General features: G+C 73.4%; 47 protein-coding genes (2 of these 47 only partly in view). 14 read left to right on the plus strand and 33 right to left on the minus strand.

The window, feature by feature from the left end:
* The 3 genes from ACZ3ZD_RS19790 to ACZ3ZD_RS19800 all read right to left on the minus strand — a co-directional run.
* A protein-coding gene (locus ACZ3ZD_RS19790; protein ID WP_467398864.1) for a carbohydrate ABC transporter permease crosses the window boundary here: on the minus strand, positions 1 to 781 show its 5' portion. It extends 50 nt beyond the left edge of the window; only the first 781 of its 831 coding nucleotides appear in the window; the start codon lies at positions 779 to 781; the stop codon falls past the left edge of the window.
* Positions 778 to 1,776, minus strand: coding sequence for a carbohydrate ABC transporter permease (locus ACZ3ZD_RS19795; protein ID WP_467398866.1), 999 nt, complete (start codon positions 1,774 to 1,776; stop codon positions 778 to 780). The genes ACZ3ZD_RS19790 and ACZ3ZD_RS19795 overlap by 4 nt, the downstream gene beginning before the upstream one ends.
* 91 nt (positions 1,777 to 1,867) lie before the next feature.
* Positions 1,868 to 3,148, minus strand: a complete 1,281-nt coding sequence (locus ACZ3ZD_RS19800) for an extracellular solute-binding protein (protein WP_467398869.1) — start codon at positions 3,146 to 3,148, stop codon at positions 1,868 to 1,870.
* A 303-nt stretch (positions 3,149 to 3,451) separates the two neighbouring features.
* Between ACZ3ZD_RS19800 and ACZ3ZD_RS19805 the strand changes: the two genes are divergently transcribed.
* Positions 3,452 to 4,273 carry a GntR family transcriptional regulator gene (locus tag ACZ3ZD_RS19805; RefSeq protein ID WP_467398871.1) on the plus strand — a complete coding sequence of 274 codons (822 nt, stop codon included), beginning with the start codon at positions 3,452 to 3,454 and terminating at the stop codon, positions 4,271 to 4,273.
* A 26-nt stretch (positions 4,274 to 4,299) separates the two neighbouring features.
* Here the strand turns inward: ACZ3ZD_RS19805 and ACZ3ZD_RS19810 are convergent, their stop codons facing one another.
* The 3 genes from ACZ3ZD_RS19810 to ACZ3ZD_RS19820 form a co-directional block, all read right to left on the minus strand.
* The gene (locus tag ACZ3ZD_RS19810) at positions 4,300 to 4,923 is read right to left on the minus strand and encodes a DUF6299 family protein (protein ID WP_467398873.1); all 624 of its coding nucleotides are present in this window, start codon (positions 4,921 to 4,923) and stop codon (positions 4,300 to 4,302) included.
* A 161-nt stretch (positions 4,924 to 5,084) separates the two neighbouring features.
* Positions 5,085 to 5,483, minus strand: a complete 399-nt coding sequence (locus tag ACZ3ZD_RS19815; RefSeq protein ID WP_467398876.1) for a RidA family protein — start codon at positions 5,481 to 5,483, stop codon at positions 5,085 to 5,087.
* Complete coding sequence (locus ACZ3ZD_RS19820; protein WP_467398878.1) at positions 5,480 to 6,610, minus strand: acyl-CoA dehydrogenase family protein; 1,131 nt, start codon at positions 6,608 to 6,610, stop codon at positions 5,480 to 5,482. Before ACZ3ZD_RS19820 ends, ACZ3ZD_RS19815 begins: the two co-directional genes overlap by 4 nt.
* Before the next feature lie 186 nt (positions 6,611 to 6,796).
* Here ACZ3ZD_RS19820 and ACZ3ZD_RS19825 point away from each other — a divergent pair, with 186 nt between their 5' ends.
* Both ACZ3ZD_RS19825 and ACZ3ZD_RS19830 read left to right on the plus strand, forming a co-directional pair.
* Entirely contained in the window at positions 6,797 to 8,389 is a 1,593-nt protein-coding gene (locus ACZ3ZD_RS19825) for an AMP-binding protein (protein WP_467398881.1), read from the plus strand.
* Between the two features lie 15 nt (positions 8,390 to 8,404).
* Positions 8,405 to 9,217: a PaaX family transcriptional regulator gene (locus ACZ3ZD_RS19830; protein ID WP_467398883.1), complete on the plus strand. Its 813-nt coding sequence runs from the start codon at positions 8,405 to 8,407 to the stop codon at positions 9,215 to 9,217.
* Here the strand turns inward: ACZ3ZD_RS19830 and ACZ3ZD_RS19835 are convergent.
* A complete protein-coding gene (locus ACZ3ZD_RS19835; protein ID WP_467398886.1) occupies positions 9,182 to 11,491 on the minus strand; it encodes a bifunctional salicylyl-CoA 5-hydroxylase/oxidoreductase in 2,310 nt (769 codons plus the stop codon). The genes ACZ3ZD_RS19830 and ACZ3ZD_RS19835 overlap by 36 nt on opposite strands.
* Before the next feature lie 6 nt (positions 11,492 to 11,497).
* A complete protein-coding gene (locus ACZ3ZD_RS19840) occupies positions 11,498 to 12,325 on the minus strand; it encodes an enoyl-CoA hydratase family protein (RefSeq protein ID WP_467398888.1) in 828 nt (275 codons plus the stop codon).
* A 298-nt stretch (positions 12,326 to 12,623) separates the two neighbouring features.
* On the opposite strand from ACZ3ZD_RS19840, the gene ACZ3ZD_RS19845 reads away from it, so the two are divergent.
* A complete protein-coding gene (locus ACZ3ZD_RS19845) occupies positions 12,624 to 13,076 on the plus strand; it encodes an ATP-binding protein (protein ID WP_467398890.1) in 453 nt (150 codons plus the stop codon).
* Here ACZ3ZD_RS19845 and ACZ3ZD_RS19850 read toward each other — a convergent pair.
* The 4 genes from ACZ3ZD_RS19850 to ACZ3ZD_RS19865 form a co-directional block, all read right to left on the minus strand.
* Positions 13,036 to 14,484 carry an amino acid permease gene (locus ACZ3ZD_RS19850; protein WP_467398893.1) on the minus strand — a complete coding sequence of 483 codons (1,449 nt, stop codon included), beginning with the start codon at positions 14,482 to 14,484 and terminating at the stop codon, positions 13,036 to 13,038. The genes ACZ3ZD_RS19845 and ACZ3ZD_RS19850 overlap by 41 nt on opposite strands.
* Before the next feature lie 110 nt (positions 14,485 to 14,594).
* The gene (gene argF, locus ACZ3ZD_RS19855) at positions 14,595 to 15,617 is read right to left on the minus strand and encodes an ornithine carbamoyltransferase (protein WP_467398895.1); all 1,023 of its coding nucleotides are present in this window, start codon (positions 15,615 to 15,617) and stop codon (positions 14,595 to 14,597) included.
* A 75-nt stretch (positions 15,618 to 15,692) separates the two neighbouring features.
* Positions 15,693 to 16,916 carry an arginine deiminase gene (locus tag ACZ3ZD_RS19860; RefSeq protein WP_467398897.1) on the minus strand — a complete coding sequence of 408 codons (1,224 nt, stop codon included), beginning with the start codon at positions 16,914 to 16,916 and terminating at the stop codon, positions 15,693 to 15,695.
* A gap of 164 nt (positions 16,917 to 17,080) precedes the next feature.
* Entirely contained in the window at positions 17,081 to 18,409 is a 1,329-nt protein-coding gene (locus ACZ3ZD_RS19865; protein WP_467398899.1) for a macro domain-containing protein, read from the minus strand.
* 203 nt (positions 18,410 to 18,612) lie between these two features.
* Between ACZ3ZD_RS19865 and ACZ3ZD_RS19870 the strand changes: the two genes are divergently transcribed.
* Complete coding sequence (locus ACZ3ZD_RS19870) at positions 18,613 to 19,452, plus strand: macro domain-containing protein (protein WP_467398902.1); 840 nt, start codon at positions 18,613 to 18,615, stop codon at positions 19,450 to 19,452.
* An 87-nt stretch (positions 19,453 to 19,539) separates the two neighbouring features.
* Here the strand turns inward: ACZ3ZD_RS19870 and ACZ3ZD_RS19875 are convergent, their stop codons facing one another.
* From ACZ3ZD_RS19875 to ACZ3ZD_RS19910, 8 genes are all read right to left on the minus strand, one after another.
* Positions 19,540 to 20,286 carry a TIR domain-containing protein gene (locus ACZ3ZD_RS19875; protein ID WP_467398904.1) on the minus strand — a complete coding sequence of 249 codons (747 nt, stop codon included), beginning with the start codon at positions 20,284 to 20,286 and terminating at the stop codon, positions 19,540 to 19,542.
* Positions 20,283 to 21,860, minus strand: a complete 1,578-nt coding sequence (locus tag ACZ3ZD_RS19880; protein WP_467398906.1) for a hypothetical protein — start codon at positions 21,858 to 21,860, stop codon at positions 20,283 to 20,285. Before ACZ3ZD_RS19880 ends, ACZ3ZD_RS19875 begins: the two co-directional genes overlap by 4 nt.
* Before the next feature lie 21 nt (positions 21,861 to 21,881).
* On the minus strand, positions 21,882 to 22,532 hold the full coding sequence (locus ACZ3ZD_RS19885) for a nuclear transport factor 2-like protein (RefSeq protein ID WP_467398909.1): 651 nt from the start codon (positions 22,530 to 22,532) through the stop codon (positions 21,882 to 21,884).
* 156 nt (positions 22,533 to 22,688) lie between these two features.
* Positions 22,689 to 23,228: a DUF5825 family protein gene (locus ACZ3ZD_RS19890; protein ID WP_467398911.1), complete on the minus strand. Its 540-nt coding sequence runs from the start codon at positions 23,226 to 23,228 to the stop codon at positions 22,689 to 22,691.
* On the minus strand, positions 23,225 to 25,072 hold the full coding sequence (locus tag ACZ3ZD_RS19895) for a RiPP maturation radical SAM C-methyltransferase (protein WP_467398913.1): 1,848 nt from the start codon (positions 25,070 to 25,072) through the stop codon (positions 23,225 to 23,227). Before ACZ3ZD_RS19895 ends, ACZ3ZD_RS19890 begins: the two co-directional genes overlap by 4 nt.
* A gap of 193 nt (positions 25,073 to 25,265) precedes the next feature.
* Positions 25,266 to 27,833, minus strand: a complete 2,568-nt coding sequence (locus ACZ3ZD_RS19900; RefSeq protein ID WP_467398915.1) for a polynucleotide kinase-phosphatase — start codon at positions 27,831 to 27,833, stop codon at positions 25,266 to 25,268.
* The gene (locus ACZ3ZD_RS19905) at positions 27,830 to 29,293 is read right to left on the minus strand and encodes a 3' terminal RNA ribose 2'-O-methyltransferase Hen1 (RefSeq protein ID WP_467398917.1); all 1,464 of its coding nucleotides are present in this window, start codon (positions 29,291 to 29,293) and stop codon (positions 27,830 to 27,832) included. Before ACZ3ZD_RS19905 ends, ACZ3ZD_RS19900 begins: the two co-directional genes overlap by 4 nt.
* A 51-nt stretch (positions 29,294 to 29,344) precedes the next feature.
* On the minus strand, positions 29,345 to 30,289 hold the full coding sequence (locus tag ACZ3ZD_RS19910; protein ID WP_467398920.1) for a hypothetical protein: 945 nt from the start codon (positions 30,287 to 30,289) through the stop codon (positions 29,345 to 29,347).
* Between the two features lie 185 nt (positions 30,290 to 30,474).
* Here ACZ3ZD_RS19910 and ACZ3ZD_RS19915 point away from each other — a divergent pair, with 185 nt between their 5' ends.
* Positions 30,475 to 31,431 carry a D-alanyl-D-alanine carboxypeptidase family protein gene (locus ACZ3ZD_RS19915; protein WP_467398922.1) on the plus strand — a complete coding sequence of 319 codons (957 nt, stop codon included), beginning with the start codon at positions 30,475 to 30,477 and terminating at the stop codon, positions 31,429 to 31,431.
* A 119-nt stretch (positions 31,432 to 31,550) separates the two neighbouring features.
* Here ACZ3ZD_RS19915 and ACZ3ZD_RS19920 read toward each other — a convergent pair whose 3' ends face one another.
* Entirely contained in the window at positions 31,551 to 32,474 is a 924-nt protein-coding gene (locus tag ACZ3ZD_RS19920) for an LLM class F420-dependent oxidoreductase (RefSeq protein ID WP_467398925.1), read from the minus strand.
* A 236-nt stretch (positions 32,475 to 32,710) separates the two neighbouring features.
* Between ACZ3ZD_RS19920 and ACZ3ZD_RS19925 the strand changes: the two genes are divergently transcribed.
* Positions 32,711 to 32,884 (plus strand): hypothetical protein, encoded by a 174-nt coding sequence (locus ACZ3ZD_RS19925; RefSeq protein ID WP_467398927.1) that lies wholly within the window; start codon positions 32,711 to 32,713, stop codon positions 32,882 to 32,884.
* 60 nt (positions 32,885 to 32,944) lie between these two features.
* Here the strand turns inward: ACZ3ZD_RS19925 and ACZ3ZD_RS19930 are convergent, their stop codons facing one another.
* The 3 genes from ACZ3ZD_RS19930 to ACZ3ZD_RS19940 form a co-directional block, all read right to left on the minus strand.
* Positions 32,945 to 33,430 carry a DUF6099 family protein gene (locus ACZ3ZD_RS19930; RefSeq protein WP_467398929.1) on the minus strand — a complete coding sequence of 162 codons (486 nt, stop codon included), beginning with the start codon at positions 33,428 to 33,430 and terminating at the stop codon, positions 32,945 to 32,947.
* Between the two features lie 195 nt (positions 33,431 to 33,625).
* Positions 33,626 to 34,834, minus strand: a complete 1,209-nt coding sequence (locus ACZ3ZD_RS19935) for an AAA family ATPase (RefSeq protein ID WP_467398932.1) — start codon at positions 34,832 to 34,834, stop codon at positions 33,626 to 33,628.
* A 151-nt stretch (positions 34,835 to 34,985) separates the two neighbouring features.
* Positions 34,986 to 35,375, minus strand: coding sequence for a cell division protein SepF (locus tag ACZ3ZD_RS19940; protein WP_467398934.1), 390 nt, complete (start codon positions 35,373 to 35,375; stop codon positions 34,986 to 34,988).
* 267 nt (positions 35,376 to 35,642) lie between these two features.
* On the opposite strand from ACZ3ZD_RS19940, the gene ACZ3ZD_RS19945 reads away from it, so the two are divergent.
* The 4 genes from ACZ3ZD_RS19945 to meaB all read left to right on the plus strand — a co-directional run bounded on the left by ACZ3ZD_RS19945 (position 35,643) and on the right by meaB (position 42,544).
* A complete protein-coding gene (locus ACZ3ZD_RS19945; protein ID WP_467399010.1) occupies positions 35,643 to 37,373 on the plus strand; it encodes a hypothetical protein in 1,731 nt (576 codons plus the stop codon).
* A 171-nt stretch (positions 37,374 to 37,544) separates the two neighbouring features.
* Positions 37,545 to 39,359, plus strand: a complete 1,815-nt coding sequence (locus tag ACZ3ZD_RS19950; RefSeq protein WP_467398936.1) for a methylmalonyl-CoA mutase family protein — start codon at positions 37,545 to 37,547, stop codon at positions 39,357 to 39,359.
* Entirely contained in the window at positions 39,359 to 41,533 is a 2,175-nt protein-coding gene (scpA, locus tag ACZ3ZD_RS19955) for a methylmalonyl-CoA mutase (RefSeq protein WP_467398939.1), read from the plus strand. The genes ACZ3ZD_RS19950 and scpA overlap by 1 nt, the downstream gene beginning before the upstream one ends.
* A gap of 6 nt (positions 41,534 to 41,539) precedes the next feature.
* Positions 41,540 to 42,544 carry a methylmalonyl Co-A mutase-associated GTPase MeaB gene (gene meaB / locus ACZ3ZD_RS19960; protein ID WP_467398941.1) on the plus strand — a complete coding sequence of 335 codons (1,005 nt, stop codon included), beginning with the start codon at positions 41,540 to 41,542 and terminating at the stop codon, positions 42,542 to 42,544.
* Here meaB and ACZ3ZD_RS19965 read toward each other — a convergent pair.
* The 9 genes from ACZ3ZD_RS19965 to crtI all read right to left on the minus strand — a co-directional run bounded on the left by ACZ3ZD_RS19965 (position 42,541) and on the right by crtI (position 53,431).
* Positions 42,541 to 43,491 carry a hydroxyacid dehydrogenase gene (locus tag ACZ3ZD_RS19965; protein WP_467398944.1) on the minus strand — a complete coding sequence of 317 codons (951 nt, stop codon included), beginning with the start codon at positions 43,489 to 43,491 and terminating at the stop codon, positions 42,541 to 42,543. The two genes, meaB and ACZ3ZD_RS19965, sit on opposite strands and share 4 nt — an antisense overlap.
* A gap of 112 nt (positions 43,492 to 43,603) precedes the next feature.
* On the minus strand, positions 43,604 to 44,239 hold the full coding sequence (locus ACZ3ZD_RS19970; RefSeq protein ID WP_467398946.1) for a LysE family translocator: 636 nt from the start codon (positions 44,237 to 44,239) through the stop codon (positions 43,604 to 43,606).
* A 2-nt stretch (positions 44,240 to 44,241) separates the two neighbouring features.
* Positions 44,242 to 45,171 (minus strand): homoserine O-succinyltransferase, encoded by a 930-nt coding sequence (locus ACZ3ZD_RS19975; RefSeq protein WP_467398948.1) that lies wholly within the window; start codon positions 45,169 to 45,171, stop codon positions 44,242 to 44,244.
* Positions 45,168 to 47,078, minus strand: a complete 1,911-nt coding sequence (locus tag ACZ3ZD_RS19980) for an FAD/NAD(P)-binding protein (protein ID WP_467398951.1) — start codon at positions 47,076 to 47,078, stop codon at positions 45,168 to 45,170. The genes ACZ3ZD_RS19975 and ACZ3ZD_RS19980 overlap by 4 nt, the downstream gene beginning before the upstream one ends.
* Positions 47,075 to 48,082: a 2,3-diaminopropionate biosynthesis protein SbnB gene (gene sbnB / locus ACZ3ZD_RS19985; RefSeq protein WP_467398953.1), complete on the minus strand. Its 1,008-nt coding sequence runs from the start codon at positions 48,080 to 48,082 to the stop codon at positions 47,075 to 47,077. Before sbnB ends, ACZ3ZD_RS19980 begins: the two co-directional genes overlap by 4 nt.
* A gap of 61 nt (positions 48,083 to 48,143) precedes the next feature.
* Positions 48,144 to 49,091: a 2,3-diaminopropionate biosynthesis protein SbnA gene (gene sbnA / locus ACZ3ZD_RS19990; RefSeq protein WP_467398955.1), complete on the minus strand. Its 948-nt coding sequence runs from the start codon at positions 49,089 to 49,091 to the stop codon at positions 48,144 to 48,146.
* 719 nt (positions 49,092 to 49,810) lie between these two features.
* Positions 49,811 to 50,809, minus strand: coding sequence for a DUF5914 domain-containing protein (locus ACZ3ZD_RS19995; RefSeq protein ID WP_467398958.1), 999 nt, complete (start codon positions 50,807 to 50,809; stop codon positions 49,811 to 49,813).
* Positions 50,806 to 51,810, minus strand: coding sequence for a phytoene/squalene synthase family protein (locus tag ACZ3ZD_RS20000; protein WP_467398960.1), 1,005 nt, complete (start codon positions 51,808 to 51,810; stop codon positions 50,806 to 50,808). The genes ACZ3ZD_RS19995 and ACZ3ZD_RS20000 overlap by 4 nt, the downstream gene beginning before the upstream one ends.
* A gap of 82 nt (positions 51,811 to 51,892) precedes the next feature.
* The gene (gene crtI / locus ACZ3ZD_RS20005) at positions 51,893 to 53,431 is read right to left on the minus strand and encodes a phytoene desaturase family protein (RefSeq protein ID WP_467398962.1); all 1,539 of its coding nucleotides are present in this window, start codon (positions 53,429 to 53,431) and stop codon (positions 51,893 to 51,895) included.
* Between the two features lie 299 nt (positions 53,432 to 53,730).
* Here crtI and ACZ3ZD_RS20010 point away from each other — a divergent pair, with 299 nt between their 5' ends.
* The 3 genes in view from ACZ3ZD_RS20010 to ACZ3ZD_RS20020 are tightly spaced (at most 47 nt apart) and all read left to right on the plus strand, a layout consistent with a single transcriptional unit that may run on beyond the window.
* Positions 53,731 to 54,936, plus strand: coding sequence for a lycopene cyclase family protein (locus ACZ3ZD_RS20010; protein WP_467398964.1), 1,206 nt, complete (start codon positions 53,731 to 53,733; stop codon positions 54,934 to 54,936).
* 47 nt (positions 54,937 to 54,983) lie between these two features.
* The gene (locus ACZ3ZD_RS20015) at positions 54,984 to 55,754 is read left to right on the plus strand and encodes a methyltransferase domain-containing protein (protein ID WP_467398966.1); all 771 of its coding nucleotides are present in this window, start codon (positions 54,984 to 54,986) and stop codon (positions 55,752 to 55,754) included.
* Positions 55,751 to 56,451, plus strand: the start of a protein-coding gene (locus ACZ3ZD_RS20020) for an FAD-dependent oxidoreductase (RefSeq protein ID WP_467398969.1). Its footprint extends 850 nt past the window's final position; only the first 701 of its 1,551 coding nucleotides appear in the window; the start codon lies at positions 55,751 to 55,753; its stop codon lies off the right edge, out of view. Before ACZ3ZD_RS20015 ends, ACZ3ZD_RS20020 begins: the two co-directional genes overlap by 4 nt.

Raw genomic sequence — 56,451 nt, forward strand, 5'->3', positions numbered from 1 at the left:
GGAAGATGAACAGGATCAGAATGGGCAGCGCGAACAGCGACGAGGCGGCCATGGTGGCGCCCCAGTCGTCGCCGAATGCGGTCTGGAACTGGGACAGCCACAGCGGCAGGGTCTGCTTCTCGACGTCCTTGTTGAGGATCAGGACGAGCGGGAACTCGTTCCAGGCGGTGATGAACCCGAACAGCGAGGTCGCCATCAGGCCGGGCGCGAGCAGCGGGAAGATCACCTTGACGAAGGCCTGGAGGCGGGTGCAGCCGTCGACCATCGCCGACTCCTCCAGCTCCCTGGGCACGGCGGCGACATAGCCGCGCAGGGTGAGGATGGTCAGCGGGAGCACCATCATCGTGTAGAAGACGGTGAGCGGGACCAGGCTGTCGAGCATGTCGTTGTCGCGGACGATCATGTAGATGGCGATGATCATGACCTCCCAGGGGGCCATCTGCGCCAGCATGAACGTCACGATCAGACCGCGCCGGCCCCGGAACCGCATCCGCGCCAGGGCGAACGCGGCGAACAGGGCGATGACGAGCGAGAAGACCACCGACAGCACGGTGACGGTGACGGAGTTGAGGACGAGGGTCCAGAAGTGGTCGGCGTCGACGGCCTTGCGGAAGTGGTCGAGGGTGGCGTGCGTCGGGAACCACACCGGGTCGTCGGCGATGATGTCGCCGGTCGGCTTGAAGGCCGTGGCGAACATCCAGTAGACGGGGAACACGAAGCCGACGAAGAGGGCGACGGCGGTCGCGTTGGGCCAGATGCGGCCGAAGAGCGAGCGCTTCACAGCTCGTCCTCCTCTTGCTTGAGCACCATGCGCAGGTAGTACGAGGTGATGGCGAGCAGGACCAGGATGGTGAGGAAGGAGATCGCCGCGCCGAGCCCGAAGTGCTGGTTTCCGACGCCCTCGACGTAGGCGTAGATCGGCAGGGTCTCGGTGAGGTGGTCGGGGCCGCCCTCGTTCATGGCGAAGATCTGCGCGAACGCCTTGAACACCCAGATGACTTCGAGGAACGTCGTGGCGTACAGGAACGGCCGCAGGAAGGGCAGGGTCACCGAGGTGAAGCTCTGCCAGGTGCCGGCGCCGTCCAGGGAGGCGGCCTCGTACAGTTCCCTGGGGATGGTGGTGGTGGCGGCGTAGAGGTTGATCGCCACGAAGGGTATGGACTGCCAGACGATGAGCAGGGTGACCACGGCGAAGGTGGAGAACTGGGTCTGCAGCCAGTTGTGGTCGGCCATGGAGTGCCAGCCGAGCTTGTCCAGCACCCAGTTGACGACGCCGAAGCGCTGGGCGAACAGCCACTGGTAGACGGTGGTGGCCGCGATGACCGGCATGGCCCAGGCGAGGACGAGGCCCACCATGAGCAGCAGCCGCATCCTGCGGCCGAGCCGGGCCAGCAGCAGGCCGACCAGGGTGCCGATCACCATGATCAGTACGACGTTGGCGGCGGTGAAGACGACGGAGCGCTCGACGACGTGCCAGAAGTCGCCGCCGCTGAGCACCTCCCGGTAGTTGTCGACGCCGTTCCACTCGGTGAGGTGCTGGATGAGCTGGCGCGGGTTGAGGTTCTGGAACGACAGCATGCCGTTCTTGACCAGGGGCCAGCCGAGGAGCACCAGGGTGGCCAGCAGCGCGGGCAGCAGGAGCAGGTAGGGGGCGGTGGCGCGGCGCCGGGACGGGGCGCCGGCGGTGCTGCCGTCACCGCGCGGCGGGGCCGGTACCCGGGCCTTGCGGACAGCGGGCGTCCCGGCCGTGTCCGTGCCTTCGGTCTGCACTGACATGAGTTGCCATCTCTTCCGTGGCCGTACGGACGACACGTACGGACGACACAGGTGAGCCGGGGGCGCGTGCGCGGCGCCCCCGGCGCGGTCATCAGTTCTGCTGGGCCAGGCGCTTGTTGATCTCGCCCTCGACCTGCTTGGCGGCGTCCGCCGGGGACTTGCCGTTCAGCACGGCCGTCATGTACGACTTGATCGGGTTCGGGCTGTTCTCGACCGCGCCCCACTCGGGGATGAGCGGGGTGGTGCCTCCGACGGCGGCACCCGGAGCGGCGGCCTCGGCGACGGCGTTGCCCTTGAGGTTGGACTGAAGGGCCTGCTTGTTCGGGATGACGCCGTTGAGCTTGGCCAGTTCGCCCTCGTACCGGTCGGACAGGGCGATCTTCAGGAACTCCTTGGCCAGGGCCTGCTTCTTGCTGCCCTGGGCGACGGCGAGGTTGGAGCCGCCGAGGAAGACACCCTCGGGCTTGCCGGCGCTCTCGCCCGGGATGGTGAAGTAGCCGAGGTCCTTCTCGATGGCCTTGTTGGCGGTGACGGCCGTACCGGCCTCCCAGCCCATGCCGATGAAGGCGCCGGTCTTCCCCTTGGCGAAGACCTCGGCCTGCTGCGGGGTGGCCTCGTCCTTGTCCTTGGGCGCCTTGGAGTAGGAGGCGTACTTCTTGTAGATCTCCATGGCCTTGGCGACCTTGGGGTCGCCGAGGTTGGAGACGTACTTGCCGCCTTCCTTCTTCACCAGGTCGGCGCCCTGGCCGATGGTCAGGCCGTCGAAGAAGTACCAGTTCTGGCCGGGCAGGTAGAGCGGCTCGGCGTCGGTCTTCTTCCCGATCGTCTCCAGGTCCTTGTAGAACTCGTCCCGGGTCTTCGGGGTGTCCTTGATGCCGGCCTCGGCCCAGATCTTCTTGTTGTAGATGACGACGCGGTTGGCGAAGTACCAGGGCGCGGCGTACTGCTTGCCGTCGTAGACGGAGGACTGCGAGACCGACGGCGTCCAGTCGGCGCCGATCTCCGTCTTCAGGTCGCTCAGGTCGGCGAGGCCGCCGGTGGCCGCGTAGGCCGGGGTCTGGGTGTTGCCGACCTCCAGCACGTCCGGCGGGGTGGACTCGGACAGGGCGGTGGTGATCTTCTGCTGGATCCCGTCCCACTTCTGCGTCTCGAACTTCAGCTGGGCGCCGGTCTTCTTCTCGAAGGCGGCCGTGACGTCCTTGACCCACTGGTCCGGCGTGGAGCCGTCCATCGCCCAGACCGTCAGGGTCTGGCCCTTGAAGCTGTCCGGTCCCGCGTTCTTGCCGCTGTCGTCGCCGCCGTCCCCGCCGCACGCCGACACGGAGACCATCATGCCCGCGATCACGATCGCGGCCGCAAGCTTGCGCTTCACGCCACCCTCCTCAGGGATGCCACTAACCCCCCACGCCCTCGGCGGTGACCTGCGTACGACGCTGTTGCACGTAGGGCTGTGGACCTGGTCACGAATGGTGTAGACCAGTACGGTGGAGCTTGGCCTAGACCTTTTGGAGTGTCAAGGGTGGTCCGGGAAGCCGGGACCGGCCGTTACGAGAAAGTCACCGGAGCGCATCCGTCCGCATTCCGCCCCCTTTCACCCGGAGCGTTCAGTTGGACTAGACCATAGAGCGGTTGCTCGCTATAACGGGAGACCGTCGACACAGCCGGGAAGGCAGGCATGACCACCGACGTCAGCAGCGCCCCGCCGCCGTACAGGGGGGCGTCCGGCCGCACCGCGCGCGTGCCGAAGTACTACCGGATCAAGCAGCAGGTGCTCACCATGGCCGAGGCGCTGCAACCCGGCTCGGCCATGCCCGCGGAACGCCTGCTCGCCGTCCGGTTCGGCACCTCGCGGACCACCGTGCGGCAGGCGCTCCAGGAACTCGTCGGCGAGGGCCGGCTCGACCGGATCCAGGGCAAGGGCACCTTCGTCGCCCAGCCCAAGCTGTACCGCACGCTCCAGCTCACCTCGCACACCGAGGACATGCGCGCCCAGGGCCTCACCCCGGCCTCGCGGGTGCTGGACATCGGGGAGGTGCCCGCGGACGAGCGGCTGGCGGGCCTGCTCGGCATCGGGGCGGGCGAGCCGGTGCTGCGCATCGAGCGGCTGCGGCTGGCCGGCGGCGACCCGATGGCGATCGAGACGACCCATCTGTCGGTGCGCCGGTTCCCCGGCCTGCGCCGCTGGCTGGCCACCCACCCCTCGCTCTACACCGCGCTCGCCGAGGTGTACGGCGTCCGGCTCGCCGAGGCCGACGAGACCATCGAGACCTCGTTGTCGACCCCGCGCGAGGCGCAGTTGCTCGCCACCGACGTGGGGCTGCCGATGCTGCTGCTGTCCCGGCACTCGCGGGACGCGCAGGGCTCGCCCGTGGAGTGGGTGCGCTCGGTGTACCGGGGCTCGCGCTACAAGTTCGTGGCCGCCCTGCGGCGGCCGGACGCCCCTCGGGTCCGGCGGAGTCCGGCTCCGCCGGACCGGGACGGGCTCGGCCGCGCCTGAAGCCGGGGCGCGGGCGGGGTCGCGGATCAGCGAACCGGCTTGGCCGTCGCCTTCGCCGACGACTCGCCCGTCGCCTTGGGCGCCTTGGCCGTCTTGGACGTTTTGGCCGTCTTGGGCGCCTTGGCCGACGACTTGCCCGGCGTCTTCGGCGTCTTCGGCGCCTTCGGTGCCTTCGGTGCCTTCGCCGACGACGTGCCCGTCGTCTTCGGGGACTGCGCGGGTGTGTCGTGCGGAGCGAGCTTGATGTCCTGGTGCGACACGGCGTGGAAGTACGGCAGCAGGACGATGCCGGAGGGGCGCAGTTCCGTGAGGGTGGCCTCCACCCGCGCCGCCCCGTCCTTCAGCGCCTTCGGCGAAGCCTCGCCGGAGTGCTCCCACCGGTGTTCGACGCCGTCGCACCGGGCGACGCTGCCGCCGATGGCGTACTGGAGACCGAGGTCCTTCTGGCTGACCGAGGAGCTGACGAGCACCGGCCCGGTGCCGCCGGTGCAGCGGTAGGTGCCGGACAGCGTCACCGTGCCGTCGGCGGCGAGCTTGCCGACCGGGTCGACGGTGATCGTCTCGGCGGGGGCGGCGGTGGCCGGGCCGACGGCGGTGCACAGCAGCGCGGCGGCGCCGAGGACCGTGGCGAGGGCGGGGCGTACGGGCATGGGATACCTCCCGGTTCCAGGGGTCGAGGGTCTCCACTGGTACCGGGCGGCCGGGCCGCCGGGCGTGACCGTCACCCCATCGGTGGCGCGTCATGAAACCGAACGGGCCGGGTCATCGACGGTGCGGGCGACGGGGCGCGCGCGAGGTCCCGGCCCGGGGCTCACGGCAGTACGGCGAACCCGTCCAGTTCCACCAGCGCCCGCTCGTCCCACAGCCGTACGACCTCCACGACGGCCATCGCGGGATAGTCGCGGCCCGCCGACTCCCGCCAGATCCGGCCCAGGAGAGCCGCGTGGGCGCGGTAGGCGGCGACGTCGGTGGCGTAGACGGTGACCCGGGCGAGGTCGGCGGGGGTGCCGCCGGCCGCACGCAGGGCGGTGAGGAGGTTGCCGAGGGCCTTCTCGAACTGCTCGGGCAGCGTCTCACCGGTGATCTTCCCGTCGCCGTCGAGGGCGGTCTGGCCCGCCAGGAACACCACGCGGGAGCCGGTCGCGACGACGGCGTGCGAGAAGCCCGTGGGCGGGGCCATCCCGGGCGGGTTGACGCGCTCGGTCGTCACCGGTCCTCCTTGGCCGCTTCGGCGTACAACTCCTTGGCGATGATGCCCCGTTGGACCTCGCTGGCGCCCTCGTAGACGCGGGGCGCGCGCACCTCGCGGTAGAGGTGTTCGAGGAGGTGGCCGCGGCGCAGGGCGCGGGCGCCGTGCAGTTGGACGGCGGTGTCGACGACGTACTGCGCGGTCTCGGTGGCGAGCAGCTTGGCCATCGCCGCGCGCCGGGGCACGTCGGCCGCTCCCGCGTCGTACGCCGTCGCGGCCGCGTACACCATCAGCCGGGCCGCCTCGGTGCGCAGGGCCATCTCGGCGACCTGGTGCGACACGGCCTGAAGGTCCATCAGCCGGCCGTGGAACGCCTCACGCCGGCGGGTGTGGCCGATCGTGGCGTCCAGCGCGGCCTGCGCCATGCCGACCGCGAACGCGCCGACGCTGGGGCGGAAGAGATTGAGGGTGCCCATGGCGACGGCGAAGCCGCGGTCGGGTGCGCCGAGCACGTCGGCCGCGGTGACGGGTACGGCGTCGAAGTCGAGGGCGCCGATGGGGTGCGGCGAGATCATCTCCAGGGCGCTGCCGGTGAGTCCGGGCCGGTCGGCCGGGACCAGGAAGGCGGTCACCCCGCGGGCCCCGGCGCCGGGTGTGGTGCGGGCGAAGACGGTGTAGAAGTCGGCCTCGGGGGCGTTGGAGATCCAGCACTTGGCGCCGGTGAGCCTCCAGCCGGCGCCGTCCGGGTCGGCCGCGAGGGCCAGCGCCGCCGCGTCCGAACCGGCGCCGGGCTCGCTCAGCGCGAAGGCGGCGACCGTGCTGCCGTCGGCGACCCCGGGCAGCCAGCGCGCCCGCTGGTCCTCGCTGCCGTGGGCGTGCACCGGGTGGGCGCCCAGGCCCTGCAGGGCGAGCGCGGTCTCGGCCTCGGTGCAGGCCTGCGCGAGGGACTCCCGCATCAGGCACAGCTCAAGCGCGCCGGCGCTGAACAGCCGCCCGAGCAGCCCCAGTCGGCCGAGCTCGGCGAGGAGCGGCCGGTTGACGCGGCCGGGCGCGCCCCGGTCGGCGAGCGGGCGCAGCCGCCCGGCGGCCAGCTCGCGCAGCTCGGCACACCAGGCGGTCTGCTCGGGGCCGAGTGAGAATGCGGACACGGCCGGTCCTCCCTCCGGGGTCGCGTTCCGGGGCGGGTCCCCGCCCCTTTCGGCACCCCACCCCCCGACGTTATCGCGTACTGTTGACTGCCGTCACCAACACGATACGCTCAAGGCGCGAGCCCACCAGGTAGCCCGTTCGGACATCCGTTCCGGACCTCTGTCACGGCAAGGGGGCGGACCGCCATGCATCTCTCGGCCCACGTCGACACGTTCGCGCGCGACCATCTGCCCCCGCCGCACGAGTGGCCCGAGCTGCGGTTCGACCTGCCGGAACTGCGTTACCCCGATCGGCTGAACTGCGCCGTGGAGCTCCTGGACCACGCGGACCCGGCCCGCCCGGCGTTCCACACGCCGGACGGCGGCGTCTGGACCTACGGCGAGCTGCGCGCCCGGGTCGACCGGATCGCCCACGTGCTCACCGGCTCGCTGGGCGTGGTCCCGGGCAACCGGGTGCTGCTGCGCGGCCCCACCACGCCCTGGCTCGCCGCCTGCTGGCTGGCGGTACTGAAGGCGGGCGCGGTCGCGGTCACCGTGCTGGCCCAGCAGCGCCCGCAGGAGCTGGCGACCCTGTGCGCGATCGCCCGGGTGGGGCACGCGCTGTGCGACGTCCGTGCGGTGGACGGCCTGGCGAGGGCCGCGGTACCCGGGCTGCGCGTCACGACGTACGGCGGTGACGCACCCGACGACCTGCTGCGCCGCCCGGCGCCCGGCGGCCCCTACCCCGCGGTGGACACCGCGTCCGACGACGTCGCCCTGATCGCGTTCACGTCCGGCACGACGGGTCGCCCGAAAGGGTGCATGCACTTCCACCGCGATGTGCTGGCGACAGCCGACACCTTCTCACGGCATGTGTTGCGACCCCACGAGGACGATGTCTTCGCCGGCAGTCCCCCGCTGGGCTTCACCTTCGGCCTCGGCGGGCTGGTGGTCTTCCCGCTGCGGGCCGGGGCCAGCGCCCTGCTGCTGGAGCAGGCGAGCCCCCGCCGGCTGCTGCCCGCGATCGCCGAGCACCGCGTCTCCGTCCTGTTCACCGCGCCGACCGCCTACCGCGCCATGCTGGAGGAGCTGGACGGGCACGACGTGACGTCCCTCAGACGCTGCGTCTCGGCCGGCGAGAACCTGCCCGCGGCCACCTGGCGGGCCTGGCACGAGCGCACGGGCCTGCGCATCATCAACGGGATCGGCGCCACCGAGCTGCTGCACATCTTCCTGTCCGCCGCCGACGAGCGGATCCGGCCCGGCAGCACGGGCGTGCCGGTGCCGGGCTGGCAGGCGCGCGTGCAGGACGCCGACGGCAAGCCGGTGCCCGACGGCGAGCCCGGGCTGCTGGCCGTGCGCGGCCCGGTCGGCTGCCGCTACCTCGCCGACCCGCGGCAGCGCGAGTACGTCCGGGACGGCTGGAACATCACCGGCGACACCTACATACGCGAGGCCGACGGCTACTTCCGCTATGTGGCCCGCGCCGACGACATGATCATCTCGGCCGGGTACAACATCGCGGGCCCGGAGGTCGAGGAGGCGCTGCTGCGCCATCCGGACGTGACCGAGACGGCGGTCGTCGGCCGGCCCGACGAGGCCCGCGGCCAGGTGGTGGTGGCCTACACGGTGCTGCGCGCGGGCGCCCGGCGCGACCCGGAGGCGCTCCGCGCGTTCCTCACCGCCGAGCTGGCGCCGTACAAGTGCCCGCGCGCGTTCGTCTTCCTCGACGCGCTGCCCCGCACGGCCACCGGCAAGCTCCAGCGGTTCCGCCTGCGCACCGAAGGTGACCGGCAGTGATGCCGACGACCTAAAATGATCAACGTGTCCGAGCAGCACGCCCCCAGGTCCCTCATCGTCACGCTCTACGGGGCGTACGGCCGCTTCATGCCCGGCCCGGTGCCCGTCGCCGAGCTGATCCGGCTGCTGGCCGCGGTCGGCGTGGACGCGCCGTCCGTGCGGTCCTCGGTGTCCCGGCTCAAACGGCGCGGGCTGCTGCTGCCCGCCCGCACCGGATCCGGCGCCGCCGGGTACGAACTGTCCGCCGAGGCACGCCAGTTGCTGGACGACGGCGACCGCCGCATCTACGCGGGCACGCCCGTCGCGGACGAGGGCTGGGTGCTCGCGGTGTTCTCGGTCCCGGAGTCGGAGCGGCAGAAGCGGCACGTGCTGCGCTCCCGGCTGGCCGGGCTGGGCTTCGGCACGGCGGCCCCGGGGGTGTGGATCGCGCCGGCCCGGCTGTACGAGGAGGCCGAGCACACCCTGCGCCGGCTGCACCTGGACCCGTACGTGGACTTCTTCCGCGGCGAGCACCTGGGGTTCGCGGCCACGGCGGAGGCGGTGGCCCGCTGGTGGGACCTGGCGGCGATCGCCAAGGAGCACGAGCGCTTCCTGGACGCGCACGCGCCGGTGCTGCACGCCTGGCAGGAGCGCGCCGACACCCCGCCCGAGGAGGCGTACCACGACTACCTCCTCGCCCTCGACTCCTGGCGCCACCTGCCCTACAGCGACCCGGGCCTGCCCACCCGCCTCCTCCCGGCCGACTGGCCCGGCGTCCGCTCGGCGGAGGTCTTCCACGGCCTGCACGAGCGGCTACGGGACGCGGGCGCCGGGTTCGCCGGGGTGTGAGGAGGGCCGGGCGCCCAGCGACAGGCGGGGTTTCGGGGCGTCCGTGCGGCCGGTCTGCGGGCGCCGGCTGCCGGCCCGGTAGGGCGCGGGCCAGGGGGCGCCGGGGCCCTCGTAGCCCTGCTCGGCCGCCGCGTGCAGGGTCCAGTGCGGGTCGTACAGGTGCGGGCGGGCCAGCGCGCACAGGTCCGTACGGCCCGCCAGGATCAGCGAGTTGACGTCGTCCCAGGAGGAGATCGCGCCGACCGCGATCACCGGGACGCGGACCTCGTGCCGGATCCGGTCGGCGAACGGCGTCTGGTACGACCGCCCGAACTCGGGCCGCTCCTCGGCCACCACCTGCCCGGTGGACACGTCGATGGCGTCGGCGCCGTGCGCGGCGAAGGCGCGGGCGATCCCGACGGCGTCCTCGGCGTCCGTCCCGCCCTCCGCCCAGTCGGTGGCCGAGATCCGGACGGTCATCGGCCGCTCGGCCGGCCACACCGCGCGTACGGCGTCGAAGACCTCCAGCGGGAACCGCAGCCGCTTGTCCAGCGAGCCGCCGTAGGCGTCGGTGCGCCGGTTGGTGAGCGGGGAGAGGAATCCGGAGAGCAGGTAGCCGTGGGCGCAGTGCAGTTCGAGCAGGTCGAACCCGGCCCGCGCGGCCCGCCACGCGGCGGCGGCGAACTGCTCGCGCAGGTCGGTGAGCTGGGCGCGGGACAGCTCGCGCGGGATGTGGCCGCCCGGCTTGTACGGCAGCGGGGACGCGGCGACGACGGGCCAGTTGCCGGTGGGCAGCGGTTCGTCCATGCCCTCCCACATCACCTTCGTGGAGCCCTTGCGGCCGGAGTGCCCGAGCTGGACGCCGATGGCGGTGCCCGGGGACTGGCGGTGCACGAAGTCGGTGACCCGGCGCCAGGCCTCGACCTGCCGGCCGGTGTAGAGGCCGGCGCAGCCGGGGGTGATCCGGCCCTCCGGGCTGACGCACACCATCTCGGTCATCACCAGGCCGGCCCCGCCGAGAGCGCGGGCGCCCAGGTGGACGAGGTGGAGGTCGCCGGGGACGCCGTCGGAGGCGGAGTACAGGTCCATCGGTGACACGACGACCCGGTTGCGCAGGGTCAGGCCGCGCAGCCGGAACGGCGTGAACATCGGCGGTGTGCCGGGCGGGCAGCCGAACTCGCGTTCCACCGACTCGGTGAAGCGGCGGTCGCGCAGCCGCAGGTTGCCGTGGGTGACCCGGCGGCTGCGGGTGAGCAGGTTGAAGGCGAACTGGCGGGACGGCTGGCCGAGGTACAGCGGCAGCTGCTCGAACCACTCCAGGCTGGCCCGGGCGGCCCGCTGGGTGGAGGCGACGACGGGTTTGCGTTCCGCCTCGTAGGCGGCGAGGGCCGCCTTTGGTGAGTCCTGTTCGGCCAGGCAGGCGGCCAGCGCGAGGGCGTCCTCCACGGCGAGCTTGGTGCCGGAGCCGATGGAGAAGTGCGCGGTGTGCGCGGCGTCGCCCAGCAGCACGACGTTGCCGTGCGACCAGCGGTCGTTGACCACCGTGCGGAAGGTGGTCCAGGCCGAGGTGTTGGAGCGCAGGGGGCGGCCGCGCAGGGTCTCGGCGAAGATCTTGGCGCAGCGCGCCACCGACTCCTGCTCGTCGAGTTCGTCGAAGCCGGCCGCTCGCCACACCTCCTCGCGCATCTCGACGATGACGGTGGAGGCGTCCGCCGCGTACGGGTAGCCGTGCAGTTGCAGCACGCCGTGCTCGGTCTCGGCGATCTCGAAGCGGAAGGCGTCGAAGGCGAAGTCGGCGGCGAGCCAGATGTAGCGGCAGCGGTGTGCGGCCACCCGGGGGCGGAACACGTCGGCATAGGTGTCGCGGGTGGTGCTGTGCACACCGTCGGCGGCGACGACGAGGTCGTACTCGGCGGCGAGGGTGTCCGGGTGCGGGGCCTCGGTGCGGAAGGCAAGCCGCACGCCGAGCGAGCGGCAGCGTTCGTGCAGGATCGCCAGGAGGCGGTGCCGGCCCAGTGCGGCGAAGCCGTGGCCGCCGGAGCGGTGCCGGACGCCCCGGTGCACTATGTCGATGTCGTCCCAGCGGACGAAGTCCCGCCGCAGGGACTCGTAGACGACCGGGTCGGCGTGTTCTATGCCGCCGAGGGTCTCGTCGGACAGGACGACTCCGAAGCCGAAGGTGACGTCCGGGGCGTTGCGTTCCCAGACGGTGACCTCCCGTGCGGGGTCGAGCCGTTTCAGCAGGGCCGCCGCGTAGAGGCCGCCGGGGCCGCCGCCGATGATCGCCACACGCACCGGTCCTCACCTCCCCCGCCACTTCGGCGGGCGCTTCTCGGTGAAGGCCGCGTGGAACTCGGCGTAGTCCTCGCCGTTCATCAGCAGGGCCTGGGTCGAGGCGTCCAGTTCGACCGAGGCGGCCAGCGGCATGTCCAGCTCGGCCGTCAGCAGCGCCTTCGTCTGGGCGTGGGCCAGGGCGGGGCCGTCGGCCAGGCGGCGGGCCAGCGCGGCGGCCGCCTCGTCGGCGCGGCCCTCCTCGGTCAGTTCGCTGATCAGGCCGATGCGCTCGGCCTCGGGGGCCCGGACCGGTTCGCCGAGCATGAGGAGCCGGGTGGCGTGGCCGAGGCCGACGACCCGGGGCAGCAGATAGGCGGCGCCCATGTCGCCGCCGGACAGGCCGACCCGGGTGAAGAGGAAGGCGAACCGGGCGGAGGGGTCCGCGACGCGGAAGTCGGCCGCCAGCGCGAGGACGGCCCCGGCGCCCGCGGCCACCCCGTGCACCGCGGCGATCACCGGGAACGGGCACTCCCGGACCGCCCGGACGACCTGGCCGGTCATCCGGTTGAAGTCGAGCAGCCGGGCGGTGTCCATGCCCAGCGTGGCGCCGATGATCTCGTCCACGTCACCGCCGGAGCAGAAGCCGCGGCCCTCGCCGGCCAGGATCAGGGCGCGCACGGAGCGCTCCCGGGACAGTTCGGCGAGCAGGTCGCGCAGGTCGGCGTAGGCGCCGAAGGTGAGGGCGTTGAGCTTCTCGGGCCGGGCGAGGGTGACGGTGGCCACCCCGTCGGCGATCCGGACCCGCAGGTGCGTCCAGTCGGCGGTGCGGGCGGCGGAGCCGGTGAAGGGACTCATGACGTGCGGCCTCCTAGCGCGGCGGTGCCGTACGTTGCTACGTCCCATGAAGTTATCACTTGTTTGTGACTGTCGTCACGGGTGCGCGACACACCGGCTCGTGACCGGCTGTTTCCGGTCACGTCGGTCACCGCTTGTCGACAGCGGCGTAACAGTGCGCCAGGGCGGGCGAGGCGGGCCGCCCGCCTGGGTAGGCCGCCCGGTACCGGGGCCGGGAGGCTCCGGGCGAAGCCCCCCGACCGTCCGCGGTGGCCGGGCCCGTACCATTCCTACAGTCGAAAGCAGGACAGCCTGCTCCATGAACGGACTCGCCTTGCACGAACGCCCCACCGAATCGGCCTCCTGGCGCATCGCGCTGCCGCACACCGCCGCGGCGGTGCCGGCGGCGCGCGCGCTGGTGCGCTCGGCCCTCACCGAGGTGGAGCACGTGGCCGACTGCGACACGGCGGAGCTGCTCACGGCCGAGCTGGTGGCCAACGCGGTGGAGCACACCGCCGGGCGCGGCCCGATCGAGCTGGTGGTGGAGCTGCGGCCGACCGGCTGCCAGGTCGAGGTGCACGACCCGGACCCGGCACCGCCCGGCCGGCTGACCGCGCCGGTGATCGAGGAGCCCGACGTCTGGCAGGAGGGCGGGCGCGGGCTGCTGCTGATCCGCGCCCTCAGCTCGTCCTGCGGGCACCGCCCCACCCCGTCGGGCAAGGCGGTGTGGTTCAGACTGCCTGTGGTTCCCGCTCAGCGGCGGCCGGTGTGACCCTGTCGGCCGGCGTCCGGGCCAGCGTGGAGTGCCGGCGCCCGTAGACGCCGTAGACCAGCAGGCCCACCGCGAGGAACACGGCGAACTGGAGCCAGGTCCGCCAGCCGGTCTCGTACATCAGGTACAGGCAGAAGCCGACGCCGAGCAGCGGGGCCACCGGGTACAGCGGCACCCGGAAGCTGCGGGCCAGGCCCGGTTCGCGGCGGCGCAGGGCGATCACCGTGATGTTGACGACGGCCATGATGGCGAGCGTGCCGATCGTGCACAGGTTCATCACGGCGTCGAGGGAGGCGAAGGCCGCGGGGACGGCGAAGACGACCGCGACGATCAGCGTGCCGGCGACCGGCGTGGAGGTCTTCGGGGAGACCTTCTCGAAGACGCGCGGGATCAGGCCGTCCCGGGACATCGACATCAGGATGCGGGTCTGGCCGTACATCACGGCGAGGACCACGGAGGCGATGGCGACGACCGCGCCGAAGGCGATGACACCGCCGCCGACGCCGGAGCCGGTGACCTCGTTGACGACGTAGGAGAGGGCGGCGGGGCGGCCGGCGACCTGGCCGCCGCCGATGGCGCCGATCGCGGCGAGCGCGACCGCGCAGTACAGCACGGTGACCAGACCCATGCAGACGAGGATCGCCACGGGGATGTCCCGGCGCGGGTTCTTCGCCTCCTCGCCGGCGGTGGTGATCGCGTCGAAGCCGATGTAGGAGAAGAACGCGGCGGTGGTGCCGGCGCCGATGCCGCCGAGGCCGGCCGGGGAGAACGGGGTGAGGTTGCCGTCCTTGAACGCGCTGTAGCCGACGGCGCAGAAGGCGAGCAGGATGGCGAGCTTCACGGCGGCCATGGCGGCGGTGGCCCGGGCGCTCTCGCGCACCCCGCGCACCAGCAGTACGGAGGCCAGGGCGATGACGATCACGGCCGGCAGGTTGACGATGCCGCCGTCGCCGGGACCGGCGCAGAGCATGGCCGGGAACTGCAGGCCGGTGAGGCTGTGCAGCAGCTCGTTGACGTACTGGCTCCAGCCGACCGCGACGGCCGAGATGGAGACGCCGTACTCCAGCAGCAGGCACCAGCCGACGAGGAAGGCGGTGGACTCGCCGAGGCCGGCGTAGGCGAAGGAGTACGAGGAGCCGGAGACCGGGATCGCGCCGCCCAGTTCCGCGAAGGACAGGGCGGTGAAGACGCAGGTGATCGCGGCGAGGACGAAGGAGACGACGACGGCCGGGCCGGCCTGGGCGACGGAGTCGGAGAGGCCGACGAAGATGCCGGTACCGACGATGGCGCCGACGCCGAAGCAGATGAGCTGGAAGAGGCCCATGGTGCGCTGCAGGCCGTGTCCCTCGCGGTCGGCGCCGGATTCGGCGACGAGCAGGTGCGGGGACTTGATGCGGGGAGCGGGCATGCGGGTGGTGCTCGTTTCTGGTGGTGCGGGCGCCCGTCGTAGGGGCGCGGCGGCGGCCGCGGAAGGGGTGGTTCCGGGCCGTCGGTCAGGATAAGGCCTGGTGACGCGGGTCAGGCAAGGCTCTCCCTGGCGAGGGTGGCCACCAGCACCGCCTTGATGGTGTGCAGCCGGTTCTCGGCCTCGTCGAAGACGACCGAGTGGGCGGACTCGAAGACCTCGTCCGTCACCTCCAGCGAGGTCAGGCCGTGGGTCTCGTGGATCTGCCGGCCGACGGCGGTGCCGAGGTCGTGGAAGGCGGGCAGGCAGTGCAGGAACCTCACGTCCGGGTTGCCGGTGGCGCGCAGGACGTCCATGGTCACGGCATACGGGGCGAGGGCCGTGATCCGCTCGGCCCAGACCTCCTTGGGTTCGCCCATGGAGACCCACACGTCGGTGGCGACGAAGTCGGCGCCCAGGACGCCCTCGGCGATGTCCTCGGTGAGGGTGACGCGGGCGCCGCTGGACACCGCCAGCTCGCGGGCGCGGTCGACGACCTCCTCGGCGGGCCAGTAGGCCTTCGGGGCGACGATCCGTACGTCCATGCCGAGCAGGGCGCCGGTGACCAGGTAGGAGTTGCCCATGTTGAAGCGGGCGTCGCCCAGGTAGGCGAAGGCGATCTTCCGCAGCGGCTTGGTGCTGTGCTCGGTCATGGTGAGCACGTCGGCGAGCATCTGGGTGGGGTGCCAGTCGTCGGTGAGGCCGTTGTAGACGGGCACGCCGGCGTGTGCGGCCAGCTCCTCGACCTTGGCCTGGCTGTCGCCCCGGTACTCGATCGCGTCGTACATCCGGCCCAGCACGCGGGCGGTGTCCCGCACCGACTCCTTGTGCCCGATCTGTGAGCCGGCCGGGTCGAGGTAGGTGGTGTGGGCGCCCTGGTCGGCCGCGGCGACCTCGAACGCGCAGCGGGTGCGCGTCGAGGTCTTCTCGAAGATCAGCGCGATGTTGCGGCCCCGCAGGTACCGGGTCTCGGCCCCGGCCTTCTTGGCGGCCTTCAGTTCCGCGGCCAGCTCGACCAGGCCGCGGAACTCCTCCTCGGTGAAGTCCAGCTCCTTGAGGAAGTGGCGGCCGGCGAGGGCGGTCGGGACTGTCGCCATGTCGGGGACGCTCCAGAGGTGAGGACCAGGGGGGACTTTGGAAGTATATACGATCCTTCACATTTCTATGCGATCTTATACGGCGTCCCGCTCGACGGGGCAGCTCATGCACCGCGGGCCGCCCCGGCCCCGGCCCAGCTCGCTGCCCGGGATCTCTATCACCTCGATGCCCTGCTTGCGCAGGTGCGTGTTGGTGGTGGAGTTCCGCTCGTAGGCGACGACGACCCCGGGCTCGACGGCCAGGACGTTGCAGCCGTCGTCCCACTGCTCGCGCTCGGCCGCGTGCACGTCCTGCGTGGCGGTCAGCACCCGGATCTCGCCGAGGCCGAGCGCGGCGGCGATCGCCCGGTGCATGTGCTCCGGCGGGTGGTCGGTGACCTTCAGCTCGCGCTCGCCGACGCCCGGCTCGATGGTGTACGAGCGGAGCATGCCGAGGCCGGCGTACTGGGTGAAGGTGTCGCCGTCCACCATGGTCATCACCGTGTCCAGGTGCATGAAGGCGCGCCCCTTGGGCATGTCGAGCGCGACGATCGTGCGCGCCGAGCCGGCCGCGAACAGCTCGTGCGCCAGCATCTCCACGGCCTGCGGGGTGGTGCGCTCGCTCATGCCGATCAGGACGGCGCCACCGCCGATCACCAGGACGTCCCCGCCCTCGATGGTGGAGGGGTAGTCCACCTGCCCCCGGGACCACACGTGGAACGTTTCGTCACGGAACAGCGGGTGGTGGCGGTAGATCGCCTCGAAGTGGACCGTCTCCCGCTGCCGGGCGGGCCACCTCATGGCGTTGATGGAGACGCCGTCGTAGATCCACGCCGAGGTGTCCCGGGTGAACAGGTGGTTCGGCAGCGGGCGGAGCAGGAAGTCGTCCAGCTCCATGACGTGGAAACGCACCGAGGTCGGCTCCTCGTGGGCGGCCAGGAACTCCCGCTTGGTCATCCCGCCGACGAGGGCCTCGGCCAGCTCGCCCGGGGCCATCCGGTCGAAGGCGGCACGCAGGTGGTCGGTGGCGAGCGGGCCGTACTCCTTCTCGTCGAAGACCCGGTCCAGGACGAGGCCGCGGGCCTCGGACAGCGCCAGGGTCTCGGCGAGCAGGTCCCCGAAGAGGTGCACCTCGACCCCGCGGTCGCGCAGGACGTCGGCGAACCCGTCGTGCTCGGCGCGCGCCCGGCGCACCCAGAGCACGTCGTCGAAGAGCAGGGCGTCCTTGTTGCTGGGGGTGAGCCTTTTGAGCTCGAGATCCGGACGGTGCAGGATGACGCGGCGCAGCCGCCCGGCCTCGGAGTCGACATGGAATCCCATGTCTCCATCCTGACCACCCCGGCCGTGCTTCACCCGCCACTCGGCCGTTTCCGCGACCGCCGGTTTCCGCCCCGGCGGCGACCGGCGGGCCCGGAAGCGCTCCGGAAGCGGGCGGTGCCTGTCGGCGGAAGCGGGTGCGGGGCTTTGCTGGGGGTGTGACCAGGTCAGCCCACCGCGCGGCGCAGCAGCGCCTCCACCGCGGCGAGGTCGGTGCGCTCCAGCTCCTCGTCCCGGACGACGATCCGCAGCTCGGGGCAGACGGCCGGGTCCTGGCGCAGGCTCTCGGTGAAGGTCTCGACGATCAGCGACAGCAGCTGGGTGTGGTCGAGTTCGACGAGCCGGGACAGGCCGGCGCCGATCAGCGGAACCGCCACCGGTTTGAACAGGCCGTGCAGGGCGACCGACGGCCACAGGCGCTCCAGGCTCAGCCGCAGGTCGGCCGGTGCGGACCGGGCGCGCAGGTCGTTGCCCAGCCGGGAGTAGGCGAGGGCGAAGACCCGGCGTTTGCCGACCGGGACCGGCACGGCCGTGCCGATCGGGTAGCGGGTGCGCCGGCCGCGCGGCTTGGCCCGGACGCTCTCGGTGGCCAGCGGGGTGACCTCCCTGAGCCCGCGGCGCAGCTGGTCGTCCAGCAGCCGGTGCCGGCCCCCGAAGAGGCGGTCGACCAGCTGGCCCTGCACGCTCTCCCGGCTGATGACGACGTCGTCGGCGGAGGTGTCGAAGGTGTCGGAGAACCCCACGACCAGGTTGGCGTCCTCCTGCTCGAACAGGTCGCCGCGCACCACGACGACGTCCACCCGCAGCCCCCGCAGGGTGTGCCGGAGCAGTTCGTCGCCGTGCCGCTCGCGCAGCCGGGCGTTCAGCCGGGCCAGGACCGCGGCGGCCTCGGGGTCGTCCGGCCGTTCCCGGGCGGCCTGTTCGGCCACCGGGAGGGCCTGGTCGTAGCGGCCCAGCGCGGTGTGGCCGGCGATCAGCTCCCGCTGCGCGGTCTCCCTGAGCTGGGTCAGCCGTCGGGCCGGCGCCCACGCGAACTCCTCGTCCCGCACCTCGGTCAGCGGCCGGCCGCGCCACAGCCCCAGGGCGTCCGTGAGCAGCCGGACCGCCGAGGCCGGTGCCGCGCGCAGCGCGTCACCCACGAGGCGGGTGAACTCGGCGCTGTCCAGCTCCTCGTCGGACAGGTCGAGCCGGTAGGTGCTCTCGGCGCCGCGCGCGGTGGGCAGCCGGCCGGTGCGCACGATCCGGGTGCCGTGTCCGGGGCCGGCCCGGTCGAACGCGCGCCGCAGTTCCAGGATGCGTTTCTGCACCTCGTTGCGGTTGCGCAGGTCCTGGTGCGGGAGTTCCACGGTCGGCTGCCAGACGTCCAGGTACAGTCGGCGCGCGGTGACGGCCTCGCCGTCGGCCGCGACCAGCCGGGCCAGCAGCCGGGCGGTGAGGGGGGTGAGGCGTACGGCGGTGCCGTTCACGTCCAGCCGGAGGGGGCCCAGTACGCCCACCCGTATGCACGGTGCGCGGGTCTGCACGCGCCTCGCCCCCTCCGCCGCGTGACGTCCCGTCAACAGTGTCGTCAGCGTAGCAAGATGCCCTGGAGGCAAGCATGCGATTGACCGGTCCGCGCCCGTCGCCGCGGCCCGCCCGGCCCGGTTCTCCGCGGTCCCCGCGGTCCCTGCGTTCCCTGCGGTCGTGGCGCGGGCGGCGGGTGTTCGCGGGCAGCGTGCTGGCGGCCTTCGGCGGGGTGTCGGCCGTCGTGCAGTTCGCCGGGCAGCTCTTCCCGGACGTGGTGTCCCGGCCCGGTCTGGTGCTGGCCGGCTCCGTGACCCTGTGCCTGGCGTGGGGGCTGGTCCGGGCCCGCCCGCAGGCCGCCGTACGGCAGGAGTTCACCCGCCCCGGGATGACGGTGGTGGTCGAGGAGGGCGATCTCTTCGAGCAGCCCGGCCACCTGGTGGTGGGGTTCACCGACACCTTCGACACCGTCGTGGACGACGGCGTCGTGATCAACGACGGCAGTGTGCAGGGCCAGTTGCTGGCCCGCCGCTACGCGGGGGACGCCCGCCGGCTGGACGCGGAGCTGGCCACCGCGCTGGCCGGGGTGACACCGGTGGCGCAGGAGAGCGTCCGGGACAAGCCGCGGGGCAAGCGGGTCCGGTACCCGGTCGGCACGGTCGCCGTCCTCGGCACCCGGCCCGATCTGGTCTTCGCCGTCGCCTACAGCCGGATGGGCAACGACTGCGTCGCCTCCTCCAAGGTGCAGGACCTGTGGCTCGGCCTGGACCGGCTGTGGGACGCCGTCCACCGGCACGGCCAACTGGAGCGCCTCACCATGCCGTTGACCGGCGCGGGTCTGGCCCGGCTGCACGACATGGACGAGGACAGCCTGCTGCGGCTGATCCTGCTGTCCTTCGTGGTGCACTCGTGGGAGCGGCGGATCTGCCGCGAGCTGCACGTGGTGGTCCGCCCCGGCGAGTTGGGGCGGATCGACCTGCCGGAGACCGGCGCCTTCCTGGCCGGTCTCGCGGCGGGCGCCCGGCGCCATGTCTGACGCCGGGCGCCGCCCGCCCGTGGCGGGAGGTGGAGCGGTACGGGCCCGTCCCCCGACCGTGGACGACCACCGGGCCCGTACCGCGGCTCAGCGGGCCGGCGGGGTCGCCCGCCCGGTGCGGCCGTACGCCGACAGATGGCGGTACGGCCAGGTCTGGAGCCAGTCGGAGCGGGTCTCGTCGACCGCGCAGCCCGCCAGCTTCAGCCGCTCGGCGATCTTGCGCAGGGCGTTCTCGGTGCCGTCGAACCGGATGACGTTGCGGCCGGCGATGTCGGCGATGGTGCGCAGCTCGCCGACCTCCACCATCAGGGTGCGCTCCGGGTAGGCCATGAGCACCATGCCCAGCTCGATGAGCACGTTGGGCCGGGGCTGCCCGGTGGGCTCGGTCTCGTACGGCGGCTCGTTGCGGCCCCGCAGGTCCGGGTGGAGCTGGACGATGTCGTCCGGGGTGAGCAGCACCAGGGCCGCCTGGGCCAGCGCGGGCGCCCCGGCGACGACCTCGCCGAGGAACGGGGCCGTCTTGCCGGTGGCCTTGACCAGGTGCTCCCACTCCAGCGGGCGCAGGTCGAGCAGGCGCAGCAGGTCGAACATGCGCAGCCGCACCTCCTCGTCGCGCCCGTGGACGACGAAGACGTTGCGCCTGCGGTCCGGGTCCGGTTCCGAGTGGCCCGGGTCCGGGCGTTCGGGGCGGGCGGGGACGGGGGCGGGGGCGTGGAAGTACTGCGTGCCCGAGTTGGTGGTGTTGTTGTTCCCGGTGACGAAGCTGTTGTTGTGCCCGAAGTCGTTGCGGCGGCCGTAGTCGCTGCTGTTGCCGCCCGTGGAGGTGTGCGTCATGCGGCTCCCGCCCCCTGACCGCCGGCCGGGCCGCCGAAGCTCTGCGTGCCCGAGTTGGTGGTGTTGTTGTCCCCGCTGACGAAGCTGTTGTTGTGCCCGTAGTTGTTGAGGATGTTCATCTGGCGGGCCTCGTGCTCCGTCAGGTCCACGTTGTGCTCGTACAGGAAGTCGCGGACGATGTGCAGGAACTGGCGCTCCACGATCTGCGTGTACTTGGTGGTGTCGGTCTCCTGGAAGAAGACGTGGAAGTGGGTGCTGGTCGCCATCTCCCGGACGCTGGTGACCGCGCCCCGGTTGAGCAGGGCGTCCGCGTAGCGGCCGAGGCCGAACTCGCTGCTGTCGGCCGGCTGCGGCAGCCGGATGCGCTCCTTGACCCAGGGCAGCCGCGGGAGCAGCTGGGCACCCGCCGCCTTGGCCGCGGCCGAGCGCACCGCGGAGTGGGGTGTGCCGCGCAGGGTGTGCCAGGCGAGCCTGAGCAGCAGCCGCTCGTCGAGGGCGGCGGGGAGCCGGTCCACGAGCTGGAAGCTGGCCCGGACCGGCGCCAGCACGTACGAGTGGAACTCGGTGTGCAGGGTGCTGCCCCTGAGGTCGAATCCGATGAACGCCGTGGTGACCAGCTCCTGGTCCCAGGAGCCCACCCGGACGCACAGGTAGGTGCGTCCGGTGTCCTGGATCTCGTCCCACGGGCCGTCGAGCTGCTCGGGGGTGGGCTCGGCGACGCCGCGGAGCGTGGTGACGGCCGTGGTGAAGGTGCTCTGCTCGACGTTGAGGCCCTCGATCCGCTGCGAGGGGCGGACCTGGGCGTGCAGCCGGGAGGTCATGCGGTCGGAGACGTAGGCGGTCAGTTCCTCGACGGTGAAGGGGATGACCTCCTTCCGCTTGGGTTCCTGCCCGGTGGTGCCGGGTGCCGCGGCCGGGGCCGCGCCGGGCCGCCCGTCGAACACCCCGAGGGGCGCGCCGATCAGCAGTTCCGCGTTGGCCCAGCGGCGCACCTGGGTGCCCGCGCCGACGAAGGGCTTGTAGCCGCCGTAGCGGATCACGGTGCCGTCCGAGGCCTGCTCCCGCCTGATCTTGGCGACGAGTTCGGGGGTCAGGTCGGGGTGCTCGGGGTACGAGCCGTCGAACCCCGGGCCCCGGCGTCCCGCCCTGGTGGGGGAGGCGAGCCGGCGGGTCAGCGTCTGCAGGGTGACGACCCGTCGCAGGTAGGCGGTGACCCACAGCAGCCAGAGCACCGCCAGCAGCCCGGTCCACATGCCCAGCACGCCGATCACCATGAAGAAGAAGGTGACGGCGGCGCCCACCGCCAGCACGGCCAGCCGCAGGCGTTGCAGCCGGCGCGCCGCCAGGGCGTGCGCGAGCACGGGCACCGCGTCGTAGCCGTACGCGGGGGCCACCACCCGGTAGCGGTGGGTGAGGAGTTCGCGGATGACACCGGCGCGGTAGACCGGGTCGAGGTAGGTGCCCGCGCAGAGCAGCCGGGTGGCGTTGCTCGTCGCGTCCGGGGCCGGGCGGGCCGTGAACGGGCCGCCCGGCTCCGGCGGCGGAGCGGGCACGGTGAGGTAGTCGCTCGCCATTGTCTTCTCGCTCCGCTCTGTTCAGCCGGTGGAGGTCATGGAGGCGTCGGTGATGACACCGTCGGCCACGGTGTACCGGCCGCTGTACGACTTCTGTGTGCTGTCGGTCTGCTGGGCCAGGAGCCGCACCCAGACCGTGTCGCCCTGGACGGCCACGATGGTGACGTCGGCCCGCTGGGTGGTGGAGTAGCCCGACACGAAGGCGCTGTAGGACTCACCGAGGTTCTTGCCGCCCAGGTCCCAGGCGGTCGCGTAGTCGCCCTGGTTGATGGCGTCGTAGAAGCGGGTCACCGTGTCGGCGGGGCCGGCGGCCGTCCCCGTGCCCTCGGTGCCGCCGGCGCTCTCGGTGTCGGTCGGGCTGGACGGGGTGTCCGTGTAGGTGGTGCTGTCGGTGGGCTCCCAGGTCGGCGTCTCGTACGCCGTGGAGATGTCGGGTGCCGGTGTGTTCGTGGACGGGTCGTAGCCGCCCGGGTAACTGCCGGAGTAGCCGCCGGAGTAGCCGCCGCCCTCGAAGTTCGGCGTCCCGGTTCCGTCGCCGCCCCCCGACCCCAGGTGGGACACGATGCCCATGATCAGGATCAGCAGGAACGGGACACCGCCGATGAGCAGTGCGTACGTCCGCTCCCTACCGCCGGCGGGTAACAGGCTCGGCGGCTCGTAGGTGTGGTTCATGGGTCCTCGCAACTCCCGGCAGACGTCCGGGATCTCGCTCGTGCCGTCGGTATGACGACAGTCACTCTGCCCGACTTCCGTGCGGCCGGGACCGGTTTCGCGCTTCCGATGCGCTTCCGATCCTCCACGCGCGGGCCGGATGCCTCGTGCGGGGCCTCAGATCGCGGTACAGGGCACCGGCCACTGCCGGATGCGCGGGGGCAGGGTCACCGCCCAGCCGCCGTGGGTCAGCACCAGCCGCTCGGCCGTGAGCAGGCCGAGTGCTTCCCGTTCGACGGCGTCCAGGGCCGCGACGGGCGTGGGCTCCAGGAGCCTGAGGAACGTGGTGTGCAGGGCGGGGTGGTCCAGGGTCAGCCGGACGGCCGTGCCCCGTTCCCTGCGGTCCAGGACGGTGACGAAGTCCGGGCCGCGCCGGTGGTAGAGGGCGCCGTGGGTGTGACCGGCACGCCAGGACGCCAACAGGCGCGGGTCGCCCGGCAGTTCGGTGGGCGGTGGAAGGTGGTGCAGCACGCGGGGGTCGTACGGCGGCGTGCCCGCAGCCCGCCAGGTCACGCGCAGCCCCAGCCCCTGGCACTCGCGCAGGAACCGCACCGCCTGCGCCGCCGGGCGCCCCGCGCCGCCCAGGTCCAGCGGTGCGGCGGTGTCGACTCGGCGCCCGGTGCGCCGGTGCGGCACGGTGCCGGGCAGGGCGCTCATCCGGTCGCCTCGGCCAGCCGGACCGGCTCGCCCCAGGTGGGCAGGGAGACGTACGTGGTGCCGTCGCGGAACAGCAGGCCCCGCTCGAAGGCTTCGTGCACCCATGTCTCCAGGTCCGCCACCGGCGGCGCGTGGCCGTCGGCGGTGAGCAGCCGGTGCAGCGCGGGCACGGTACGGCCGTCCTCCAGGCGGCGCAGGGCGGCCGCCCGCCAGCCGGTGTAGCGGTGGGTGGCGGACGGCCTGCCGTGCCGGCGGTCGTGCACCAGCAGGTCGGCGCCGTCCTCCTCGAACAGCAGCCGGGAGTGCGCGTGCCCGGCCCGCCAGGCGGCCACCGCCTCCTGCAACCGCTCCTCGACCGGGCCGGTGATGCCCGCGGGCTCGGTGTCGAACAGGTAGACCAGGTCGGTCAGTTCGTCCTCGGGCAGGTCGTAGACGTGCTGGTACATCGCGGCCGGGCGGCGCTTGCCGAAGCCGAGGCCCGGGTCGGTGAAGTGCGGGCTGAACCGCTCCAGCTGGATGCGGTGGGCGCCGCTGGGCGGCTGGAGGTGCACCAGGGCGGGGAGTTGCTCGATGACGGGCGTGTAGTCGTCGGGCCGCTCGCCGGGGAAGCCGTACAGCAGGTTCCAGGAGCAGGTCAGGGCGTGGTTCTCGCACTCGCGGAGGGTGCGCACGTTGCGGGCGCCGGTGACGCCCTTGGCCATGAGGTCCAGGACGCGGCTGCCCAGGCTCTCGATGCCGGGCTGGATGTGCACGGTGCCGGACTCGCCGAGGAGGCGCAGCTGGGCGGGGGTGAGGTTGGACTTGACCTCGTAGTGCAGCCGCAGGTCCCAGCCGCTCGCGGTCACGCGGGGCAGGAAGTCGCGGAAGTAGGCCATGTCGATGATGTTGTCGACGGTGACGATGTCGAGCAGGCGGTGGCGGCGCACCAGCCGGTCGATCTCCGTCCACAGCCGCTCCCCCGGTTTGGCGCGGAAGGCCATGGCGGACCCGTTCAGCCCGCAGAAGGTGCAGTGGTGCTTCTCGCCCCACCAGCAGCCCCGGGCCCCCTCCACGACGAGCTTGGGGTGGATGTACTCCTGGACCGGGGAGGCGTCCAGGGCGGCCTGCCACTGGTCGTAGTCGGGCGAGGGTATGTCGGCGGGGGCCACGGTTCGCCGGGTTTCGGTGTTGGCCCGGGACACCGCGCCGTCCCACCAGCACAGGCCGGGGACGTCCACGGGCGCGGTGCCCGCGTCCAGGTGGCGTAAGAGCGCCGGGAAGGTGTACTCGGCCTCGCCGCGGACCACGTGGTCGACGTAGGGGTGGTTGCGGTGCAGGGCGTGGCCCATCGGCCCGTCGCAGTTGCTGCCGCCGAAGACGACCACCAGGTCCGGGCGTCGGCGCTTGAGCGCGCGGGCCAGGGCGAGGGACGGCACGTTCTGCATGAAGGTGGTGGTGAACCCGACCACGTCCGGGCCGGCGGCCAGGATCTCGGTGGCGCAGGCGTCCACGAACGGGGCCGCGTACGGGCGCATGTCCAGGGCCGTGTCGATGAAGACGTCCCGGTCGGCCGCGTACTGGCGCAGCCGGGCCGTGCCCCAGCCGGGGTCGTCGTACAGGGCGCCGGAGAAGACCCAGTCGCCGAGGCCGTGGAAGATCGCGTCGCTGCCGACCGCCACGCAGTCCCCCGGCCGCAGCCGGCCGCCGGAGTGCTCCAGCAGGAACTCCGCCCAGCGCAGGGAGCCGTGGAACTCGGTGACGGCGTCGCCGGGGCGGGCCGTGCGCACGATCCGGTTCAGCAGGCCCAGTTGCAGCGAGGGCAGGTCGAGCGGGTGCCACGGCATGGTGACCAGGTGGACGCGCATGCTCAGCGGGTCGGCCGCTTCTCCAGGATCGCCGGCCGGCGGGTGGTGCCGCCCTGGTCCTCGCGGACCACGATCTTCTTGATCTCCACGGCCACCACTCCCCTCGCGGCATGCGAACGCCCTTGCGCCGCACGGCGGTCCACCCTATGGACCCATGTGTGTGCGGCACAAGGGCGTGGCGTGAAGGCCCGGTTCACAACCGGGGGTCGACCGGCTCCGACTCCAGCGCCAGCACCCCGAAGACCGCCTCGTGCACCCGCCACAGCGGCTCCCCGTCCGCGAGCCGGTCCAGGGCCTCCAGACCCAGGGCGTACTCGCGCAGGGCCAGGGAGCGCTTGTGGTTCAGGGACCGCTGCCGCAGCCGGGAAAGGTTGTCCGGCCGGGTGTACTCCGGACCGTAGACGATCCGCAGGTACTCGCGGCCCCGGCACTTGATGCCAGGCTGCACCAGCCGCCCCTCGGCGTTGCGCACGAGCGCGCCGAGCGGCTTGACGACCATGCCCTCGCCGCCCCGGCCGGTCATCTCCAGCCACCAGTCGACGCCCGCGCGGACCGACTCCGGGTCGCCGGTGTCGACGTACAGCCGCCGGGTGGTCTGCAGCAGTCCGCTGCCGTCGTTCTCCACCAGCCGGTCGATCAGGCCGAGTTGGGTGTCGTGGGGCAGTGCGGCGAGGCTGCGGCCCTGGACCGCCAGCAGCTGGAAGGGGGCCAGCCGGATTCCGTCCAGACCCTCGGTGGTCCAGCAGTAGCGGCGGTAGGCCGCGGTGAACGCGGCGGCGTCGGCGGCCCGTTCCCGCTGCCGGGTGAGCAGGCCGCCCACGTCGGCACCGCGCGCGGCCGCCGCCTCCAGGGCGGCCAGCGCGCCCGGGAACACCGCCCCGGCGGCGGCGCCGACCGCCGCGTACTGGCCGCGCAGCAGGCCCGAGGCCTTCAGCGACCACGGCATCAGCTCGGCGTCCAGCAGCAGCCAGTCGGTGGCCAGTTCGTCCCACAGACCGGCGTCGTCGGCCGCCGAGCGCAGCCGGCCGAGGATCTCCTCGGTCACCTTCTCGTCGTCGAAGAACGGCCGGCCGGTACGGGTGTACAGCGAGCCGGTCGGGCCGTCGACGCCGAAGCGCCTGCGCGCCGCCTGCGCGTCCCGGCACACCAGGGCCACGGCCCGCGACCCCATGTGCTTCTCCTCGCACACGACCCGCGCGACCCCGTCCCGCGCGTACTGCGCGAAGGCCTCCGCGGGGTGCTCCAGGAAGGGTCCGTCAGCGGCTCCGCCACCGGCGTCCACCCGCGAGGTGGCGGTCGGCGCCATGGTCGGCGGCAGGTACGGCAGCAGGCGCGGGTCGGTCGCGAAGCGGCTCATGACCTCCAGGGCCGCCGCCGCGTTGTCCTCCCGGACCGCCACCCGGCCCGCGTGCCGGGTCTCCACGGCCCGGCGGCCGTGCACGTCCGCCAGGTCCAGCGGCCGGCCGTCCTGCCCGCCGGGCGCCTCGGCGCGCAGCGGCCGCGCCGGCTCGTACCAGACCCGCTCGGCCGGTACGTCGACCAGCTCGCGCTCCGGCCAGCGCAGCGCGGTGAGCTTGCCGCCGAAGACGGCGCCGGTGTCCAGGCAGATGGTGTTGTTGAGCCAGGTGGCCTCGGGCACCGGGGTGTGGCCGTACACCACGGCCGCACGGCCCCGGTACTCCTCCGCCCACGGGTAGCGCACCGGCAGCCCGAACTCGTCGGTCTCGCCGGTCGTGTCGCCGTACAGGGCGTGCGAGCGGACCCGGCCGGAGGTGCGGCCGTGGTACTTCTCGGGCAGGCCGGCGTGGCAGACCACGAGCCGGCCGCCGTCCAGGACGTAGTGGCTGACCAGTCCGTCCAGGAACTCCCGGACCTCCGCCCGGAACTCCTCGCTCTCGCCCTCCATCTGCGCGATGGTCTCGGCGAGCCCGTGGGTGTGCTGGACCTTGCGGCCCTTGAGGTGGCGGCCGTACTTGTTCTCGTGGTTGCCGGGCACGCACAGGGCGTTGCCCGACTTCACCATCGCCATCACGCGGCGCAGCACGCCGGGGCTGTCCGGGCCGCGGTCGACCAGGTCGCCGACGAACACGGCGGTACGGCCCGCGGGATGCACCCCGTCGGTGTAGCCCAGCCTGGCCAGCAGTGCCTCCAGTTCGGCGGAGCAGCCGTGGATGTCACCGATGATGTCGAAGGGGCCGGTGAGGTGGGTCAGGTCGTTGAAGCGCTTCTCGGTGACGACGGTGGCGTTCTCCGCCTCCGCCACCCCGCGCAGCACGTGCACCTTGCGGAAGCCCTCGCGCTCCAGGTGGCGCAGTGAGCGGCGCAGTTCGCGGATGTGCCGCTGGACGACCCGGCGGGGCATGTCGGCCCGGTCGCTGCGGGCCGCGTTGCGCTCGGCGCACACCTCCTCCGGTATGTCCAGCACGATCGCGATGGGCAGTACGTCGTGCCGCCTGGCCAGTTCGATCAGCATGCGGCGGCCGTCCTGCTGCACGTTGGTGGCGTCCACGACGGTACGGCGGCCGGCGGCGAGCCGTTTGCCGGTGATGTAGTGCAGGACGTCGAAGGCGTCCCGGGACGCGCTCTGGTCGTTCTCGTCGTCGGCGACCAGGCCGCGGCAGAAGTCGGAGGAGATGACCTCGGTGGGTGTGAAGTGCCGCCGGGCGAAAGTGGACTTGCCGGAGCCGGAGGCGCCGACGAGGACGACGAGGGAGAGGTCGGTGACGGGCAGGACCCGTCCCTCGTGCTGTGTGCCGGTCATGCCGCCTTCGCCTCCTTCTCGTTCCTGATCGTGAACACGGCCATCTGGGTGGGCGGTCCCACCTCGGGGTCCTCGTCGCCGACGGGGGTGAACTCCACGCCGTAGCCGTGCCGTTCGGCGACGGTGGCGGCCCAGGCGCGGAACTCCGCGCGGGTCCACTCGAAGCGGTGGTCGCCGTGCCGGACGTGGCCCGCGGGCAGGCTCTCCCAGCGGACGTTGTACTCGACGTTCGGTGTGGTGACGACGACCGTGCGCGGGCGGGCGTGGCCGAACACGGCGTACTCCAGGGTGGGCAGCCGGGGCAGGTCGAGGTGTTCGACGACCTCGCTCAGCACGGCGGCGTCGTACCCCCTGAGCCGGTTGTCGGTGTAGGCGAGGGAGCCCTGGACCAGTCGGACGCGCGCGGCCTGCCGTTCGCCCATGCGGTCCAGCTTCAGCCGGTGGGCGGCGATGGTCAGGGCGCGCAGGGAGACGTCGACGCCGACGATCTCGGTGAACCGGACGTCCTTGAGCAGCGCCTGCACCAACTGGCCCTGCCCGCAGCCGAGGTCGAGGACGCGGGCCGCACCGGACGCGCGCAGCGCCTCGGTGATCGCCTCCCGGCGCCGCACGGCGAGCGGGGTCGGCTTCTCCTCGGCCTCGGTGTCGTCCGCGACGGCGTTGTCGAGGTCCTCCACCGCGCTGTCGTCGGCCTCCGCGAGCCGCACCAGCTCCAGCCGCTCCTTCGCCTGCCGGGTCAGCGACCAGCGGCGGGAGAGGTACCTGCTGGTGATGAGGTGCTGGTGCGGGTGCCCGGCCAGCCAGCCCTCGCCGGCCCGCAGCAGCTTGTCGACCTCGTCGGCGGAGACCCAGTAGTGCTTGGCGTCGTCCAGCACCGGCAGCAGGACGTACAGGTGGCGCAGCGCCTCGGCGAGGGTCAGCCGGTCCGACTCCAGCACCAGGTGCACGTACCGCGAGTCGCCCCACTGCGGGAACGCGGTGTCGAGCGGCACCGGGTCGGCGGTGACGCTCCAGCCGAGCGGTTCGAAGAGCCCGCGTACGAGGTCCGCCCCGCCTCGGGCGGGCAGTGCCGGCACCTCGATGCGCAGGGGCAGGGGCGCGCCGGCCCGTTCGGGGCGGGCGGCGCACACCCCGCGCAGGGCGCTGGAGAAGACGTTGCCCAGCGCGACGGCGAGCAGTGAGGAGGCCGCGTACGGGCGGTCGTTGACGTACTGCGCGAGGGCGGCGTCGGGTGCGCCGCCGCGGCCCTTGCCCTTGCCCCGCCGGACCAGCGCGACCGCGTCGATCTCCAGCAGCAGCGCGGCCGTGCAGCGATCGGCGTCCGCCTCGGGGTAGAAGACGTGCGCCGTCCCGTACGAGGTGGAGAACGCCTGTGCTTTGCCGGGGTGCTTGTGCAGCAGGTACCCCAGGTCGGTGGCCGGGCCCCCGGCCGTGCCGGTGGTGGAGATCGTCACGAACATGCTGTCGAGTGTCCCCGGCCGGCACCCCCGCCGACCACCGGTTTTCCTCGCTCAGGTGGCGGCGTCGACGATCTTCCGGGCCTTCGCCATGGCCCGCCGGTCGTCGGCCCGCCGGTCCTCCAGCGCCTTCTTGTTCGCTGCGATGAGCTTGCGCTGGGCGCGGCTGTCGAGGGCGTGTACCGCCTGGATGTACCCGGTGTCGAGCTTGCAGCGGGCGTCCGCGGTGGCGGTCTTCTTCTCCCTGCCCGACGGTTCGTCCCCGCGGTACCAGTCGGAGTCGGTGGAGGCCTGGTCCGGGTCGCCGTAGTGGAAGCCCTTCTTCTTCATGCACGCCGACCACGCGCGGTCGGCCTTCTTCCAGGCGGGTTCCTTGCGCGCTTCCTTGTGCGCCATGTACCAGTACTGCATGGGCAGCGAGTAGTAGCCGCTCAGCTTCACGCCGCCGATCTTCGCGGGCTTGGGCTCGGGGCCGTAGATCTTCGTGAGCGCCTCGCCCATGCACCCCTTCTTCGGGATGGGGTTGCCGTGGGCCAGGTGACTGTCACCGGACTCGAAGGTGCCGGTGAGGGCCGTGTACTGGTCGGCCGGCCACTCCATGGCCTGGCTGTCGGACTCGTCCCGCCGCGCGTTGTGGTAGCCGTGCTCGGCCGCCAGGTCGGGGTCGTCCACGCCGTACGGGGTGTCGTCGCCGACCATGCTGCCGCTGCCCGTCAAGGTGCCCTGCCGGACCGGGTAGGTCGACTCGACGGTCCTGATGTCGAGGGTTTTGAAACCGCTGAAGCCGAGCCGGACCATGCACGTCCGGGCGAGGATCCACTGCGCGGTGCCGACCGCCTTGCCGTCACGGGTCGTCGCGTCCGGTATGTAGGCGTTCAACGGGAACGACGTCATGGTGTTGAGGCGGCGGGCCTCGCCGTCGGGGTCGTCGCCGCCGGCGAACTGGCAGGCCGACACGGCGAGCAGACCGGTGAGGGCGAGGGGGAGGAGTTTGCGCACCGGGTCATCCGATCAGCCGACGATCATGCGCGCTGTGGCGGAGCCCACAGTTCCGGCCCGGGGTGTGGACCGTTGGCCTGTTGTGAACTCCGCGTGTCCATCATGTGATCTCCGTTACGGCTCCCCGGTCCCGAACCTGATGGAGTGAGCCCCCGTCAGATGACCAGTGACACAAGGGGGAACCCATGACCCACCGCCAGGCAATCCGCGGTCGCCGCAGAGCCGCCGTCGCGCTGACGGCCGGAGCCGTCCTCGGCGCCGGCGTGCTGACGACCGCTCCCGCCCAGGCGGCGACGACGCCGGCCGCGGCCTCCGCCCCGCGCTCCGCCGCGGCGGCGCCGCAGGTGTCGGCCCAGGGCGCGTACGCCATGAACCCGGCCACCGGGAAGCAGCTCTTCGGCAAGGCGCCGGACGGACGGCTGCGCACCGGCTCCACGACCAAGATCATGACGGCGCTGGTGGTGCTGTCGCAGCGGAACGTGAACCTCGCGAAGAAGGTGAAGATCAAGAAGGAGTACACCGACTACGTCATCGACCCGGTCACGGGCCGGCAGCGCTACTCCAGCGCCAACCTGATCCTCGGCGACTCGATGTCGGTCGGCGACCTGCTGTACGGCCTGCTGCTCCCGTCGGGCTGCGACGCGGCCTACGCGCTGGCGGACACCTACGGCACGGGCTCCACGACGGCGAAGCGCGCCACGTCGTTCATCGCCAGGATGAACGCCAAGGCGCGGGAACTCGGCCTGAAGAACACCCACTTCGATTCCTTCGACGGGGTGTCCAACGGCAAGAACTACTCCTCGCCGCGCGATCTGGCCAAGCTGGCCGGGGTCGCGCTGAAGAACAAGACGTTCAAGAAGGTCGTCGGGACGAAGGTCTACGACGACATGAAGTCCTACCGGCCCGCCGGCGGCACGCACGCCATGACGCCGTGGAACAACTCCAACAAGCTGCTCAGCACCTACCGGGGCGCGTTCGGTGTGAAAACCGGCTCCGGTCCGGAGGCGAAGTTCTGCCTGGTGTTCGCGGCCACCCGCGGCACGAAGACGGTCGTGGGCACGATCCTCGCGGACACGTCGGCGGACCAGCGGTTCAAGGACGCGACGAAGATCCTCGACTACGGGTTCACTCAGCGCGGCTGAGCCTCGCCGGGGGGATCCCCGGATCCCCCCGGCGACCCCCGTGGGCGTCGGCCGGTGTCAAGGCGCCGCCGCCCCCGGCCGGTGCGGGGCGAGGGGGTCGGCCGGCGTTGCCGCCGGGGCTACGACAGCTGGGACTGGACCTCGCCAGCGATCAGCTCCAGGTGGTCCAGGTCGTCGAGGTCCAGCATCTGGAGGTAGAGCCGCTGGGCGCCGATCTCGGCGTACCGGCCGATCTTGTCGACCACCTCGGCAGGGGAACCGGCCAGTCCGTTGGCCTTCAGCTCGTCCACCTCACGGCCGATCGCGGCGGCCCGCCGGGCGACCTCCTGGTCGTTTCTGCCGACGCAGACCACGAGCGCGGTGGAGTACGTCAGGTCGTCCGCGGGCCGGCCCGCCTCCGCCGCGGCGGCCCGCACCCGGCCGAACTGCCGCTCGCTGTCCTCGACCGAGGCGAACGGGATGTTGAACTCGTCGGCGTACCGGGCGGCGAGCCGCGGGGTGCGGACCGCGCCGTGGCCGCCGATGAGCACCGGGACCTTGCGCTGGGCGGGCTTGGGCAGCGCCGGCGACTGGGTGAGGTCGTAGTACGTGCCGTGGAAGTCGAAGGTCTTGCCGACCTCGGTCGCCCACAGCCCGGTGACGATCGCGAGCTGCTCCTCCAGCCGCGCGAACTTCTCCTTCGGGAACGGGATGCCGTACGCCTTGTGCTCCTCCTCGAACCAGCCCGCGCCGAGGCCGAGTTCGACCCGGCCGCCGGACATCTGGTCGACCTGGGCGACCTGGATGGCGAGCACGCCGGGCAGCCGGAAGGTGCCGGCGGTCATCAGGGTGCCGAGGCGGATGCGCCTGGTCTCGCGCGCCAGGCCGGCCAGCGTGATCCAGGCGTCCGTGGGGCCGGGCAGGCCGTCCACGGCACCCATGCGGAGGTAGTGGTCGGAGCGGAAGAAGGCGTCGAACCCGAGATCCTCGGTGGCCTTGGCCACGGTGAGCAGGGTGTCGTAGGAAGCGCCCTGCTGGGGTTCGGTGAAGATTCGAAGGTGCATACACCTATCCTGCACGGCGCCGGCCGCGTCAACCGAGCCGGTGCCGCCCGGCGTGGCTGTCCCCGGTCGGGTGAAAAGCGCCCGCTGCGCGCACCGGCCTCGCCTCGGGCCAGTGACCGGCCCCGGTGGTGATCCTTGGGCCGTCGGAGCCGGACCGTCCGGCACCCGCGCCGGACGGTGGACGCCGTCACGCGCCAACGCGCCGGACCGGCCGGGCCGGGGCCGAGGAGGCCGTCATGTCCGAAGAGACCGTTCCCCCACAGGGAGGCTCCGCCGGTCGGCCGAAGGGCTTGCTGGAGCAGATGGAAGAGCTGATGGCGGCCCTGAACGCGGACCTGTCGGCCCTGACGCGCCCGCAGACCGACACAGCGGCACCGGCCACGACGACCCCGTCCACCGAGACGGGCTGAACGCCCCCGGCGCACCGGGCGGCTCGGCTCCGCCGACCCCGCACCGGCCCGCCCGCTCCCTCACACCCCCGACGGGCTGTCCTGGGCGTCCTCCGGCAGCCTCTCCTCTCTCGCCGCCAGCTTGCGCAGCATCTCCAGGACGCGGTCGCGGGACATGTCGGCGGCGTCGATGGCCTCCATGCACTGCCAGTACGTCGTCTCGTCGGCCGCGGCGCTGGCCATGCCGACCAGGGCTATGCCGACCTCTCCGAGCAGGCCGTCGAGGCAGAGCAGGGTCTCGCGGGCGTCGTCCAGCCGGGTCAGCTGGGCGGCGCGCAGGTCACCCGGGTCGAGTTCGGGCGGGTCCAGGACCCCGCAGCCCCGGCCCGCCAGCTCCGTCAGCCCCAGTGCCTCGCCGCGCAGTTCCGGCGGACCGGAGACCGCGAGCCGGCTGCCGATCGCCTGCGCCAGGGCCTGCGCCTGCCACACCTCCGCCATCATCTCCGCCGTGTCCGCGCCGCCCGCCAGTGCGCGCCTGCTCGTGAGGATGAGCCGTACCGCATCCATAGGATGCCCCCGTCCGTCCGCCGCGCCGTTCCGCACGGCTGCGTGAACTCCCGTGTCCACTACCCAGAGTGAGGGTCCGTCGGGCGAAAAGCCAGAGGTAGGGGGAAATCTGTGGACAACAATTCGGATTCGACGGAGATTTCGACTACTCACCGTCACCATGATGCGGACGTCCGCCGCCTTCCCCGCGCGGCGTCACGGCGTGAGGCGGACCACCGTGATCCCGGGCGTCCCGTCGGCCCAGGACGCGTCCTGTACCGCGGCCACGCAGCGGACGTGCCCGCGCTCGCCCATCCGGGCGGCCAGGTGCAGCAACTCCCGGCGCTGGCGGGGGTCCAGGGCACGGTCGAAACCGTCGGCGAGGACGGTGAGGCTGCGCAGGGCGTCGGGCACCTCGCCCGGGGTGTCCATGGCGAGCACGCCCGGACCGGTCAGCAGCACCAGCGTCAGCGCGAGGTAGCGCAGCTCCCCCTCGCCGAGCCGGGCGAGTGCGGTGCGCCGGCCGTCGCCGCGGTCGAGGAGCGCCCGTACCGTGCCGTCGGCCAGCGGCTCGGCGACGAGGTCGGTCACCGGGCCGGCGCACCCCGCGCGCAGCGCCTCGACCAGCCGGCCGTGCCGCCGGGTGCACTCGGCGCGGGTGCGCCACAGCACGTCGGCGAGGTTGTCGCAGCCGGGCAGCAGCCGGCCGGAACCGGTGGGGACGGGCAGGCGCATGCCCTCCGGGCGGGGGTCGCAGGGGAAGACGGAGCGCAGGGCGACGACCATCTGCTCGGCCGCCGCGAGCACATGCCGCTGGCCGTCCGTCTTGCCGGCCACCCGCAGCGGCAGCAGGGCCGTGCCCAGCAGGTCGTCGGGGAGCGGGGCGCGGGTCACGGGGGCGGCACCCGCGGTGTGCCAGGCGGCCTGGACGGTCCGGCGCCCGGGGTCGCGCAGCGCGGTCTCCAGCAGGACGACCCCGCGCGCGGTCAGCCGCTCCCCCACGATCCGCAGGTACGGTTCGGCCTGGACGGCGATGTCGAGCCGGACCGGGCCCTGGGCGCCGTCGGCCGTACAGCCGATCCGGAAGCCCCGGCGCCGCTCGGCGTCGGGCCGGGCCCGCTCCGGCACGCAGGCGACCGGGTCCGGGAACGCCTCGGTGAGCGGGGCGCCGCCACCGAGCCGGGCCAGCGCCTCGTAGGCGGCGAACGCGGTGGTCTTGCCGGACCCGCTGGGCCCCGCGAACACGGTGACAGGACCCAGCGGGAACGCGGCCCGCCGGTGCCCGGCGAAGGCCGACAGCCGTAACTCGGTGATCCGGGACCGGACATCCGGGGAGGCGGAGACCTGCGCGGGGGCGATGGTGGCGGGGGACGCGTCGGCCGGCGGCGGCTCAGCGGACACGGAGGGCGGGGAGGGCACGGCCATAGGCGGACCGTAGGACCGCGCCCCCACGGGAAACCGTTTCGGCGCCGGGACGTTCCTACGATCGGGGGACACCCCGCCCCGCTGGCTCCCGCTCACCCGCCGGGACACCCGGTCACCCGGCACCCGGCGCGCACTCCGCCGCCCCGGCCCCTCACCCGCCCGAGAGCCCCGCGCCCTCCATCAGGCCGCTGACCTCGGTGCCCGGCGGGGTGAGGAGGAAGACGTTGCGGTCGACGCGGTGCATCCCGCTGCCCAGCCCGAAGACGACACCGGTGCTGAAGTCGAGGACGCGCTTGGCGACGTCGCCCTCCGCGCCGGACAGGTCCAGCAGCACCGGCACGCCCGCCATCAGGGTCTCGGCGACCTCCCGGGCGTCCGCGAAGACGTTGACGCGCAGGACCACGAACCGGCGCCGGGTCTCGGTCTCGGCGTCGGGCAGCGAGCGGTGGTCCACCGCGGACGGCCAGGAGTCCCGGCCCCGCAGCGGCACGACCTGGGCGAGCCCTTCCCACTGTTCATCGGTGACGTCGTAACGGCTCACCGGCTCCCCCCGACCTGACTCGCACTAGATGCCTGCACCAGCCAATTCTTACGCCAAGTCACCCGTTCGGCCCAACAGCGACACGGTCCGCGACCGGCCCGGCGGCCCCTCCTCCACCCCGATCGGAGTCATATATCCATAATCGCCCGCTTCTTACCGGGCTCATACCCGACTCTTCACCGCCCTCCGCGCCCCGCTCACTCGGCACCGATAGCGTCCCGTGCCGTGCACTTGGCAGAAACACAGCAGGTGACACCCGGTCGGCGGATGCTGTCGGCGGTGTCCGCCGTCCCGGGTACCACCCCCCAGGTCCCGGACAGTCCCGCACAGTGGCATCGCGTGCTGACGCTCCTCGCCGACGTGAGCCTGTTCATCGGCACCCGTTCGCTGTGGACCCAGGCTGTCACGCACCGGCTGGTCCTCGCCGGGGCCGTCTCGGTCTGCTACGCCTCGATCCTGGTGACCGGCGTGCTCGCCCTGACGGTCCGCCGTACCCGCTCGCTGGCCCGCCTGGACCTGGTGGTCCTGGCCACCGCGGTCACCCTCGTCCTGTGCGCGTGGACGCTGAACCACGCCGGCGGCGACGAGGCGGCCCTGACCACCCAGGCCGCGCGGGAACTCGCCGCGGGCCACCCGGTGTACGGGCAGCCGTGGCCCTGGCTGTTCCAGGCCAGGCACGTCGCGCTGACGCCGACCATAGACGGCGGGTACGACCTGACGTACGGCTATCCCCCGCTCATGCCGCTGCTCACCGCCCCGCTGCTGTGGCTGGGCCACGGTGGCGCCCCGGCGACGGCGGTGGCGACGGCGGCGCTGGTGACGGCCGCGGTGGTGCTGTGGCGGCTGCTGCCGGTGCCGTGGCGTTCGGCGGCGACGATGGTCTGCCTGGGCTTCGGCTTCCTGCCGGGGTACGCCCGGCAGGGCTATCCGGCGATCGTCGCCCTGGCGCTGCTGGTGCCGGTGGTGGTGCGCTGGCCCCGGCTGGGCGCGCGCGGCCGGCTGGGCGCCGCCGGGGTGGCGCGGGCCGCGTGTCTCGGCGCCGCGTGCGCGGCCCAGCAGCTGCCGTGGTTCGTCACGCCGTTCCTGCTGGCCGGGATCTACGCCGTGCGGCGCGGCGAGCTGGGCCGGCGGGCGGCGGCGCGGGTGGTGCTGCGGATCGTGGGCATCGCGGTGCTCACCTGGCTGCTGCTGAACGCGTACCTCGCCGTGACCGAGCCGGGCCGCTGGCTCGCGGGCATCGCCCTGCCGCTGACCCAGGGCGCGGTGCTGCACGGCCAGGGCCTGGTGGACGTCTCGCTGTACTTCACCCACGGCAGCGACCGGCTGGACTGGTACGGCCACGCGAGCGTGCTGCTCGCCGCCGCCCTGCTGGCGGTGTTCGTGCTGTTCGTCCGGCGGCTCGGGCCGGCCGCGACCGTGCTGCCCTGGTGCGCGTTCTACCTGGCGACCCGGTCCCAGGACGGCTACTACCTGATGATGACCCCGCTGTGGCTGGCGGCGGCGGTCACCGCGCCGCTGCCGGAGTTCGCCCACGCCTGGCAGCCGCGGCCGCGCCCGCTGACCGGGCCGCGCCGCCGGCCCGCGCTGGCCGCGGCCGTCGGGGTGCTGCTGGCGCCGGCGCTGGTCAGCGCGGCCCTGGCGGCGACCGGGAAGCCGCCGCTGCGGATGGACGTCACGGCGGTCCGGCACACGTCGGCGCAGACGCTGTCCCGGCTGACCGTGCGGGTCGCCAACACCGGCGGCACCGCGCTCACCCCGCACTACATGGTCACCACCAGCCAGGGCATGAGCCGGTACTGGTCCCGGGTGCGCGGCCCGGCCACGCTCGCCGCGCACACCACGGCGACCGTGGAGCTGCGGGCCCCGTCGGGCGGTTTCACGGTGCCGACGAGGAAGAGCGCCCAGCTCCGGCTGCGGGCCTTCACGGGAGGCCCGCAGACGCTGTCCACCCTGGACCTGCGCCGGGCGGAACTGGTCACCGGGCCGTCGCACGGGTGAGGCGCCGCGCGGCCGGGCGGGCGGTGCGGCACGGGGGCCGCGTTCACCGGGTCCACCGGGCCGCCGGGCGGGCCGCGCCGAGCCGGAGCGGCACAGGTCACCACCGCAAGAAGAGAAACCTCACAGCGTCCGCTCCACCTCGGTGTGAGCCGCCTGCCCTAGCATCCGAGCATGACGGTCCTGCCTGACGACGGGCTCTCACTGGCCGCCGAGTTCCCTGACGCGACACACGAGCAGTGGCAACGCCTGGTCGAGGGCGTGCTGCGCAAGTCGGGCAAGGAACTTTCCGGCGCGGCAGCCGAGGACGCCCTGTCCACGACGCTGGAGGACGGGCTGCGCACCCGGCCCCTGTACACCGCGCGCGACGGCGCGCCCGACCCCGGACTGCCGGGCTTCGCCCCCTTCGTGCGGGGCAGCCGGCCGGAGGGCTCCCTCACGGGCGGCTGGGGCGTACGGCAGCGGCACACGGCACTGGCCGGCGGCACGGCGGACGCCGTCCTCACCGACCTGGAGAACGGCGGCACCTCCCTGTGGCTGGTGCTGGGCGAGGGCGGCATCCCGGTCTCCGAGCTGGGCCGCGCACTCGACGGCGTCTACCTCGACCTGGCGCCGGTCGTCCTGGACGCGGGCCGCGACACCGAGCGGGCCGCCGAGGCGCTGCTCGGGCTGTGCGAGGAGAGGGGCGTGGCCGCCGGGGCCGTGCGCGGCAACCTGGGCGGCGACCCGCTCGGCTACGAGGCCCGCACCGGGACCCCGCTGGACTTCGCGCCGTACGCCGCGCTGGCCGCGCGCTGCGCCGAGGGGTACCCGGGGCTGCGCGCGCTGACCGTGGACGCGCTGCCGTACCACGAGGCGGGCGGCTCGGCGGCGCAGGAGCTGGGTGCCTCGCTGGCCACCGGTGTGGCCTATCTGCGGGAGCTGACCGAGGCCGGGCTGGGCGTGGAACAGGCCGTCGCCCAGCTGGAGTTCCGCTACGCGGCCACCGCCGACCAGTTCCTGACCATCGCCAAGCTGCGCGCGGCGCGCCGGCTGTGGGCGCGGGTCGCCGAGGTGAGCGGGGCGCCGCAGGCGGGCGCGCAGGTGCAGCACGCGGTGACCTCGCCGGTGATGATGAGCCGCCGCGACCCGTGGGTGAACATGCTCCGCACGACGGTGGCGACGCTCGCCGCGGGGGTGGGCGGCGCCGACTCCGTGACCGTGCTGCCGTTCGACCACGCGCTCGGGCTGCCCGACGCGTTCGCCCGGCGGATCGCCCGGAACACCTCGACCATCCTGATCGAGGAGTCCCACCTGGCCCGGGTCATCGACCCGGCGGGCGGCTCCTGGTACGTCGAGCGGCTGACGGACGAACTCGCCGAGGCCGCCTGGCGGTTCTTCCGGTCGGTCGAGCGCGACGGCGGCCAGGCGGCCGTGCTGCGCTCCGGCCGGCTGCGCACCGACCTGGCGACGACCTGGGCGGAGCGCTCCAAGAAGCTCGCCAAGCGCCGCGAACCCGTCACCGGGGTCAGCGAGTTCCCGCTGCTGGCCGAGAAGCCGGTGGAGCGCGAGCCCGCGCCCGAGCCGCCGTCCGGCGGTCTGCCGCGGGTGCGCCGCGACGAGGCGTACGAGGAGCTGCGCGCCCGCTCCGACGCCCATCTGGCGGCGACCGGCGCCCGGCCCCGGATCTTCCTGGCCACGCTCGGCTCCCCCGCCGAGTACACCGCCCGCGCGACCTTCGCCGCGAACCTCTTCCAGGCCGGCGGCATCGAACCGGTCACCGGCGGCGGCTTCGAGGACAGCGGCGCGACCGAGGCCGTGCTGTGCTCCAGCGACGCGCTCTACGCCGAACAGGCCGGGCAGGCCGCCGAGTCGCTGCGCGCGGCCGGCGCCCGGCACGTGTTCCTGGCGGGCCGGGGCGACCATCCCGGCATCGACAGTTACGTCTTCGCGGGCTGCGACGCCGTCGACGTCCTCTCCGCGACCCTCGACCGCATGGGAGTGTCCTGATGGGAATCCCCGACTTCTCCGGCATCGAGCTGGGGACCCCGGTCACCGACGGCACCGAGGACGAGTGGCGTGCGGCCCTGAAGCGGGCCACCGGGGGCGCGGAGCCGGTATGGGAGACCCCGGAGGGCATCGGGGTCAAGCCGCTGTACACCGGGCGTGACCTGGAGGGCCTGGACTTCCTGGGGACCTACCCGGGCATCGCGCCGTACCTGCGCGGCCCGTACCCGACGATGTACGTCAACCAGCCCTGGACGATCCGCCAGTACGCGGGCTTCTCCACCGCGGAGGAGTCCAACGCGTTCTACCGGCGCAACCTGGCGGCCGGCCAGAAGGGCCTGTCGGTCGCCTTCGACCTGCCCACGCACCGGGGTTACGACAGCGACCACCCGCGGGTGACGGGTGACGTCGGCATGGCGGGCGTGGCCATCGACTCGATCTACGACATGCGCCAGCTGTTCGACGGCATCCCGCTGGACAGGATGACGGTGTCGATGACGATGAACGGCGCGGTGCTGCCGGTGCTGGCGCTGTACATCGTGGCGGCGGAGGAGCAGGGCGTACCGCCCGAGAAGCTGGCCGGGACCATCCAGAACGACATCCTGAAGGAGTTCATGGTCCGCAACACCTACATCTATCCGCCGAAGCCGTCGATGCGGATCATCTCCGACATCTTCGCGTACACCTCGCAGCGGATGCCCCGCTACAACTCCATCTCCATCTCCGGCTACCACATCCAGGAGGCGGGTGCGACGGCCGACCTGGAGCTGGCGTACACGCTCGCGGACGGTGTGGAGTACATCCGGGCGGGCCGGGAGGCGGGCCTGGACGTGGACGCGTTCGCGCCCCGGCTGTCGTTCTTCTGGGCGATCGGCATGAACTTCTTCATGGAGATCGCGAAGATGCGGGCGGCCCGGCTGCTGTGGGCCAGGCTGGTCGCGCAGTTCGACCCGAAGAACGCCAAGTCGCTGTCGCTGCGCACCCATTCGCAGACCTCGGGCTGGTCGCTGACCGCGCAGGACGTGTTCAACAACGTCACGCGTACGTGTGTGGAGGCGATGGCGGCGACCCAGGGCCACACCCAGTCGCTGCACACCAACGCCCTCGACGAGGCGCTCGCCCTGCCGACGGACTTCTCGGCGCGCATCGCCCGCAACACCCAGCTGCTCATCCAGCAGGAGTCGGGCACCACCCGGGTCATCGACCCGTGGGGCGGCAGCGCGTACGTGGAGCGGCTGACGTACGACCTCGCCCGCAAGGCCTGGCAGCACATCCAGGAGGTGGAGCAGGCGGGCGGCATGGCGCAGGCCATCGACGCCGGCATCCCGAAGCTGCGCGTGGAGGAGGCCGCGGCCCGCACCCAGGCCCGGATCGACTCGGGACGCCAGCCGGTGATCGGCGTGAACAAGTACCGGGTGGAGAACGACGAGCAGATCGAGGTCCTCAAGGTCGACAACTCCTCCGTGCGCGCCCAGCAGATCGAGAAGCTGCGCCGGCTGCGGGAGGAGCGGGACGAGACGGCGTGCCGTGACGCGCTGGACGCGCTCACCCGGGCCGCCGACGGCACCGGCAACCTGCTGGAGCTGGCGGTGCGGGCGGCCCGCGCGAAGGCGACGGTCGGTGAGATCTCGGACGCCCTGGAGAAGGTGTACGGGCGGCACGCCAGCCAGATCCGTACGATCTCCGGTGTGTACCGCAACGAGGCAGGGGAGTCCGCGAACGTGCACCGCACCCGGGCCCTGGTGGACGCGTTCGAGGAGGCCGAGGGACGCCGGCCGCGCATCCTGGTCGCCAAGATGGGCCAGGACGGCCACGACCGCGGCCAGAAGGTGATCGCGACCGCCTTCGCCGACCTCGGTTTCGACGTCGACGTCGGCCCGCTGTTCCAGACGCCGGAGGAGGTCGCCCGGCAGGCGGTCGAGGCGGACGTGCACGTGGTCGGGGTGTCCTCGCTGGCCGCCGGTCACCTCACGCTCGTCCCGGCGCTGCGGGAGAAGCTCGCCGAGGAGGGCCGGGACGACATCATGATCGTGGTCGGTGGTGTCATCCCGCCGCAGGACGTGCCGACGCTGCGGGAGATGGGCGCGGCCGAGGTGTTCCTGCCCGGGACGGTGATCCCGGACGCGGCCCACGACCTGGTGCGGCGACTGGCGGCCGACCTCGGCCACGACCTGTAGCCCCGCATGGCCGCGATCGATCTCGACACCTATGTGAAGGGCGTGCTCGACGGCAGGCGGGCCCTGGTGGCCCGCGCCATCACGCTCGTGGAGTCGACCCGCGCGCAACACCGGGTTTTGGCGCAGCGGTTGCTCACCGAGCTGCTGCCGCACAGCGGCCGGGCGCGGCGGATCGGCATCAGCGGGGTGCCCGGTGTCGGCAAGTCGACGTTCATCGACGCGTTCGGCACGATGCTGACCTCGCTGGGCCACCGGGTGGCGGTCCTCGCCGTCGACCCCTCCTCCACCCGCACCGGCGGCTCCATCCTGGGCGACAAGACCCGGATGGAGCGCCTGGCGGTCGACCCGGACGCGTTCGTCCGCCCCTCCCCCAGCGCGGGCACGCTGGGCGGGGTCGCCAAGGCCACCCGGGAGTCGATGGTGGTGATGGAGGCGGCCGGCTACGACGTGATCCTCGTGGAGACCGTCGGCGTCGGCCAGTCGGAGACGACGGTCGCGGAGATGGTCGACTCCTTCCTGCTGCTCACCCTCGCCCGCACCGGCGACCAGCTCCAGGGCATCAAGAAGGGCGTCCTGGAGCTGGCCGACGTGATCGCCGTCAACAAGGCGGACGGCCCGCACGAGCGCGACGCCCGGGCCGCCGCGCGGGAACTGGCGGGCGCGCTGCGGCTGATGCACGGCAGGGACGCCTTCTGGACCCCGCCGGTGCTGCACTGCAGCGCCCGCGAGTCGACCGGCCTGGACACGGTCTGGGAGCGCCTGGAACAGCACCGGGCGCTGCTGGACTCGACGGGCCGGCTGGCCGGCAAACGGCGGGACCAGCAGGTGGGTTGGACCTGGGCGATGGTCCGGGACGAGCTCCTGGGCCGGCTGCACTCCGACCCGGTGGTCCGCGCGACCGCCCCCGACCTCGAACGGCAGGTCAGGGAGGGCCGGTTGACGGCGACCCTGGCGGCGGAACGCATCCTGGCGGCCTTCGAGGGCCGTACACCGCCCTCATCCCCGGACTAGCGGAGGGCGTTGAGGGCCTCGGGGGCGCTCTCGCCGTCGAGGGTCTGCAGGAGCGCGCGGATGACGTCCGTCGCCGCGCGTTCCTGGGCCTCCCGGGTGCTGGCGCCCAGGTGCGGGGTCACCGTCACGTTGTCGAGTCCGAGGAGGGGCGAGTCGGTGCACGGCTCGTCGTCGAAGACGTCCAGGGCGGCGCCCGCGAGCCGGGACTCGCGCAGGGCCGTGTACAGGGCCGCCTCGTCCACGATGCCGCCGCGGGCGACGTTGGCGAGGTAGGCCGTGGGCTTGACCAGGCGGAGTTCGGCCTCGCCGATCAGGCCGACGGTCCGGGGCGTCCGCGGGACGTGGACGGTGATGAAGTCGGAGCGGGACAGCAGTTCCTCCAGGGGCACCGGCTTGATGCCGTGCTGGTCCGCCGTCTGGGCCGTGGCGTAGGGGTCGTGGCCGAGGACCGTCATGTCGAAGGCGGCCATGCGCCGGGCCACGGCCAGCCCGATGCGGCCGAGCCCGACGATCCCCAGGGTCTTGCCGGCGAGTTCGGTGCCGACGTGGGTGCTGCGCTTCCAGATGCCGGACTTCACCTCCGTGCCGGCGCTCTGGATGTCACGGGCCGCCGCCAGCAGCAGCCCGCAGGTCAGTTCGGCGGCGCTGACGACGTTGGCGGCCGGGGCGTTGACCACGACGACACCGGCCTCGGTGGCGGCGGCGACGTCGATGTTGTCGATGCCGACCCCGGCCCGGCCGACGACGGCGAGCCGCGGGGCGGCCGCGAGGACCTCGGCGTCCACGGTGGTGGCGCTGCGGACCAGGAGGGCGTCGGCGTCGGTCACGGCGGCCAGCAGCCGCGCGCGGTCGGCGCCGTCGCAGTGGCGTATCTCGTACTCCGGGCCGAGGCGCTCCAGGGCGGTGGCCGGCAGCGGGTCGGCGACCAGGACAACACGGGAAGTCATCGGATTCTCCCTAGCGGGTGTGGGGCTGCGGGGCGGTGCGGGAGTGCCGTGCGTCCGGGGTGGCCGGGGGCGGGAACGCGGTCGCCGCCCCCGGCCGCCCCGGTGCCGCGGCTCAGCTCTCGACCGCCATCACGATGCCGAAGGCGATCATGACGGTGCCCGCTGTGGCGTCGACGTTGCGGCGGACCGTGCGGCGCTTCATCCAGGTGCGCAGGCCGTGGGCGCCGAGGCTGATCAGGCCGTACCAGATCACCGCCTCCAGCGCGTTGACGCCGGCCAGCGCGGTGCCCATGAGCGCGGGGGACGCGCCGGACGGGATGAACTGCGGGATGGTGGCGCCGTAGAAGACACCGACCTTGGGGTTGGCCAGGTTGTTGAGCATGCCCCGGCCGAAGGAGCGCCACAGCGAGGCGGACTCCGGTTCCAGCTCGGTGTCCTTCTCCTGTCCCGCGCCGATGGCCCGGGCCGAGCGCCACAGCCCGATGCCCAGCCAGACCATGTAGGCGGCGCCGACGATCCGGAACACGGTGTACGCCGTCTCGGAGGCGTCCAGCAGCGCGCCGATGCCCACCGCGATCGCCCCGCCCCAGATGACGGCGCCGACGCCCACACCCACGCCGGTGATGAACCCGTGGAGCCGCCCGCGCGCCACCGTGTTGCGGATGACCAGTGCGGTGTCCACGCCCGGCATGATCACCAGCAGGGCCGACACCAGGGCGAACGAGACCAGTGACTGCAGAACCGACACGCTTACACTCCTGACTTCTCGGCCGTGATGTCGGCCAGGGGGATTCCGTCGCGCGTGAGACCGCGCAGCCAGTTGCGGTAGAAGAGCCGTCCGGCATCCTGCCAGTTCTCCACCGGGGCCGCCGACGGATCGTCGCCGGGGAAGTAGTTGGCCGGAAGGGCGATGTCCGCGCCCTTGGCCTGGTCGCGGCGGAACTGCCGCAGCAGCGTGTCGGGGTCGTACTCGGGGTGCCCGGAGACGTACAGCTCCCGGCCGTCCCGGCCGACGGCGATGTGCACCCCGGACTCGGGCGACTCCACCAGGATCCGCAGCTCCCCGGTTCTCTCGAAGTCGGCGCGGCGGTTCTCGGTGTGCCGGGACTGGGGCACCGTCACGACCGGCTCGAAGCCCGCCAGGAGCGGGGAGGAGGGGTCGGTGAGCGTGTTCGGGAAGTTGCCGAACAGCTTGCCGGGCAGCTCGTGCTTGGGGATGCCGTAGCGGTGGTACAGCGCGGCCTGGGCGCCCCAGCAGACGTACTGGGCGGAGGTGACGTGCTTTTCGGCCCAGTCCATGATGCCGCGCAGCTCGTCCCAGTACGTCACCTGCTCGAAGGGCAGCAGCTCGACGGCGGCGCCGGTCACGATCAGGGCGTCGAAACGGCGGCCGGCGACGTCCTCGTGCGTCAGGTAGTGCTCCTTCAGGTACGCCTCGGGTGTGCTCTTGGAGGTGTGGTCCCGGGGGCGCAGCAGGGTGACGCGGACGGGCAGGCCGGTGCCGGACAGCAGGCGCAGCAGCTGGGTCTCGGTGACCGGCTTGTCCGGCATCAGGTTGAGGATGGCGAGTTCGACGGCCGGGGCCGGCGTGCCGGTCCCGCGGGGCTCGACGGTGACGGTGACGCCTTCCTCGGCGAGCTGTCCGACGGCGTCGATCCGGGTGGCGACGATGAGGGTCACGGCGCGGTGCTCCTGGTGGTCTCGGGCTCGGTGGCGGCGGCGAGTTCGGCCAGTACGGCGGTGACGCACCGGTCGGCGTCCGCCAGTGCGCGGTTGCGGCCGCCGGGCGAGGGCACGTAGTGGTTGTAGAAGGTGGCCCCCTCGCAGAGCGGGCCGAGGACGCGGACCTTCCGGTCGGGCCGGCCGTCGGCGGCGACGGGGTGCTGGTCCGCCGTGATGTCGACACCGCGGCTGCTGCGGGCGCCGGGGCGGTGCCGGCGGATCCGCCCGCCGGACACGAGGTCCGCCAGCAGCGGGCTGCCGGTCGCCTCCACGTCGGGCTGGCCCGACGTGGCGTAGGCGAGCCAGTCGGCCGGTGCGCTGTGGCCGGTGTCGAGACCGGTGGAGGAGATCCGCCACGCCGTCCCGTCCCACTCGACGCGCGGCGCGGGCCCGAAGGGGACGCTGACGATCCCGGCCTCCAGCAGGGCGAGCAGCTCCTCGTGCCGGTCGAGCTGCGGGCCGGTCACCGAGCGGTTGAGGGTGGCGGTGAAGGAGCCGTAGAACTCGTCGTGGGAGTCCTCGTCCAGGCCGCCGAAGTCGACAGCGTGGCGGACGACGTCGCGCAGGTCGCGCAGCACCTCCAGGCCGGCCTTGGTGGGACTGCCGCCGAGACCGAGCCGTGCCTCCACCAGGTCCGACCGCAGCCGCTCCTCGTACCACTTCTGGTAGGCGTCGCTGGAGTCGAAGGCGGCCGTGTCGGGGAAGAGCAGCTCCTGGGGGTCGAAGTGGCCGAACCGCTCGGCGTGTTCCCGGTCCAGGGCGCGCAGCTCGTCGTCCAGGGTTCCCGTGTCCGCCGCCGTGCGGAGCCGCGCCGTCAGGGTGTCCTCGGCGTCGGTGCCCCGGGCGAGGGCGGTGCCGCGGCGGTGGAAGGCGATGCGCATCTCGGTGCGGATCAGCGGGAGCAGGTCGCCGTGCAGGCTCAGCGGGCGGCCGTCCGCGCAGGCGCGCAGGCGGTCCAGGGCCTCGGCGGTGAACACCACCGGCCGGTACGGTCCGCCGGTGCGGTTGGCGGCGGGCCGGGCCCGGAAGGGGATGCCGGTCCGGGAGAACAGCAGGACGCGCGGCTCGCGTCCGCTGGGCAGGTAGCGCAGGCCGCCGTCGGCCGCCTCGTACCGGCCGCCCCGGCCGAGGGTGAGCGAGGCGAGGACGTCCATGGCGGACAGGCCGGTGCCGCCGAGGGCGACGGTCTGGCCGGCGGTGACGTCCGCGAAGGCCCGGGCGGGCGGGTAGATCGCGTGGATGCGCCGGGACGCGCCCGGTGCCCCGGGGGCCGGGTCGGCCGGCGGGGTGTGGCCGGTGGTGAGGAAGACCGTGTCCACCCGCAGGGTCTCGCCGGTGTCCAGGGTGATCTCCCGGGAGTCGTCCGGGCCGGCGGTGAGGCCGGTCGCCGTGGCGCGGTGGAAACGTATCTCCACGTGGTCGGGGACGCGGTCGAGGAGGCGCCGCAGGAACCAGGCGAGGTACTCGCCGAGCACCCGCCGGGGCAGGTAGTCGTCCGGCCGTACCGACCGGCCCTCGGCGCCGAGCGTGTAGCCGTCCTCGCCCACCTTCAGGCCCCGGTCCGTCACCCAGGTGTACAGGTCGGGCCCCTGGTCGCCGACGGCCGCGCCGACCGTGGACTCGTCGGGGAAGAGACTCACCTGCGCGCAGACGGTGTTGAGCAGCAGGTGGTCGGGCTGGTCCACGGTGTGGATGCCGACGCCGGTGCCGTCCGGGTCCACCACGTCGACGACGAGCCGGCGCCCGGCCCAGTCCGGCCGTGCGGCGCGGGTGACGAGGCGTTCGAGGACGCCGATGCCGCGCGAGCCCAGGCCGATGATGCCGACGGTGCCCGCGGCCGCGGTCTGCTGGAGGGAAGTCGTCACCACCGCTCGGTCTCCCCGAAGAAGTCGGCGATGGCGGTGACGCGGCCGGACTCGGCGGCCACGCGGTGCACTTCGAGGCCCACGGCGAGGTCCAGGACGCCCAGGCCGAAGGGCGAGAAGACGACCGGCTTGTCGGTGCCGACGGTGGCCTCGCCGTTGATGACCTCGGCGAGGGTGCCGGTGACGAAGTCCCGGTTGCCGTACTTCTGTTCGGCCAGGTGCGGGGAGGTGTTGGCCTTCAGGCAGTGGTCGACGTCGTCCAGCACGTTGTAGGAGCCGACGATGAGTTCGGGGCCGATGTCCCGCAGGGAGATGTTGAGGACGATCTGCCCGGGCGCGAAGGCGTCGGGTTCGAGGACGTACGGCTCACCGGCCGTGGTCGCGAAGACGACCACGTCGGCGCCGGACACGGCCTCCTCGAGGGTCTCGGCGTAGGACGCCGGGTAGGCCAGCCGCTCGGTGGCGTGGGCCGCCAGGGCCGTGCCGTACTCCTGGCTCAGGTCGTACACCGCGACCTGGTCGAACGTCCACTGCTCGGCGTGGAAGAACTCCAGGATGTTGCGGGCGATGATGCCCGCGCCCACCACCGCGAGCCGGCCGCCCTTGCGCCCGCCGGTGAGGACGTCCGCCGCCAGGACGGCGGAGGCGGCGGTGCGGGCGGCGCTGATCTGGGAGGCCTCCAGGAGCGCGAACGGGTAGCCGGTCTCGGCGTCGTTCAGGACGAGCGTGGCCGAGGCGCGGGGGATGCCGCGTTCGATGTTGGCCGGGAAGCTCGCGATCCACTTGATGCCGGCGACCTCGCGCTCGCCGTCGAGGTAGGCGGGCAGGGCGATGATCCGGTCCGCCGGCTTCTCCGGGAAGCGCAGGAAGTAGCTGTCCGGGTTCACGGAACGCCCGGCGTGGTGGGCCAGGTAGGTGTCGCGCACGACCCGGACGATGTCCCGGCGGCCGTCGCGGACGATGTCCCGGACGGTACGGCCGTTGACGACATCGAATTCGAACATGGTGGCTCCTTCTGTCTCTGGTGCGTGGTGCGTGGTGGGGCGGACGGCGACGGGGTCCGGGTCAGTCGTCGACGGCGCCGAAGCGCTCGCCGACCCAGTCGTCGTCGTAGATCGTGTCGAGGTAGCGCTCGCCGAGGTCCGGGCTGATGGCGACCACCGAGGCGCCCTCGGGGATGTCGCGGTGGCGGGTCTCGACCGCGGCGAGCACCGAACCGGTGGAGCCGCCGGTGAGGATCCCCCGCCCGGTGGCGAGCCGCCGGCACATGCGCACCGCCTCGCCCTCGGGCACCATGACGACCTCGTCCACGAGTCCGTCCCGGAAGATCTCCGGGCGCCGGCTCGTGCCCAGGCCGGGGATGTGCCGGCGGGCCGGGGCGGAGCCGAAGGTGACCGAACCGGCGGTGTCGACCGCGACGATGCGGGTACCGGGAGAGTGCTCGCGGAAGTACTCGGCGCAGCCCCGCAGGGTGCCGGTGGTGCCCGCGCCGACGAAGAGGACGTCGACCTCGCGCTCCTTGAGCAGGGCCGGGGCGGTGCGCCGGTAATGGGCCTGCGGATTGGCCTCGTTGGCGTACTGGTTGGGCCACACCAGGCCGGGGTCCTCGGCCAGCCGGGCGTGGATGTGGTCGATGCGGGACTGGAGGAAGCCGCCGTTGGCGTCCCGGCGGTCGACGATGACCACCTCGGCGCCGTACGCCCGCATCAGACGGACGCTGGTGGCCGCGGTGTTGGGGTCCGCGACACAGGTGAACCGGTAGCCGCGGGCCGCGCAGACGGAGCTGAGCGCGATGCCGAGGTTGCCGGAGGAGGACTCGATGACCCGGCCGCCGGGCTTGAGCACGCCTCGGTGCTCCAGGTCCTCCAGCAGGCCCACGGCCGCCTTCAGTTTGATGGACCCCGCGAGGTTGAGGCCTTCGATCTTGAGCGTGAGATCGATACCGGGGATGAAACCGCTCAGGTCGAGGAAAAGGTCGTCGAGGACCAGGTCGTACGCATTGCGAAAGATCATCGAGCACCTTCGGAAACGGTCGAGCGTGACGGAGGTGGTACGAGTGGTGCGGTGCCGACGGCACGCCGACGACGCCCCGGGCACGGCCGGGCACAGGCGGGCCGAGGACATGGGGCGGTGCCGTCGCGGGACATGCCGCGGACGTGGGTCCTTGAGGTGGTAGGGCCGAGTGCCCGCGCATGCCGTCCGGTCCGGACGTCAGGAGCGGGCGGCCTCAGCCGTGGTGCGTGCCCGGCCCGTCGACGGGCCGCCCGGCGCGACGGCGTGGAAGACGCGCACGGGCGTACGGACACGGGGCGGCCGGGGTGCCGTCCCCGGCTGCGACGGGTCCTGGGCGCGGCGCGGTGACCGCGCCGTGAGGACACCGCTCCGCGCGGTGTGGAAGCCGCCGACTCCGGTCAGTGGGACGGGAGTTCACTCGGGCGGGCGGCTGGGCGTCGATGGACGCTAAGTGGTCGTCCGTCTGTTCGCGGACCGATGCCCCCGATGGCCCGGAGTGGCTTTCCCTCGGTGCGTCGACCGCACGCGTGACGTGCACGCCTTTCCCCTTCCCCCGTGGAATGGCAATACTGTTGCCGGTGCGTCACGCAGAGGCCGGTGGAGCGGCGGTGCGTGATCTTCCGGTAACTCTAACTCGCTCTCCGTGACGCGTCTATGACAACGAGATGAAACCCTCCGGCACCTGCGGGCACCCCCCGGCTCGCGGCCGCCCGGTGCGCTCAGCCGGGCAGGCGACCGGACGAGCGCAGGGTCCAGCGGCGCTCGGCGTACGCCAGGTCGTCGCGCCACAGGCGGGCGGAGGCGGCCCGGACCAGGGGGCGCAGCAGGGGGGCGGCGTGGCGGGCCGCGGCGAATCCGGTCCGGCCGGAGGTGGCGACGACGGCCTCCACGACCGCCGTGCGCGGCCGGCCCAGCGCGTCCGGCCCGAGCGGGGTGGCATGGGTCTCCACGACGGACCCCTCCCCCTCGCCCCGCACGATCCGCATCACCACCGTGCGCGGCCCCGGAGCGGTGAACTCCGCGCGCACCGGGACGACCAGCCGTCCGGCGACCCGGAACGACACGTCCACCGTGAACGCGTCGCCGTCCTCGCCCCGGCCGGGGGCCCGGACCACGGTGAGGTCGGTGAAGGAGTGCGGGTGGAACCACGCGCCGTGCCAGGGGTCGAGCCGGTTGGCGACGACGTCCTCGGGCTCGCACCGGCCCACCCCGGTGTACACGGCGGTCAACGCCCCGGCCGCCGCGGGGCGCACCGGCACCGGCGGGTGGCCGGTGGGTTCCTCCGCACCGGCCGCGTCCAGCCGTACCCAGAGCAACACGCCGTCATCGTGGGCCGGATACGGCATCCAGCCGGCGAACGGGCCGCCGTCCAGGGCGAGTCCGTGCCAGCGGCACACCAGGGTGCCGCAGCGCACCGCGCCGTCCCCGAGCGGCGCCCCCAGGTGCGGGCAGCTTCCCGGCCCGGCCACCGGCCGCCCCTCGCCGTTCCGCCACAGCACGACCTCCCGTCCGGCGACCGTACGGGCCAGCGGCCGACCGGAACGCAGGTGGCGGGAGGCGCCGACGACATACCAGTTACCGGTGGGCCGGCCCCGGGCCCGTTCGAGCGCGCCGGCGATCGACGCGGGCCGGGCCTCACGCCAGGTGGGCCGCTGCTGTTCCCAGGCGACGGGGGCGCGGCGCAGGCGCAGGGGCAGCCGCCGGGGGTGGAACCTCACGCGACCTCCTCACAGCCGGCGTGGGCTTCCGTGAGTGCGGGGGGTGGTGGCGCGCTGCGTCCGCAGAGGCGGGCGGCGGTGCGGGCCGCCGTCAGTCGTACCAGGCCGTCCGCGGCGACCAGGGCCCGGCGCCGCCGGGGCACCGCGGCGCGGCGGTGCAGCACGGCGTACCCGGTGCCCGCGACGGCGTCGAGGATGCCGCCGTACAGGACGAACGCGGTGCGGATGCAGGGCCGGGAGACCGGGTCGAGCAGGTCGATGCCGGGGGCGGCGCGCCGGTAGGCGGCGCGGGTGAGCGAGGCGAACTCCCGCAGCGCGCGCACGACCCGGGGTTCGGTACGGCCGGTGGCCCGGCAGTGGCGGAGCAGGCCGCCGTCGACGCCGTGGGCGGCGAGGAGGTCCTCGGGGAGGTAGACGCGTCCGCGGTCGAGGTCCTCCCCCACGTCCCGCAGGAAGTTGGTGAGCTGGAAGGCGACGCCCAGTTCGGCGGCGTACGGCTCGGCCTGCCGGCGGGGTGCCACCGTGCCGAGTACCGGCAGTATCTGCAGGCCGATCACCGCGGCGGAGCCGTGCATGTAGCGGCGCAGGTCGGTGTAGGTGGCGTAGGAGGCGGTCGTCAGGTCGCTGCGCATGGCGGCGAGGAAGTCGGCGAAGTGGCGGTGGTCGATGGCATGGCGGCGGGCGGTGTCGGCGAGCGCCCGCACCACCGGCTCGGCTCCCGCGCCGCCGGCGAGGCCCCGGGCGAGATCGGCGTCCAGCCGGTCGAGCGCGCGGGCGCGGGCCTGCGGGCCGGCGGTGCTGTCGAGGGAGTCCACGATGTCGTCGGCCCAGCGGGCGAAGCCGTACAGGGCGTGTACGGCGGGCCGTCGGCCGGGGGTGAGCAGCCGGGTGGCGAGGAAGTAGGTGCGCCCGTGCCGGGCGTTCAGCTCCCGGCACCGGGCGTAGGCGGCACGCAGGCCCGCGTCGGTGATGCCGGCGGCGTCCAGCTCCCGCGCCGTCATGGACGACTCTCCGGCGGAGTGCCCGGTGTACGGGGGCTGCTTCCGGACCGGCCGGCATCCGGGCGGTGGTACGGCGTCCCGGTCACGCGCGGGCTCCTTCTTGGTGGGCCGGCGTTCCCGCCGGCCGGGACGTCGTGCTGCCGGTCCCCGTGATGCGGGCGGCCGCCAGCCTGCCCGACAGGAGGACCGGGGGGACTCCCACGCCCGGGGTCGTGCCGCAGCCGGCGAGGACGGCGTTGGACGTGCCGCGTACCAGGTTGCGGGGGCGGAACGGGCCGGTCTGGGTGAAGGTGTGCGCCGCCGAGAAGGGCGTACCGGCCGCGTGCCCCCGCGCGGCCCAGTCCGACGGGGTCACCAGGCACTCCTCCTCGATCGCGGCGGCGATACCGGCCAGCCCCCGGTGCTCCAGGGTCCGCAGCACGCTGTCGCGGTACCGCGGTCCCAGGGAAGGCCAGTCGGCGGTGCGGGGCCCGATGTCGGAGTTGGGGCAGGGCGCGAGGACGTAGTGCAGGTGGCGGCCGGGCGGTGCGAGCGCGGGGTCGGTCGCGGTGGGCCGGGTGATCAGCAGCGAGGGGTCGCTCATCAGGTCGCCGGTGCGGGTGAGTTCGTCGAAGGTGCGCCGCCAGGCCCGGCCGAAGGACAGGGTGTGGTGGGCGAGTTCGGGCCAGGTACGGTCGCAGCCGGCGTGCAGGACCACGGCCGACGGGGCGTGCCGCAGCCGCAGCGGGCGGCGCGGGATGCGGCCCAGCAGGCGGTAGGTGACCGGCAGGTCGGGGGTGAGGACGACCGCGTCGCAGGGGATGCGGAGTTCGCCGGCGATCACGGCGGTGACACGCTCGCCGGAGCGTTCCAGCCGGGTGACCGCGTGTCCGTAGTGGAAGGCCGCGCCGGCCTCCTCCGCGGCCTCGGCCATCGCACGGGGCAGGGCGTGCATGCCGCCGCGCGGGAAGTACACGCCGGCGACGGTGTCCATGTAGGCGATGACCGCGTAGGCGGCCAGGGCGCGTGCCGGGGGCACCCCCGCGTACAGCGCCTGGAAGGTGAAGACGCGGCGCAGCCGTTCGTCGCGCAGGTGCCGGGCGACGGCGGCCTCCCAGCGGCCGAAGCCGCCGAGCAGAGTCAGCGCGAGCAGGCCGGGCCCCAGCAGTTGCCGGGGCGAGTCGAAGTCGGCGTCGAGGAACCGGTGCCGTTCGGCGCGGTACAGCTCGGTCAGCCAGTGCCGCAGGCCCCGGTAGCCTGCGGCCTCACCGGGCCCGGCGAAGCGTTCCACCTCCGCCTCCATCGCGTCGGCGTCGGTGTGCACGTCGAGGGTGCTGCCGTCGGCGAAACGGGCCCGGTAGGCCGGGTGCAGCCCGATCAGCTCGACGCGGTCGTGGAGCGAGGCGCCGACCGCCGCGAACGCCTCGTCGGCGATCTCCGGCATGGTCAGCACGGTGGGCCCGGTGTCGATCAGGTAGCCGCCGCGCTCGATCCGGCCGGCGCGTCCGCCGGGCCCGGCGTCGCGCTCGACCACGGTCACCCGGCGGCCCGCGCCGAGCAGGTGCAGGGCGGCGGACAGGCCGGCCAGACCGGCGCCGACGACCACCACGTGGTCGGTGGGCCCTGGCACGGCCCGGCTCAACGGACCCCTCCGGGGCGGCCCGCGGCACCGAACGGCATCCCTGCGAACGGCCCGGGCACCGGCCCGGTGCCGGTGCATGTGCTGGTGGAGCGCATCGCGGTTCCTCTCGCCGGTCCTGACATCCCCTGCATATGTCCCTTCCGCGCCAGGGCGCCGAAGCGGCTGCGCCGTTCGGATGATGTGGTGCGCCGCGGGGCGGGGACACGCGACACGCCGGGTGCCGCGTCCGTACGGTCCGGTCGGCCGGACGCTCGTCACACCACGGGACGCGGAAGGCGGCCCCGAGAGGAGCGAGGGACGTGGAGCTGGACGCCGATGTGGCCGTCGTGGGGGCCGGCGCGGCGGGGCTGTCGCTCGCGCTGCGGCTGGCCCGGCCCCCGGCGCACGCCCGGCGCCTGGACACCGTGCTGCTGGCAGCCCCGCCCGGCCCGGCCCGCGCCGCACCGCGCACCTGGTGCTTCTGGGAACCGGACGGCGGCCCGTACGACGGGGCCCTGACCGCCTCCTGGCAGCGGCTGCGCGTCCACGGCGCCGACGGCACGGCCGTGACCGCCGGCATCGCCCCGCTGCGCTACAAGATGCTCCGCTCCGACGCCTTCGAGGAACTGGCCGGCCGGGCGATGGCGGCGAGCGGCGGCCGGGTCACCCGGGTCGAGGCGGCCGTCGACCGTATCGCCCCGCTGCCCGGCGGTGGCGCCCTGGTGCACGCCCGGCACGCGGACGGCACGCCGGTCGCCGTGCGCGCCCGCCGGGTCTTCGACTCCCGCCCGCTGCACCGCCTGCCACCGGCCCGTACGACGCTGCTCCAGCACTTCCGCGGCTGGTTCGTGCGCAGCGCGCGGCCGGTGTTCGAGCCGTCCGTCGTGGAGCTGATGGACTTCCGCACGCCGCAGCCGGCCCAGGGGCTGTCCTTCGGCTACGTCCTGCCCGTCGGCCCGTGCGAGGCGCTGGTGGAGTACACGGAGTTCTCCGGGCGGGTGAGGGACCGTGCCGGGTACGAGCGGGCGCTGTTGGACTACGCGCGGCGCGTGCTGGGCCTGACGGGGTATGAGATCACCGGCTGCGAGCAGGGCGTGATCCCGATGACCGACGCGGGTTTCCCCCGGCGGACCGCGCCGGACGTGTACCGGATCGGTGCCTGCGCCGGCGCGACCCGCCCCTCGACGGGCTACACCTTCAGCGCCGTCCAGCGGCAGACGGCCGCGGTCGCCGCCGCCCTGCACAGCGGGCGGTGTCCGCTGCCTCCCCGCCCGCACCCCGCCCGCGCCCGTCTCATGGACGCCGTCCTGCTGCACGCCCTGGACCGCGGCCGGGTCGACGGGCCGGCCCTCTTCACCCGCCTGTTCACACACGTGCCCGCGCCACGGCTGCTGCGCTTCCTGGACGGCCGCACCGGCCTGGCGGAGGACCTGGGCATCGGCGCGCACGTACCGGCCGCCGCGATGCTCGTCTCGGCCCTGACCCTGCCCTTCACCCCCCGCCGAACCCCTCCCGCCCCCACCTGACCTCGCGGCCACCACCGCACGCCGCCCGACTCCCGGAGCCACCGCCCATGTCCCCGCCACCCCCCACGCCCCCGGCCGCCTCCCCTGTCCTGCACGGCGACGAGCTGGCCCGTGCCTTCGACCGCGCCGCCCGCAGCTACGACACCCTGGTGGCCGCCAACCCCGGGTACCACGCCCATCTGCGCCGTTCGGTCCGGCGGCTCGGTCTCCCGGCGGACGGGAGCGGGCTGCGGGTGCTGGACCTGGGCTGCGGAACCGGGGCGTCCACGGCCGCGCTGGCCGCCGTACTGCCCGGCGCGGACATCACCGCCGTCGACGCCTCGGCGGGCATGCTCCGGCGCGCCGCCGCCCGGCGCCGGCCCCGGCCGGTGCGCTTCGTGCACGCCCCGGTGGAGCGGCTGGCCGAGGCCGGGGTGGACGGCCCGTTCGACGCGGTGTTCGCCGCGTACCTGCTGCGCAACACCGCCGACCCGGACGCCGTACTCGCCGCCGTCCACCGGCTGCTGGCCCCGCACGGCCGCCTCGCCGTGCACGAGTACGCGCTGAGCGGGCGGGCCGTGCACCGCGCCGTGTGGACCGCGGTGTGCGGCGGACTGGTCCTGCCGGTCGCCACCCTGCTCGGGGACGGGCCGCTCTACCGCCACCTGTGGCGCGGAGTCCTCGGCTTCGACACCGCCGACGCGCTGGGCCGGCGGATCGAACGGGCCGGTTTCGAGCGGGTGCGGGTGCTGCCGCTGCCCGGCTGGCAGACCGGCGTCACGCACACCGTGGTGGCCCGCCGGCCGGCCGCCGGGCAGCCGGGCGGGGCCGCCCGATGACCCGGCGCGCCCCCCGCCCCGGCCGGGACCGGCTGGCCCGGCTGCTGCCCGCGCCGCCCGGCGCCCTGCGCGCCGACCCCGCCCGCGCCCCGCACACGGTGGTCGTCGGCGGCGGCATCGCCGGGCTGACCGCGGCGACCGCGCTGGCCGAGCGCGGGGTCCGGATCACCCTCTACGAGCGCGAGGAGGTGCTCGGCGGCCGGCTGGCGGGCCGGCCCACGCGGCTGGCCGACGGCAGCACGGTCACGATGAGCCGCGGCTTCCACGCCTTCTTCCGCCAGTACTACAACCTGCGCGCCCTGCTGCGCCGCACCGATCCGGCCCTGTCCCGCCTCACCGCCCTGCCCGACTACCCCCTGCGGCACGCGGACGGCGCCCGCGACGGCTTCCGGTACGTCCCGCGCACCCCGCCGTTCGGCGCGCTCGGGTTCGCCGCGCTCAGCCCCTCCTTCCGGGGGCGCGACCTGGCGCGGCTGAACGTCCGGGCCGCGCTCGGACTGCTCGACGTGCGGGTGCCGGAGGTGTACGACCGGCTGGACGCGACCAGCGCCCACGACTTCCTGGAGGAGATCCGCTTCCCGGCCGCGGCCCGGCATCTCGCCTTCGAGGTCTTCTCCCGCAGCTTCTTCGCCGACCCGCGCGTGCTGTCGGCGGCAGAGATGGCGCTGATGTTCCACATCTACTTCCTCGGCTCGGC

Source organism: Streptomyces sp. NPDC023481 (genome assembly GCF_055560195.1).

Bases quoted from the DNA above. Each gene is read 5' to 3' on its own strand.
- ACZ3ZD_RS20015 (WP_467398966.1), top strand. From the start codon at position 54,984: ATGTCCCCGCCACCCCCCACGCCCCCGGCCGCCTCCCCTGTCCTGCAC.
- ACZ3ZD_RS19890 (WP_467398911.1), bottom strand. From the start codon at position 23,228: ATGAGCGCCCTGCCCGGCACCGTGCCGCACCGGCGCACCGGGCGCCGA.
- ACZ3ZD_RS19805 (WP_467398871.1), top strand. From the start codon at position 3,452: ATGACCACCGACGTCAGCAGCGCCCCGCCGCCGTACAGGGGGGCGTCC.
- ACZ3ZD_RS19875 (WP_467398904.1), bottom strand. From the start codon at position 20,286: ATGACGCACACCTCCACGGGCGGCAACAGCAGCGACTACGGCCGCCGC.
- ACZ3ZD_RS19930 (WP_467398929.1), bottom strand. From the start codon at position 33,430: ATGGATGCGGTACGGCTCATCCTCACGAGCAGGCGCGCACTGGCGGGC.
- ACZ3ZD_RS19925 (WP_467398927.1), top strand. From the start codon at position 32,711: ATGTCCGAAGAGACCGTTCCCCCACAGGGAGGCTCCGCCGGTCGGCCG.
- ACZ3ZD_RS19945 (WP_467399010.1), top strand. From the start codon at position 35,643: ATGCTGTCGGCGGTGTCCGCCGTCCCGGGTACCACCCCCCAGGTCCCG.
- ACZ3ZD_RS19810 (WP_467398873.1), bottom strand. From the start codon at position 4,923: ATGCCCGTACGCCCCGCCCTCGCCACGGTCCTCGGCGCCGCCGCGCTG.
- sbnA (WP_467398955.1), bottom strand. From the start codon at position 49,091: ATGATCTTTCGCAATGCGTACGACCTGGTCCTCGACGACCTTTTCCTC.
- ACZ3ZD_RS19885 (WP_467398909.1), bottom strand. From the start codon at position 22,532: ATGAACCACACCTACGAGCCGCCGAGCCTGTTACCCGCCGGCGGTAGG.
- meaB (WP_467398941.1), top strand. From the start codon at position 41,540: ATGGCCGCGATCGATCTCGACACCTATGTGAAGGGCGTGCTCGACGGC.
- ACZ3ZD_RS19900 (WP_467398915.1), bottom strand. From the start codon at position 27,833: ATGACCGGCACACAGCACGAGGGACGGGTCCTGCCCGTCACCGACCTC.
- ACZ3ZD_RS19895 (WP_467398913.1), bottom strand. From the start codon at position 25,072: ATGCGCGTCCACCTGGTCACCATGCCGTGGCACCCGCTCGACCTGCCC.
- ACZ3ZD_RS19860 (WP_467398897.1), bottom strand. From the start codon at position 16,916: ATGGGATTCCATGTCGACTCCGAGGCCGGGCGGCTGCGCCGCGTCATC.
- scpA (WP_467398939.1), top strand. From the start codon at position 39,359: ATGGGAATCCCCGACTTCTCCGGCATCGAGCTGGGGACCCCGGTCACC.
- ACZ3ZD_RS19950 (WP_467398936.1), top strand. From the start codon at position 37,545: ATGACGGTCCTGCCTGACGACGGGCTCTCACTGGCCGCCGAGTTCCCT.
- ACZ3ZD_RS19915 (WP_467398922.1), top strand. From the start codon at position 30,475: ATGACCCACCGCCAGGCAATCCGCGGTCGCCGCAGAGCCGCCGTCGCG.
- ACZ3ZD_RS19935 (WP_467398932.1), bottom strand. From the start codon at position 34,834: ATGGCCGTGCCCTCCCCGCCCTCCGTGTCCGCTGAGCCGCCGCCGGCC.
- ACZ3ZD_RS19965 (WP_467398944.1), bottom strand. From the start codon at position 43,491: ATGACTTCCCGTGTTGTCCTGGTCGCCGACCCGCTGCCGGCCACCGCC.
- ACZ3ZD_RS19830 (WP_467398883.1), top strand. From the start codon at position 8,405: ATGATCAACGTGTCCGAGCAGCACGCCCCCAGGTCCCTCATCGTCACG.
- ACZ3ZD_RS19795 (WP_467398866.1), bottom strand. From the start codon at position 1,776: ATGTCAGTGCAGACCGAAGGCACGGACACGGCCGGGACGCCCGCTGTC.
- ACZ3ZD_RS19905 (WP_467398917.1), bottom strand. From the start codon at position 29,293: ATGTTCGTGACGATCTCCACCACCGGCACGGCCGGGGGCCCGGCCACC.
- ACZ3ZD_RS19850 (WP_467398893.1), bottom strand. From the start codon at position 14,484: ATGCCCGCTCCCCGCATCAAGTCCCCGCACCTGCTCGTCGCCGAATCC.
- ACZ3ZD_RS19825 (WP_467398881.1), top strand. From the start codon at position 6,797: ATGCATCTCTCGGCCCACGTCGACACGTTCGCGCGCGACCATCTGCCC.
- ACZ3ZD_RS19880 (WP_467398906.1), bottom strand. From the start codon at position 21,860: ATGGCGAGCGACTACCTCACCGTGCCCGCTCCGCCGCCGGAGCCGGGC.
- argF (WP_467398895.1), bottom strand. From the start codon at position 15,617: ATGGCGACAGTCCCGACCGCCCTCGCCGGCCGCCACTTCCTCAAGGAG.
- ACZ3ZD_RS20000 (WP_467398960.1), bottom strand. From the start codon at position 51,810: ATGACGGCGCGGGAGCTGGACGCCGCCGGCATCACCGACGCGGGCCTG.
- ACZ3ZD_RS19845 (WP_467398890.1), top strand. From the start codon at position 12,624: ATGAACGGACTCGCCTTGCACGAACGCCCCACCGAATCGGCCTCCTGG.
- sbnB (WP_467398953.1), bottom strand. From the start codon at position 48,082: ATGTTCGAATTCGATGTCGTCAACGGCCGTACCGTCCGGGACATCGTC.
- ACZ3ZD_RS19840 (WP_467398888.1), bottom strand. From the start codon at position 12,325: ATGAGTCCCTTCACCGGCTCCGCCGCCCGCACCGCCGACTGGACGCAC.
- ACZ3ZD_RS19920 (WP_467398925.1), bottom strand. From the start codon at position 32,474: ATGCACCTTCGAATCTTCACCGAACCCCAGCAGGGCGCTTCCTACGAC.